The 56299-nt window shown below is 67.1% G+C and carries 51 protein-coding genes and 1 riboswitch (2 of these 52 cut by a window edge); of the genes, 34 read left to right on the top strand and 17 right to left on the bottom strand.

All coding sequences use genetic code 11. From position 1 onward, the window contains the following. Positions 1–545: the 5' portion of a YhdH/YhfP family quinone oxidoreductase gene (locus ACZK1G_RS16780; protein ID WP_101765926.1), read on the bottom strand. 451 nt of this gene lie to the left of the window's left edge; the window shows 545 of its 996 coding nt (coding positions 1–545); it begins with the start codon at positions 543–545; the stop codon falls past the left edge of the window. 153 nt (positions 546–698) lie between these two features. Between ACZK1G_RS16780 and hflK the strand changes: the two genes are divergently transcribed. The 5 genes from hflK (at position 699) to ACZK1G_RS16755 (ending at position 5463) form a co-directional block, all read left to right on the top strand. Further along, the gene (gene hflK / locus ACZK1G_RS16775) at positions 699–1832 is read left to right on the top strand and encodes an FtsH protease activity modulator HflK (RefSeq protein ID WP_032127819.1); all 1134 of its coding nucleotides are present in this window, start codon (positions 699–701) and stop codon (positions 1830–1832) included. After that, on the top strand, positions 1829–2692 hold the full coding sequence (gene hflC, locus ACZK1G_RS16770) for a protease modulator HflC (protein WP_010482785.1): 864 nt from the start codon (positions 1829–1831) through the stop codon (positions 2690–2692). Before hflK ends, hflC begins: the two co-directional genes overlap by 4 nt. Before the next feature lie 67 nt (positions 2693–2759). Continuing rightward, positions 2760–2945, top strand: a complete 186-nt coding sequence (locus ACZK1G_RS16765; protein ID WP_049443025.1) for a DUF2065 domain-containing protein — start codon at positions 2760–2762, stop codon at positions 2943–2945. A gap of 446 nt (positions 2946–3391) precedes the next feature. After that, positions 3392–4684 carry an adenylosuccinate synthase gene (locus ACZK1G_RS16760; RefSeq protein WP_101765925.1) on the top strand — a complete coding sequence of 431 codons (1293 nt, stop codon included), beginning with the start codon at positions 3392–3394 and terminating at the stop codon, positions 4682–4684. 116 nt (positions 4685–4800) lie between these two features. Beyond that, a complete protein-coding gene (locus ACZK1G_RS16755) occupies positions 4801–5463 on the top strand; it encodes a hypothetical protein (RefSeq protein ID WP_101766437.1) in 663 nt (220 codons plus the stop codon). Here the strand turns inward: ACZK1G_RS16755 and ACZK1G_RS16750 are convergent. Then, entirely contained in the window at positions 5393–6073 is a 681-nt protein-coding gene (locus ACZK1G_RS16750; RefSeq protein WP_101765924.1) for a M23 family metallopeptidase, read from the bottom strand. The genes ACZK1G_RS16755 and ACZK1G_RS16750 overlap by 71 nt on opposite strands. A 4-nt stretch (positions 6074–6077) precedes the next feature. Beyond that, on the bottom strand, positions 6078–7040 hold the full coding sequence (locus ACZK1G_RS16745) for a L,D-transpeptidase family protein (protein WP_197622199.1): 963 nt from the start codon (positions 7038–7040) through the stop codon (positions 6078–6080). Between the two features lie 234 nt (positions 7041–7274). Between ACZK1G_RS16745 and ACZK1G_RS16740 the strand changes: the two genes are divergently transcribed. Next, positions 7275–9398, top strand: coding sequence for a methyl-accepting chemotaxis protein (locus ACZK1G_RS16740; RefSeq protein ID WP_101765922.1), 2124 nt, complete (start codon positions 7275–7277; stop codon positions 9396–9398). 86 nt (positions 9399–9484) lie between these two features. Here the strand turns inward: ACZK1G_RS16740 and ACZK1G_RS16735 are convergent, their stop codons facing one another. Beyond that, positions 9485–9772, bottom strand: a complete 288-nt coding sequence (locus ACZK1G_RS16735; protein ID WP_101765921.1) for a hypothetical protein — start codon at positions 9770–9772, stop codon at positions 9485–9487. A gap of 132 nt (positions 9773–9904) precedes the next feature. Here ACZK1G_RS16735 and ACZK1G_RS16730 point away from each other — a divergent pair, with 132 nt between their 5' ends. Continuing rightward, positions 9905–10606 (top strand): alpha/beta fold hydrolase, encoded by a 702-nt coding sequence (locus tag ACZK1G_RS16730; protein ID WP_101766436.1) that lies wholly within the window; start codon positions 9905–9907, stop codon positions 10604–10606. A 9-nt stretch (positions 10607–10615) separates the two neighbouring features. Here ACZK1G_RS16730 and ACZK1G_RS16725 read toward each other — a convergent pair whose 3' ends face one another. After that, positions 10616–10990, bottom strand: a complete 375-nt coding sequence (locus tag ACZK1G_RS16725) for a hypothetical protein (RefSeq protein WP_101765920.1) — start codon at positions 10988–10990, stop codon at positions 10616–10618. Between the two features lie 107 nt (positions 10991–11097). Between ACZK1G_RS16725 and ACZK1G_RS16720 the strand changes: the two genes are divergently transcribed. The 3 genes from ACZK1G_RS16720 (at position 11098) to ACZK1G_RS16710 (ending at position 13784) form a co-directional block, all read left to right on the top strand. Then, entirely contained in the window at positions 11098–11820 is a 723-nt protein-coding gene (locus ACZK1G_RS16720) for an AraC family transcriptional regulator (RefSeq protein WP_014038112.1), read from the top strand. A gap of 82 nt (positions 11821–11902) precedes the next feature. Further along, on the top strand, positions 11903–13270 hold the full coding sequence (locus ACZK1G_RS16715) for an amino acid permease (RefSeq protein WP_014038111.1): 1368 nt from the start codon (positions 11903–11905) through the stop codon (positions 13268–13270). Positions 13271–13373: 103 nt separating this feature from the next. Next, positions 13374–13784, top strand: coding sequence for a VOC family protein (locus tag ACZK1G_RS16710; RefSeq protein WP_005418291.1), 411 nt, complete (start codon positions 13374–13376; stop codon positions 13782–13784). 92 nt (positions 13785–13876) lie between these two features. On the opposite strand, the gene gcvP is transcribed toward ACZK1G_RS16710, so the two are convergent. Then, positions 13877–16744, bottom strand: a complete 2868-nt coding sequence (gene gcvP / locus ACZK1G_RS16705) for an aminomethyl-transferring glycine dehydrogenase (protein WP_101765918.1) — start codon at positions 16742–16744, stop codon at positions 13877–13879. A 62-nt stretch (positions 16745–16806) separates the two neighbouring features. Continuing rightward, a riboswitch (glycine riboswitch) is annotated at positions 16807–16909 on the bottom strand. A 299-nt stretch (positions 16910–17208) separates the two neighbouring features. On the opposite strand from gcvP, the gene ACZK1G_RS16700 reads away from it, so the two are divergent. The 3 genes from ACZK1G_RS16700 to ACZK1G_RS16690 all read left to right on the top strand — a co-directional run bounded on the left by ACZK1G_RS16700 (position 17209) and on the right by ACZK1G_RS16690 (position 19934). Then, complete coding sequence (locus ACZK1G_RS16700; protein ID WP_042359276.1) at positions 17209–18435, top strand: multidrug effflux MFS transporter; 1227 nt, start codon at positions 17209–17211, stop codon at positions 18433–18435. A 141-nt stretch (positions 18436–18576) separates the two neighbouring features. Beyond that, positions 18577–19473, top strand: coding sequence for a siderophore-interacting protein (locus ACZK1G_RS16695; RefSeq protein WP_101765917.1), 897 nt, complete (start codon positions 18577–18579; stop codon positions 19471–19473). Between the two features lie 68 nt (positions 19474–19541). Continuing rightward, complete coding sequence (locus ACZK1G_RS16690) at positions 19542–19934, top strand: hypothetical protein (RefSeq protein ID WP_008265644.1); 393 nt, start codon at positions 19542–19544, stop codon at positions 19932–19934. 119 nt (positions 19935–20053) lie between these two features. Here the strand turns inward: ACZK1G_RS16690 and ACZK1G_RS16685 are convergent, their stop codons facing one another. The 4 genes from ACZK1G_RS16685 to ACZK1G_RS16670 form a co-directional block, all read right to left on the bottom strand. Next, a complete protein-coding gene (locus tag ACZK1G_RS16685; protein WP_014038105.1) occupies positions 20054–22018 on the bottom strand; it encodes a M2 family metallopeptidase in 1965 nt (654 codons plus the stop codon). 603 nt (positions 22019–22621) lie between these two features. Then, positions 22622–24271 (bottom strand): phosphoethanolamine transferase, encoded by a 1650-nt coding sequence (locus tag ACZK1G_RS16680; protein WP_101765916.1) that lies wholly within the window; start codon positions 24269–24271, stop codon positions 22622–22624. Continuing rightward, on the bottom strand, positions 24268–25020 hold the full coding sequence (locus tag ACZK1G_RS16675) for a phosphatase PAP2 family protein (RefSeq protein WP_101765915.1): 753 nt from the start codon (positions 25018–25020) through the stop codon (positions 24268–24270). Before ACZK1G_RS16675 ends, ACZK1G_RS16680 begins: the two co-directional genes overlap by 4 nt. 111 nt (positions 25021–25131) lie before the next feature. Beyond that, complete coding sequence (locus ACZK1G_RS16670) at positions 25132–26835, bottom strand: ArnT family glycosyltransferase (protein ID WP_101765914.1); 1704 nt, start codon at positions 26833–26835, stop codon at positions 25132–25134. Positions 26836–26966: 131 nt separating this feature from the next. On the opposite strand from ACZK1G_RS16670, the gene ACZK1G_RS16665 reads away from it, so the two are divergent. From ACZK1G_RS16665 to ACZK1G_RS16655, 3 genes are all read left to right on the top strand, one after another. Next, a complete protein-coding gene (locus ACZK1G_RS16665; RefSeq protein WP_101765913.1) occupies positions 26967–27680 on the top strand; it encodes a response regulator transcription factor in 714 nt (237 codons plus the stop codon). Beyond that, positions 27667–28953 (top strand): sensor histidine kinase, encoded by a 1287-nt coding sequence (locus ACZK1G_RS16660; RefSeq protein WP_049443039.1) that lies wholly within the window; start codon positions 27667–27669, stop codon positions 28951–28953. The genes ACZK1G_RS16665 and ACZK1G_RS16660 overlap by 14 nt, the downstream gene beginning before the upstream one ends. 121 nt (positions 28954–29074) lie before the next feature. Beyond that, a complete protein-coding gene (locus ACZK1G_RS16655) occupies positions 29075–30325 on the top strand; it encodes a DUF819 family protein (RefSeq protein ID WP_101765912.1) in 1251 nt (416 codons plus the stop codon). A 204-nt stretch (positions 30326–30529) separates the two neighbouring features. Here ACZK1G_RS16655 and ACZK1G_RS16650 read toward each other — a convergent pair whose 3' ends face one another. Next, positions 30530–30754 (bottom strand): YbdD/YjiX family protein, encoded by a 225-nt coding sequence (locus ACZK1G_RS16650; protein ID WP_005410613.1) that lies wholly within the window; start codon positions 30752–30754, stop codon positions 30530–30532. Further along, a complete protein-coding gene (locus tag ACZK1G_RS16645) occupies positions 30754–32835 on the bottom strand; it encodes a carbon starvation CstA family protein (RefSeq protein ID WP_049401342.1) in 2082 nt (693 codons plus the stop codon). The genes ACZK1G_RS16650 and ACZK1G_RS16645 overlap by 1 nt, the downstream gene beginning before the upstream one ends. A gap of 215 nt (positions 32836–33050) precedes the next feature. On the opposite strand from ACZK1G_RS16645, the gene ACZK1G_RS16640 reads away from it, so the two are divergent. Next, positions 33051–33902 carry a pirin family protein gene (locus tag ACZK1G_RS16640; protein WP_014038096.1) on the top strand — a complete coding sequence of 284 codons (852 nt, stop codon included), beginning with the start codon at positions 33051–33053 and terminating at the stop codon, positions 33900–33902. A 131-nt stretch (positions 33903–34033) separates the two neighbouring features. Here the strand turns inward: ACZK1G_RS16640 and ACZK1G_RS16635 are convergent, their stop codons facing one another. The 4 genes from ACZK1G_RS16635 to ACZK1G_RS16620 all read right to left on the bottom strand — a co-directional run bounded on the left by ACZK1G_RS16635 (position 34034) and on the right by ACZK1G_RS16620 (position 39087). Then, the gene (locus ACZK1G_RS16635) at positions 34034–34492 is read right to left on the bottom strand and encodes a hypothetical protein (protein ID WP_049443041.1); all 459 of its coding nucleotides are present in this window, start codon (positions 34490–34492) and stop codon (positions 34034–34036) included. 197 nt (positions 34493–34689) lie between these two features. Next, positions 34690–35409 (bottom strand): aquaporin Z, encoded by a 720-nt coding sequence (gene aqpZ, locus ACZK1G_RS16630; RefSeq protein WP_049443042.1) that lies wholly within the window; start codon positions 35407–35409, stop codon positions 34690–34692. Positions 35410–35529: 120 nt separating this feature from the next. Then, positions 35530–36393, bottom strand: coding sequence for a pirin family protein (locus tag ACZK1G_RS16625; RefSeq protein ID WP_049443043.1), 864 nt, complete (start codon positions 36391–36393; stop codon positions 35530–35532). Between the two features lie 630 nt (positions 36394–37023). Beyond that, positions 37024–39087 (bottom strand): 3-hydroxyacyl-CoA dehydrogenase NAD-binding domain-containing protein, encoded by a 2064-nt coding sequence (locus ACZK1G_RS16620; protein ID WP_101765911.1) that lies wholly within the window; start codon positions 39085–39087, stop codon positions 37024–37026. 235 nt (positions 39088–39322) lie between these two features. Here ACZK1G_RS16620 and rpoE point away from each other — a divergent pair, with 235 nt between their 5' ends. The 9 genes from rpoE to recO all read left to right on the top strand — a co-directional run bounded on the left by rpoE (position 39323) and on the right by recO (position 47986). After that, on the top strand, positions 39323–39943 hold the full coding sequence (gene rpoE, locus ACZK1G_RS16615; protein ID WP_014038091.1) for an RNA polymerase sigma factor RpoE: 621 nt from the start codon (positions 39323–39325) through the stop codon (positions 39941–39943). Continuing rightward, positions 39940–40818: a sigma-E factor negative regulatory protein gene (locus ACZK1G_RS16610; protein ID WP_014038090.1), complete on the top strand. Its 879-nt coding sequence runs from the start codon at positions 39940–39942 to the stop codon at positions 40816–40818. The genes rpoE and ACZK1G_RS16610 overlap by 4 nt, the downstream gene beginning before the upstream one ends. Before the next feature lie 73 nt (positions 40819–40891). Then, positions 40892–42427: a DegQ family serine endoprotease gene (locus ACZK1G_RS16605; RefSeq protein WP_101765910.1), complete on the top strand. Its 1536-nt coding sequence runs from the start codon at positions 40892–40894 to the stop codon at positions 42425–42427. A gap of 180 nt (positions 42428–42607) precedes the next feature. Further along, a complete protein-coding gene (lepA, locus tag ACZK1G_RS16600; RefSeq protein ID WP_014038088.1) occupies positions 42608–44401 on the top strand; it encodes a translation elongation factor 4 in 1794 nt (597 codons plus the stop codon). 53 nt (positions 44402–44454) lie between these two features. Further along, on the top strand, positions 44455–45249 hold the full coding sequence (lepB, locus tag ACZK1G_RS16595; protein ID WP_014038087.1) for a signal peptidase I: 795 nt from the start codon (positions 44455–44457) through the stop codon (positions 45247–45249). A gap of 52 nt (positions 45250–45301) precedes the next feature. Continuing rightward, positions 45302–45685, top strand: a complete 384-nt coding sequence (locus tag ACZK1G_RS16590; RefSeq protein WP_014038086.1) for a DUF4845 domain-containing protein — start codon at positions 45302–45304, stop codon at positions 45683–45685. Beyond that, positions 45675–46355: a ribonuclease III gene (gene rnc / locus ACZK1G_RS16585; protein ID WP_046431951.1), complete on the top strand. Its 681-nt coding sequence runs from the start codon at positions 45675–45677 to the stop codon at positions 46353–46355. The genes ACZK1G_RS16590 and rnc overlap by 11 nt, the downstream gene beginning before the upstream one ends. Further along, positions 46352–47248, top strand: a complete 897-nt coding sequence (era, locus tag ACZK1G_RS16580) for a GTPase Era (protein WP_005410599.1) — start codon at positions 46352–46354, stop codon at positions 47246–47248. Before rnc ends, era begins: the two co-directional genes overlap by 4 nt. 18 nt (positions 47249–47266) lie before the next feature. Next, positions 47267–47986, top strand: coding sequence for a DNA repair protein RecO (gene recO, locus ACZK1G_RS16575; RefSeq protein ID WP_049447075.1), 720 nt, complete (start codon positions 47267–47269; stop codon positions 47984–47986). Between the two features lie 702 nt (positions 47987–48688). Here the strand turns inward: recO and ACZK1G_RS16570 are convergent. Beyond that, positions 48689–49417 (bottom strand): response regulator, encoded by a 729-nt coding sequence (locus tag ACZK1G_RS16570; protein WP_014647994.1) that lies wholly within the window; start codon positions 49415–49417, stop codon positions 48689–48691. 127 nt (positions 49418–49544) lie between these two features. Here ACZK1G_RS16570 and rlmD point away from each other — a divergent pair, with 127 nt between their 5' ends. From rlmD to ACZK1G_RS16530, 8 genes are all read left to right on the top strand, one after another. Next, a complete protein-coding gene (gene rlmD / locus ACZK1G_RS16565) occupies positions 49545–50879 on the top strand; it encodes a 23S rRNA (uracil(1939)-C(5))-methyltransferase RlmD (protein WP_101765909.1) in 1335 nt (444 codons plus the stop codon). A 33-nt stretch (positions 50880–50912) separates the two neighbouring features. After that, on the top strand, positions 50913–51398 hold the full coding sequence (locus tag ACZK1G_RS16560; RefSeq protein WP_049447080.1) for a CYTH domain-containing protein: 486 nt from the start codon (positions 50913–50915) through the stop codon (positions 51396–51398). A 114-nt stretch (positions 51399–51512) separates the two neighbouring features. Then, entirely contained in the window at positions 51513–52208 is a 696-nt protein-coding gene (locus ACZK1G_RS16555; RefSeq protein ID WP_101765908.1) for a DsbA family oxidoreductase, read from the top strand. A 131-nt stretch (positions 52209–52339) separates the two neighbouring features. Then, positions 52340–53347 (top strand): beta-N-acetylhexosaminidase, encoded by a 1008-nt coding sequence (nagZ, locus tag ACZK1G_RS16550; protein ID WP_049447084.1) that lies wholly within the window; start codon positions 52340–52342, stop codon positions 53345–53347. Then, a complete protein-coding gene (locus tag ACZK1G_RS16545) occupies positions 53347–53901 on the top strand; it encodes a hypoxanthine-guanine phosphoribosyltransferase (protein ID WP_014038078.1) in 555 nt (184 codons plus the stop codon). The genes nagZ and ACZK1G_RS16545 overlap by 1 nt, the downstream gene beginning before the upstream one ends. An 82-nt stretch (positions 53902–53983) precedes the next feature. Continuing rightward, positions 53984–54730 carry an S-methyl-5'-thioinosine phosphorylase gene (locus ACZK1G_RS16540; protein ID WP_101765907.1) on the top strand — a complete coding sequence of 249 codons (747 nt, stop codon included), beginning with the start codon at positions 53984–53986 and terminating at the stop codon, positions 54728–54730. Positions 54731–54818: 88 nt separating this feature from the next. Further along, positions 54819–55025: a cold-shock protein gene (locus ACZK1G_RS16535; protein ID WP_005410590.1), complete on the top strand. Its 207-nt coding sequence runs from the start codon at positions 54819–54821 to the stop codon at positions 55023–55025. A 129-nt stretch (positions 55026–55154) separates the two neighbouring features. Next, a protein-coding gene (locus tag ACZK1G_RS16530) for an FAD-dependent oxidoreductase (protein ID WP_101765906.1) crosses the window boundary here: on the top strand, positions 55155–56299 show its 5' portion. It continues 124 nt past the right edge of the window; only the first 1145 of its 1269 coding nucleotides appear in the window; its start codon is at positions 55155–55157; the stop codon falls past the right edge of the window.

Raw genomic sequence — 56299 nt, 5'->3', positions numbered from 1 at the left:
GCGTGCACGGTGTAGCCGGCACGGCTGAAGATCGACAGCGCCAGCGCACCGACGCCGCCGCTGGCGCCGGTGACCGCCAGCGGGCCGAGATCCGGGGTCTGCCGGTTGTCCTGCATGCGCAGCAGGGCCAGCGCCGCCGTGAAGCCGGCGGTGCCCAGCACCATCGCCTCGCGCGGGCTCAGCCCGGCCGGCTGGGCAATCACCGCACGCGACTCCAGCCGCACATACTGGCTGTAACCGCCGTCACGGGTCTCGCTGAGGCCACAGCCGGTGGCCAGCACCGCGTCGCCTTCACGCCAGTCCGGGTCGGTGCTGGCGACCACGGTGCCGGCCACGTCGATGCCACCCACCAGCGGGAAGCGCCGCAGGATCTTCCCCTTGCCGGTGCCGGCCAGGGCGTCCTTGTAGTTGACCGAGGACCAGTGGGCGCGGATCAGCACCTGGCCGGGGTTGAGGTCGTCGACATCGAGCTGGGCCAGGCCGCTGCGGTAGCCGGCGTCGTCGTTTTCGATGCGGAAGGCGGTGAACGGGGTGGTGGGGGCCATCGGCGTTGCCTGACTTCGAGGAAAACGCCACCTTACCCCGTCGCCCCCCTTTCGATCCTGCCGATCCGCCCCATCTTGTATGATCGGTAATGGTTTCACGGCTGGCGCCGCGGGAAGGGCCCGCGCCGCAGCCCACATCTTGATGGAGCGTGCATGGCCTGGAATACACCCGGCGGCAACAAGGGCGGACAAGGCCCCGAGGACAATCGACGCGGGCCGTTCGGGTCGCGCGGCGGTGGCAATGGTGGTGGCTGGGGCGGACTGCCCGGGCCGCTGAAGGACCTGTTCGACGGCGGCATCATGCGTTGGGTGGTGGCAGCCGTGGTGCTGCTGGTGCTGTTCTCCAGCTTCCAGCTGATCGGCGAACAGCAGCGTGGCGTGGTGCTGCGCTTCGGCCAGTTCTCGCGCATCCTGCAGCCCGGCCCGAACTTCAAGCTGCCGTGGCCGATTGAATCGGTCACCAAGGTCAACGCCACCGAGATCAAGACCTTCTCGATCCAGGTGCCGGTGCTGACCCGCGACGAGAACATCGTCAACGTCTCGCTGAACGTCCAGTACCGCATCGACGACCCGCAGCAGTACCTGTTCGGCACGGTCGATGCCAACCAGGTGCTGGAGCAGTCGGCGCAGAGCGCGGTGCGCGAGGAAGTCGGCCGTGCCGACCTCAACGCCGTGCTGAACAACCGTGGCCCGCTGGCCGTGGCTGCCGAGGAGCGCCTGCAGGCGCTGCTGAAGGCGTTCAAGACCGGCCTGACCGTGACCGGCCTGACCCTGCAGGACGCCCGTCCGCCGGAAGAAGTGAAGCCGGCCTTCGACGAGGTCAACGGTGCGCAGCAGGTCAAGGAACGCCTGATCAACGAAGCCCAGGCCTACGCCGCCAAGGTCGTGCCGGAAGCCCGAGGCCAGGCCTCGCGCGCCCGTACCACCGCCGAAGGCTACAAGCAGGCCGTGGTCTCCAAGGCCGAGGGTGACGCGCAGCGCTTCAGCCTGTTGCAGGCCCAGTACAAGGACGCCCCGGAAGTGACCCGCAAGCGCCTGTGGCTGGAGACCGTGCAGCAGGTGCTGAGCGAGAACCGCAAGGTGATCGGTGGCGATGGCCGCCAGCTGATCTACGTGCCGATGACCGGCGACACCCGTCCCACCACCTCGGCCCCGGCCGCAGTGGCGAACCCGGACGTGGTGATGCCGTCGCTGCCGGGTGCAGCGGTGGAAGCTTCCCGTGATCCGGGCCGGCCGGTGGGCCGCCCGACCGGGCGACCGAGCGGCCGTGAGGAGGGCAGCCGATGAAGAGTCCTATCTGGATCGCCGTGATCGTGGCGGTGGTGCTGGGCCTGCTCGGCTCGGTGTACGTGGTCCGTGAGGACCAGACCGCCATGGTGCTGAACCTGGGCAAGGTGGTGCGTTCGGACATCAAGCCGGGCCTGCACTTCAAGGTGCCGGTGGTGGAAACGGTGAAGGTCTTCGACCGCCGCTTCCAGGTGCTCGACACCGCCCCGGCGCGTTACTTCACCGCCGAGCAGAAGGACGTCAGCGTCGACTTCTTCGCCATCGGCTACATCTCCAACGTGGGTGACTACTTCCGTGCCACCGGCGGCGATCCGCGCATCGCCAATGCCCGCCTGGCACCGATCATCACCGACTCGCTGCGCAACCAGATCAACTCGCGCACCCTGCAGCAGCTGGTGTCCGGCGACCGCAGCGAGTTGATCGCCGAGCAGCTGAAGGGGATCAACGAAGCCGTGGCCGGGCTGGGCATGCAGATGATCGACCTGCGCATCAAGCAGGTGGACCTGCCGACCGACAGCCAGGTGATCAACGACGTGTACGAGCGCATGCGCGCCCAGCGCAAGCAGGAAGCAGCGAAGCTGCGCGCGGAGGGCGAGGAGCAGTCGCTGACCATCCGCGCCCAGGCCGACCGTGACAGCACCGTGCTGATCGCCGAAGCCGAGCGTGATGCACAGCGCCTGCGCGGTGAAGGCGATGCCGATGCGGCGCGCATCTACGGCAAGGCCGGCTCGGCCGACCCGTCGTTCTATGCGTTCTACCGCAGCCTGGAGGCCTACCGTGGCTCCATGACCGACGGCAACGGCGTGATCGTGCTCGACAAGAACGACCCGTTCCTGCAGTACCTGAAGAACGACCGCTGAGGTCGCAGGGCAGTACCCCACGGGGCCCGGCCAGATGCCGGGCCCCGTGCTTTTTCCGGAGTCCCCCATGAAAGATCTGTTCGCCGCCGTCTGCCTGGTGGCGGTGCTGGAAGGCCTGTTCCTGTTCGCCGCCCCGTTCGCCTGGAAGCGCATGGCCGAACGCCTGCTGGACCTGCCCAGCCCGGCCCTGCGCAGCTTCGGCGGACTGGTGCTGTTGGCCGGCCTGAGCCTGCTGTGGTGGGTGCGGCATTGAAAGGGTAGTGCCGGCCAGCGGCCGGCACTACCGGGAGGCGCCTGACCGGCCGGCACATGCGTGGTCCGGCTCTGGTAGATGCCAACCTTGATTGGCATTGCCGGCCAGCGGCCGGCACTACCGGGGAGGCGCCTGACCGGCCGGCACATGCGTGGTCCGGCTCTGGTAGATGCCAACCTTGGTTGGCATTGCCGGCCAACGGCCGGCACGACCGGGCGGGGCGCCTGACCGGCCGGTGAAGCCGTCCGTCGGAAAGGTGGCAGCGGACCCCGGAAACCCGGATAATGCACAAAAGCCGGACGGGCCTCCCCGTTCGGCTTTTTCCGTGTCTGGGCCTTCCATCGCCGGCCGCTCCCCGTTTGGAGCCGCCCTCCAGGTGCTGGCCAGCCCCGCCACGGTTTACCCGTCCGCGGCCCCGATGGCCGCAACAAATCGAGGAGCCCGTCATGGGTCAGTCTGTCGTAGTGTTGGGTGCCCAGTGGGGCGATGAAGGCAAGGGCAAGATCGTCGATCTGCTCACTGAGGAAATCGGCGCCGTCGTGCGCTTCCAGGGCGGCCACAATGCCGGCCACACCCTGGTCATCAACGGTAAGAAGACCGTCCTGCACCTGATCCCGTCGGGCATCCTGCGTGACGATGCGCTGTGCCTGATCGGCAACGGCGTGGTGATCTCGCCGGCCGCGCTGCAGAAGGAAATCGCCGAGCTGGAAGCCTCCGGCGTGGAAGTGCGTTCGCGCCTGAAGATCTCCCCGGCCGCGCCGCTGATCATGCCGTACCACATCGCCCTGGACCAGGCGCGCGAGCGCGCAGCCGGTGGCAAGGCGATCGGCACCACCGGCCGTGGCATCGGCCCGGCCTACGAAGACAAGGTGGCGCGTCGCGGCATCCGCATCGCCGACCTGCATTACCCGAAGCAGCTGGAAGAACTGCTGCGCACCGCGCTGGATTACCACAACTTCGTGCTGACCAAGTATCTGAACACCGATGCGGTCGATTTCCAGAAGACCTTCGACGAAGCGCTGACCTTCGGCGAATACGTGCAGCCGATGAAGTCCGACGTGGCCGGCATCCTGCACGACCTGCGCAAGCAGGGTAAGCGCGTGCTGTTCGAAGGCGCGCAGGGTGCGCTGCTGGACATCGATCACGGCACCTACCCGTATGTCACCAGCTCCAACACCACTGTTGGTGGTGCGCTGGCCGGTTCCGGCGTCGGCGCCGATTCGATCGACTACGTGCTGGGCATCGCCAAGGCCTACGCCACCCGCGTCGGCGGCGGCCCGTTCCCGACCGAGCTGGACGACGAAGTCGGCCAGGGCATCCGTGACCGCGGCGCCGAGTACGGTGCCTCGACCGGCCGCCCGCGTCGTTGCGGCTGGATGGACATCGTCGCGCTGAAGCGTGCCGTGGCCATCAACGGCATCAGCGGCCTGTGCATCACCAAGCTGGACGTGCTGGATGGCATGGAAAAGCTGAAGGTCTGCATCGCCTACGAATACAACGGCAAGCGCACCGAGTACGCGCCGCTGGACGCGCAGGGCTGGGAAGACTGCACCCCGGTGTACCTGGAGTTCCCGGGCTGGAGCGAGAACACCCACGGCATCACCAACTGGGACGACCTGCCGCCGGCCGCACGTGCCTACCTGCGTTCGCTGGAAGAGCTGGCCGGCTGCCCGATCAGCATCGTCTCCACCGGCCCGGACCGCGACCACACCATGGTCCTGCAGGATCCGTTTGCCTGAGGTAGCGCCGGGAGCTGCCCGGCGTAGGTGACAGGAAAAGCCCCGCGCAAGCGGGGCTTTTTCGTTACTGTGTGGCCAAGGCCAGCGGGAAGCGACGCAATGACCAGGATGTCAGCGTGAAGGGCGAGACGGTCGTGCGGATCACCCTGTGGGTGCTGTGGAGCCTGTGGGGCGTCGCCTGCCTGGTACTGCTGCTGGGTGCGGCTGCCAATACCCTGGCGTCGCGCACGCAGACGGTGCCGTTGGTGCTGAGTCCTGGCGCAACCGCCCAGATCACCGTCTACCGCCTCATCGATGACCAACTGCGGTTGCGCCTGCGCTATGCCGCGGACGGTACGGAGGCTGACCCCGAGGTGCTGCTGCGCATCGAAACTCCGACCGATCAGGGAGACTTCCGCGCAGGGGAGCGTTCGGGAGTGGCCGGGCAGGGCATCAATCGCGCGCTGGCTTCGGTCGAGTCCAGCGGCCTCACGGCGTTCTACTTTGGCTATGGCCGCGGCGACGCATTGCCACGCGGCCGCTCATGGCTGCGGGTAACTGTGCTGGAGGTGGACCCGGCGCTGGCGGGGCGCGCGGCAGACATCGAGCTGCAGCCACCGCTGGACCTGCTGAAGCTGACCGACCTGGACTACATCTGGCTGTGGCCGTTCTTCTTCTGGAAGATGGCGGCGCTGTTCCTGCTGATTCCAGGGGCTGCGTTGGCTGTCTTTACTCTGGTGTTGCGGCGCTGGCAGCGCCGGGCATCAGCGCCGCCGACTTCAGCAGGGGGTAGGGATTGATGGACTCTCCCTTCCACCACTGTTTTTCCGGCCCCAGCACATGCACCTCGAAATGCAGATGCGGCGCGTCGGCACTGGCGTTGCCGGTGCTGCCGACGTAACCGATCACATCCCCGCGTTTGATCACCTGCTTTTCCGCCAGGCCATCGGCATAGCGCTGCAGATGCGCGTAGTAGTAGCACCAGCGTCCGCTAGGTTCGAACTGGTAGATCGTCAAGCCGCCGCGCTCGCTGTCGAACAGTTTTTCCACCGTGCCATCGGCCACCGCGAGTACCGGGGTACCGGCATCGGCCATGATGTCGATGGCATCGTGCACACGGCCCTCGCTGCGCGCATCGGTGAAGGTGTCGCGCAGCTGAGAGGGCAGTACGCCCTGCAGCGGCAGCAGCAGACCGGACGGTGCATCCGCAGCCTGCGCGGCCGACTGCGCGGTGGCGGCGGGTGGGGTTGTTGCGCGCGGCGCTACTGGTTCCGTCACCGGCGCGGCGGCCACCGTCGATGGCGCTGCCGGCAGCGAGGCGGCTACCGGCTCACTCGCGTCGCGGCGCAGCCACCAACCTGCACCCAGTCCCAGCAGAACGCCCAGTACGATCAGCTGCGGAAGGCGCATCGGCTCACTCCTGCATCACCACGGGGACCGAAGTGTCCACCGCATCGGCCACACGCAGCGCGTCCCAGTTGGTCATGCGCACGCAGCCATGCGATTCGGTCTTGCCCACGTGGCCGGGTTCAGGCGTGCCGTGCAGGCCGTAATGTGGTTTGGACAGGTCGATCCAGACCCGCCCGACCGGATTGTTCGGGCCCGGTGGCAGGGTGGCCTTCTTTTCGCCCTTGCGGGCATCCCAGAACAGCTTCGGGTTGTAGTGGAACGGCGGGTCGCGGTACACGCCCAGGATCTTCCATTCGCCGATCGGTAACGGGTCGTGCTGGCTGCCCGACGACACCGGGACCTGTGCAATCACCTTGCCCTGCGCATCCAGCAACTGCAGGGTGGAGTCGGATTTATCGACCAGGATCTTCGCCGACTTCGGCAATGCGGCCGGTGCGATGTTGGGTACCTGGATGCGGCCGCCTGCCTTGTCAAGATCCACGCCTGGATTGAGCAGCTTCAGCAGCTCAGGGGATGCATGGAAGCGCTCGCCCAGGGCCTCTTCCACACTGCCGTATTCCAGCGATTTCAGCTTGGCCTGGGCGGCGGGCCCTTTTGGCGTGGCCTGGAACGGACCGGCAACATCCTCAGCAGTCAGCGTGTAGCTGGCCAGCGGCGTGATCGTATCGGCCTGCAGAGCCTTCCAGGTGGCGTCATCCAGTTCACCCGTTACGGTCAGCCCATGCGCCGCCTGGAAGCCCGACACCGCGCGTCGCTGGTTGCTGCCCACTTCGCCATCGATCTGGCCGGGAGAGAAATTCGCACGATCCAGCAGCACCTGGGCGTGCAGCGCGGAGCGTGGGGCCACATCCGGCCCGGCTTTCTCGGCAATGGGGGCGGGCAGCTCGGGCGGCGGCGCCTGTGCGAAGGCTGGCGACGCCAGCAGTGAGAGAGCGAGCAGGGTGGATCGGGACACGGGCAAGGGCATTGGGATCTCCAGCAGGTCACGTCATCACCTTGCCCGCAGCCGCTGCCGAGCCGTCGTGAAAGGAATCTGATGCCGGCATGAGCAGCCATCGCCATCGCAGCCGTTCCAGTGCGCAGGTGCCGCTGGGCCGCGGGCTCACCAAGGTGAACGGTGGCCGACGCCGTCGATGGACGGCGATCAAGATCGCGTGCCGGGCCGCCGATAAGGCCACATCCCCCCGTTTTGGATACCCCCATGAACTACTTGAGGAACGTCAGGGTTGCCTGGCGTCTTGGGCTGGGCTTTGGCCTGTTGCTGCTGCTGGTCGCCGCCGTGGTGGCCACCGGCGCCACCGCCAGTGTCGTGCAGAAGCGCGCGATGCAGCAGGTGGTCGATGTCAGCGTGGCCAAGGTGCGCCTGTTGTCGCAGATGCTAGATGCCAACAACCAGATGATGGTGGTGCGGCGCGAGATGCTGATCCGCCAGGGCGATGACCGCGGCCACGATGAGCAGCGCATCGCCGATCTGGTCAAGCGCTACGAGGCCAGCTGGACCGCCTACCAGGCGCTGCCCAGCGACGCCGACGGCAAGGCCATCGCGGAAACCATTGCGGCCAAGCGTGCCATCGCGCGCCCGCTCAACAAGCAGACCAGCGAACTGATGGAGCAGGGCGATTACCCGGGCGCCGTGGCGCTGACCCTGGGACCGGTGCAGGAAGCAGCCAACGGCTGGAACAAGGCGCTGTCCGATGGTGTGGACTTTGAAGAGAAGGAAAGCCGCGACGCGGCCGCCGAGGCGATACGCCTGGGTGAGCGCAGCCTGCTGCAGCTGCTGGTGCTGGGCGGCGTCGCGCTGCTGGTGGGCATCGGTGCCTCGGTGATGATCGGCCGCAGCCTGACCGGTCCGCTGGCCCGCGCGGTGAACCTGGCCGAACGCCTGTCCAAGGGCCAGCTGGACCAGGAGTTCCGTCTTGGTGGCCGTGACGAACTGACCCAGCTGGGCGAGGCGATGGCCAGCGTTCGGCAGAGCATGCAGGCGGCGATCGGCGCGCAGCTGCAGATGGCCGAGCAGCACGAAGCGGGGGCGATCCGCTATCGCATGGACGCCGGTGCATTCCCGGGTGACTTCGGCCGCATGGTTCAGGCCACCAACAGCCTGGTCGAATCGCACGTGCAGGTGGAACTGCTGATGGCCGAGGTGATGCAGCGCTACGCCATCGGCGACCTCAGCCGCGACCTGCCGGACTACCCGGGCGAGAAGGGCACGCTGACCCGCACCCTGGCCGCGGTGAAGCAGAGCCTGATGGCGATCAACGCGCAGATCGATGAACTGGCCCGCGCCGCACGCGCTGGTGATTTCAGCATGCGTGGCGATGCCGCTGCGTTCCAGTACCAGTTCAAGGCGATGGTCGAGCATCTCAACGGCATGATGGCCAGTTCGCAGGCCAGCATCGCCGATGTCTCCGACGTGCTGCGCGCGATCTCGCACGGCGACCTGACCGCACGCATGGACGGCGAGTACGACGGCGTGTTCGCCCGTATGCGCGACGATGCCAACACCACCACCGCACAGCTGACCGGCATCGTGCGGGGCATCCAGGTGGCTGCCGACAGCATCAACAACGCGGCGCAGGAACTGGCCGCCGGTAACAACGATCTGTCGCGCCGCACCGAGCAGCAGGCGGCCAACCTGGAAGAGGCCGCCGCATCGATGGAGGAGCTGACCTCCACCGTGCGCCAGAACGCCGAGCTGGCGCGTCAGGCCGACAGCGAAGCGCATGCGGCCGGCGCCGCCGTGCGCGAGACCGAGCAGGCGATGGCACAGATGGCCTCGGTGATGGGTGAGATCGACCAGTCGTCGGCACGCATCTCGGAAATCTCCACGGTGATCGACGGCATCGCGTTCCAGACCAACATCCTGGCGCTGAACGCGGCGGTGGAAGCCGCACGTGCAGGCGAGCAGGGCCGCGGTTTTGCCGTGGTCGCCAGCGAAGTGCGCACGCTCGCGCAGCGTGCCGGTGTCGCCGCCAAGGAGATCAAGGAGCTGATCGAAGACGCCGCCGCCAAGGTGAAGAGTGGCCTGGCGGTGACCGTTGAATCGGAAGCCGCGATCGCGCGTGTGGCCCAGGCAAGTTCGCGCACGACCCAGCTGATGAGCGACATCGCAGCGGCCAGCAAGGAACAGGCCGCCGGCATCGAGCAGGTCAACCAGGTGGTGGTGCAGATGGACCAGGTGACCCAGCAGAACGCCGCGCTGGTGGAAGAAGCCACCGCGGCCAGCCGCGCGCTGGAAGAACAGGCGCATGCACTGACCACGTCGGTGTCGGTGTTCAAGGTGGAAGGCGCAGCGGCTTCGGCCGTGCCGCGTCGCGCAGCCTGAGCAGACTGCTGAACCCGTGACAGGAATACGGCCGCCCTGGGCGGCCGTATTCCCATTGCCTGCTCAGACAGGCCGACACATCACCATCATTGTTCAAGAACACTGCCGAGCATGGCCCCCACGGCATACAGCACGACCAGGGTAGGGGGCATCACCAGCAGGTAGACGGTCGTCCAGGTCTTTCCGGAAAGCCACCCACCCATGCTGATGGCATCGAGTGCTGCGGTCTGCAGCATCACCGGCAGCTGCATGAGGATGTAGGCGCCCTTGGGGTCGCTGTTGGCCTGGGCATCGAGCACCAGCCAGGTGGTCAGCGCGAGATAGAGTGTGCATATGGCAATGCCGGTCCAGCTGAGCCCGCGTGGCTTGCGCATGCCGCCTTCTCCGTTCCGTCGGGACCACCAGCGTAGCGCCGCGTGTGCCGCCGTGCACTTCCTTGGGCCGAGCCAATGCGTGAAGCTGCAGGCAGGGAGCCGTGCGAAGAAACCTGAAGGGTGATCAACGTGATGAATGCCGTGATGCTGCCGGTCGTGATGCTGCCAGGCCTGGATGGCACCGGCCTGCTGTCGGCGCACTTCGTAGAGGCAATGCAGGCGCGGGGCATGCAGATGCAGGTACTGCCGATGCCCGCGCAGGGGCCGCAGGACTACACCACGTTGGCGTCGATCCTGCGCCCGCAGCTTCCGGCATCTCCTTTTGTGCTGCTGGCCGAGTCGTTCGCCGGACCATTGGCCATCGAACTGGCGGTGGCCGGGCTGCCTGGATTGCATGGGTTGGTACTGAGTACGACCTTCGCACGGAGGCCGGTGCCGCTGCCTGCGGCGAGCGCGCGGATACTGGCTCCGGCGTGGCCGTTGCCGCCACTGGCGTTGATGGCCCGGTTGCTGCTGGGGCAATGGCGGACGCGTGCGAACCTGCGCGAGCTGAGCCTGGCAATCACGCAGGTGCCGGCGGCAACCCTGCGCCAGCGTGCTGCGGCGACGCTGCGGGTCGACGTACGCGCATTGCTGCCAGGAATCGAAGTGCCGACGCTGTGCCTGCATGCCCGGCAGGACCGCCTGCTGTGGCCGCCCAGCGTGGCCGAGCTGCAGGCCTTGTTGCCCGATGCCCGCCATGTGTCGTTGGAGGGGCCACATCTGCTGCTGCAGGCGCGCGCCGACGCAGCTGCAGCCGAAGTTGCCGCGTGGATGAGGACGCTGTCGCCCTGATCGAAGGGTTCAGCCGCGCGCGCGGGTACGTGCTGCTTTCTTCGCCGCCACCTTGCGCACGGTCTTCTTTGCCGCACGGGTCTTCGCTGCCTTCTTCGCGGCAGCGCTGCGTGAGGCGGTGGTGCTGGCTTTCTTGGCCACCGTCTTCTTTGCTGCCTTCTTCGTGGCCGTCGTGCGGGCCGGCGCCTTCTTCGCCGTTGCCTTCTTCGCCACCTTGCGCCCGCTACCACTACGCTTGCCGCCACCATCCTGCTTGTTCACAGTGGCCCAGGCGATGCGCTCTGCGGTGCTTTCGCTGGCGCCGCGTTCGCGCTCGCTCTCTTCGATGTGCTCGGCCTGGCGCTTCTGCTTTTCGGTATAGGCGGACTTGTCACCGCGGGGCATGGCCGGTTCTCCGGTGGGGGCTGGCCCCCACGGTGGGCCTGGCGGCGTTAAGCGCAAGTCCCGCAAGGGTGATCGCACCGGCAAGGGGCCTCGGCTATGCTTGTGGCATGCGAGTCGAGCCCGCCGACATCGAAGCCCTGTTCGACGCCATCCCGGATGTGCTGTTCTTCATCAAGGACCGCCAGGGGCGTTACACCCACGTCAACCAGACCATGCTGCGGCGGCTGGGCCTGCGCGCGCGCAAGGACGTGATCGGGCGTACCGCGGCCGAGATCTACCCGACCGGCCTCAGTGCGGACTACGTCGACCAGGACGCCCGCGTGCTGTCCGGCGAGGTGATCGAGAACCTGATGGAGCTGCACCTGTTCGCCAACCGCGAACCGGGCTGGTGCCTGACCTGCAAGCGCCCGCTGGTGGTCGATGGGGCCATCGAGGGGCTGATCGGCATTTCCCGCGACCTCGGCCAGAAGGACAGCCTCGGCACCCAGTACGAGCAGCTGCGGCTGGCGCTGGCCCACCTCAATGCGCACTACGCCGAGAATGTGCGCATGCAGACCCTGCTGGACATCACCGGTTTCTCGCTGTCCAAGCTGGAGCGCAGCTTCCGCAAGGTGTTCCAGATGACCCCGCAGCAGGTGCTGACCCGGCTGCGGATCCAGATGGCCATGCACCTGCTGCATGGCGACGACAGCATCGCCTGCATCGGCCAGGCCTGCGGTTTCAGCGACCAGAGCGCCTTCACCCGCAAGTTCAAGGCTGAAACCGGTTTCTCGCCGCGCGCCTACCGCGCCCGTATCGGTGGGAACGTCGGCGAGCCGGCGCTGGCCTGAGCCGACTGCTGCGCTGTGCCTATCCCCGTGGGCACGGGACAGGGTAAGGTGTCGCCCCTGTAGCCCGCCGCCAGCCCCGCCGATGCCCAACTCGATTCCGACCGCTTCGCCGTCCCGCCTCGGACATTCGCTCAAGCCCCGCCAGCTGATCATGATGGGCCTGGGCAGTGCCATCGGCGCCGGCCTGTTCCTCGGCTCGGGCGTGGGCGTGCAGGCGGCCGGTCCGGCGGTGCTGGTGTCGTATCTGGTCGCTGGTGCGCTGGTGATCATCGTGATGAACGCGCTGGGTGAGATGGCGGCGGCCAAGCCCACCAGTGGCGCGTTCTCGGTGTATGCAGCCGACGCCATGGGCGCTACCGCCGGTGCCACCGTGGGCTGGCTGTGGTGGGTGCAGCTGGTGATCGTGATCGCCGCCGAAGCAGTGGGTGCAGCCGGGCTGCTGGCCACGGTCTGGCCGGCGATACCGGTACCGATGGCGGCGTTGGCCTTCATGCTGTTCTTCACCGCGATCAACCTGCTCGGAGTGAAGAACTTCGGCGAGTTCGAATTCTGGTTCGCCATCCTCAAGGTGGCGGCGATCCTGGCCTTCATCGCCATTGGCGTGGCGCTGCTGATGGGGTGGCTGCCGCAGGTGACCTCGCCGGGCCTGAGCAACTTCACCGAACACGGTGGCTTCGCACCGAAGGGCCTGGCCGGGATCGGTGCAGCGCTGCTGGTTGTCGTTTTTGCCTTTGGTGGCACCGAGATCGTGGCCGTGGCGGCGGCCGAAACCGAAGACCCCGAGCGCAGCATTGCCCGAGCCATCCGCACCGTGGCCTGGCGCATCCTGGTGTTCTACATCGGCTCGCTGAGCGTGATCATCGCCGTGGTGCCATGGACCAGCGAGGCGCTGAAGTCGCCGTTCGCCGCGGTGCTGGACATCGCCCGCATCCCGGGCGCCGGTACCGCCATCACCCTGATTGCCGTGATCGCGCTGCTGTCGGCGCTCAATGCCAACCTCTACGGCGCCTCGCGCATGATGTATTCGCTGGCGCAGCGCCGCGAAGCGCCGGCCGTGCTTGGCTGGACCGACCCGCGTCAGGTGCCGGTGATCGCCGTGCTGGCCAGCGTGCTGTTCGGCTTTGCAGCCACGGTGATGGAACTGCTGTTCCCGGACCGGGTGCTGCCGGTGCTGCTGAACATCGTCGGTTCCACCTGCCTGCTGGTGTGGACGCTGTCGCTGGTCTCGCAGCTGGTGCTGCGCCGGCGCGCGGATCGCCTGGGCACCCGCCTGCCGTTCCGCATGGCCGGCTTCCCGTGGCTGACCTGCTGTGCACTGGCGATCCTGGCGCTGATCTTCGGCCTGCTGCTGAGTGAGTCGCACACCCGCCTGCAGTTCCTGTCGATGGTGGCGTTGACCGCCACGATCGCCGCCAGCAGCGCCATCGCACGGCGCATGCGCGAGGCCTGATTGAAGCTGCCGGCCAGCGGCCGGCACTACCACGGGGGCTGCACATCCGCCGTGCCATCCTGATCGCGTGGGCCGTCACTGGCCCGTCGACCAGGAGCACCGCATGCTGCGCAGCCGTCCCTTCCTGATGTTCACCGGCCAGGCCGAGGCCGCGCTGGCCCTGTACGCCGAAGCCTTTGCCGATTTCCGCCTGCTGGCCCTGCAACGCCACCCCGAGGGCGCCGGCGCCGGCGTGCCCGGGCAGGTCCGCCAGGCCATCTTCCTGCTCGGTGGCACCCACTACCTGTGCTTCGACAGCCTGGACGTGCACGATTTCACCTTCTCGCCGTCGATCTCGCTGTTCGTCGAGTGTTCCGGCGCCGAGCAGTTCGAACGTGCCGCACGCGTACTGGGCGAGGGTGGCCATTGGTTGATGCCGGTGGGCGACTATGACTTCAGCAACCGCTACGGCTGGGTGCAGGACCGCTTCGGCGTGTCGTGGCAGTTGAGCCTGGGGCAGATGCCGGACCCGTGACCGGATGTGTGTGGGTGTGGACCTTGGTCCACACGCCCTTATGAAAACGGCCCGCTTGCGCGGGCCGTTTTCTTTACCGATGCAGTGAGGAATCAAGCCTCGACTTCATCATCCTTGTAGGCATCGACCGGGATGCAGGCGCACATCACGTTCTTGTCGCCGTACACGTTGTCCACACGCGCCACCGGCGGCCAGTACTTGCTCTGCTTCAGGCTGGCCAGCGGGAAGGCGGCCAGTTCGCGCGGGTAGGCGTGGGTCCACTCGCTGGCGGTCACTGCGGTGGCAGTGTGCGGCGCGTTCTTCAGCGGGTTGTCCTCGCGGTCCAGGCGGCCGTCTTCGATCGCGGTGATTTCCTCGCGGATCTGGATCATCGCGTTGATGAAGCGATCCAGTTCGTGCAGCGATTCGCTCTCGGTCGGCTCCACCATCAGCGTGCCGGCCACCGGGAAGCTCAGCGTCGGGGCATGGAAGCCGAAGTCGATCAGGCGCTTGGCCACGTCCTCGGCACCGATGCCGCTGGTCTTCTCCAGCGGGCGCACGTCCAGGATGCACTCGTGTGCCACCAGACCGTTGCGGCCCGTGTACAGGGTCTTGAAGTGCGGGGCCAGGCGCTTGGCGATGTAGTTGGCGTTGAGCTGCGCGACCTGGGTGGCCTTGCGCAGACCGTCGCGGCCCATCATCGCGATGTACATCCAGCTGATCGGCAGGATCGAAGCGCTGCCGAAGCTGGCCGCGCTGACCATGCCGACCGGGCCGTTGTCACCCAGCTTGCCCGGCAGGAACGGGGCAAGGTGCTCCTTGACCGCGCACGGGCCGACGCCCGGGCCGCCACCGCCGTGCGGGATGCAGAAGGTCTTGTGCAGGTTCAGGTGCGAAACATCCGAACCCCACTTGCCCGGCTTGGCCACGCCGACCAGGGCGTTCATGTTGGCACCGTCGGTGTACACCTGGCCGCCGTGCTTGTGGATGATCTCGCAGATCTCCACCACCTCTTCCTCGAACACGCCGTGCGTGGACGGGTAGGTCATCATGATCGCGGCCAGGCGGTCGCTGTACTTCTCGGCGTTGAGGCGGATGTCCTCGACATCGACGTTGCCGTTGGCATCGGTCTTGGTCACCACCACCTTCATGCCGCACATCTGCGCCGACGCCGGGTTGGTGCCGTGCGCCGAGTCCGGGATCAGGCAGATGTCGCGGTGGTCTTCGCCGCGCGAGCGGTGGTAGGCGCGGATCGCCAGCAGGCCGGCGTACTCGCCCTGTGCGCCGGAGTTCGGCTGCAGGCTGACCGCGTCGTAGCCGGTGCATTCCACCAGCATCGCTTCCAGCGTGTCGATCAGTTCCTTGTAGCCCAGCGCCTGGTCGGCCGGCACCAGCGGGTGGATCTGCGAGAACTCCGGCCAGGTCACCGGGATCATCTCGGCGGTGGCGTTGAGCTTCATGGTGCACGAGCCCAGCGGGATCATCGTGCGGTCCATCGCCAGGTCCTTGTCGGCCAGCGAGCGCAGGTAGCGCAGCAGTTCGTGCTCGCTGTGGTGGGTGTTGAACACCGGGTGGGTCAGGAACGCGGACTGGCGCAGCAGGCCGGCCGGCAGCGCATCGGCGGTGCTGGCATCCAGCGCGTCGACGTCGGCCTGCGCACCGAACACGGCGGCCAGCGCGACCACGTCGGCGCGGGTGGCGGTCTCGTCCAGGCTGATGCCGACCGAATCGCTGTCGATCGCGCGCAGGTTGTAACCGGCGGCGCGGGCCTTGGCGTGGATCTCATCGGCGTGCACGCCGGTGACATGCAGGGTGTCGAAGAAGTCGCCACCGACCTGCACGCCGGCCGTGCGCAGTGCCGCGGCCAGGATCGAGGCCAGGCGGTGGGTGCGACGGGCGATGCGGGTCAGGCCTTCCGGGCCGTGGTAGACGGCATACATCGAGGCCATCACCGCCAGCAGCACCTGTGCGGTACAGATGTTGGAGGTGGCCTTCTCGCGGCGGATGTGCTGCTCGCGGGTCTGCAGGGTCAGGCGGTAGGCCGGGTTGCCCTGCGCATCGACCGAGACGCCGATCAGGCGGCCTGGCATCGAGCGCTTGTAGGCGTCACGGCAGGCCATGAACGCGGCGTGCGGGCCGCCGAAGCCGAACGGCACGCCGAAACGCTGGCTGTTGCCGACCACGATGTCCGCGCCCCATTCGCCCGGGGCGGCCAGCAGGGTCAGCGCCAGCAGGTCGCTGGCCACGGCCACCAGGCCGCCGCGTGCGTGCACGGCATCGACCAGCGCCTTGTAGTCGCCGACCTGGCCGAAGGTGTCCGGGTACTGCAGCAGCAGGCCGAAGGCTTCCGCTTCCAGTGCCTCGGCCGGGGTGCCGACGCGCAGCACGATGCCCATGGGCTCGGCGCGGGTGCGCAGCAGCTCCAGGGTCTGCGGGTGCACGGCGTCGTGCACGAAGAAGGTGTCCGACTTCGACTTGGCCGAACGCTTGGCCAGGGTCATCGCTTCAGCGGCGGCGGTGGCTTCGTCCAGCAGCGAGGCGTTGGCAATTTCCATGCCGGTGAGGTCGGCGCACAGGGTCTGGAAGTTGATCAGTGCTTCCATGCGGCCCTGCGAGATTTCCGCCTGGTACGGAGTGTAGGCGGTGTACCAGGCCGGGTTTTCCAGGATGTTGCGCAGGATCACGTTCGGCGTGTGGGTACCGTAGTAGCCCTGGCCGATGAAGCTGCGCAGCACGGTGTTCTTGTCGGCGATCGCACGGATCTTCGCCAGTGCCTGCACTTCGGTCATCGATTCCGGCAGTGCCAGCGGCGCCGGCGACTTGATCTTGGCCGGTACGATGGCATCGGTCATCGCATCCAGCGATGCATGGCCGACGACGTCGAGCATCTGCGCGATCTCGGCATCGTTGGGGCCGATGTGGCGCTCGACGAACGCATTGTGGTGCTCGAGCTCACGCAGGGAAGGGGTGTTCTGGGACATGGCGAAGGATCCGTCAGGAAAGGGCACACGCACGGGCACAAGCCGCCGGTCGGCGGTCTGCGGGGCGCCCCTCTGTCCTTTTGCCTGAGAGTTTGGAAGCGCGGAAAACCGCGGCTTCGTGCCCCTTCGGCGCCGGATCGAACCGGTCTCTCCAGAGTTGTGTTACGGGTGGTATCGGGCCTGAGCGATTACGGGCGTTGCGCCTTCGGCAGCGGTGTTCCGCTTCTCCCACCGTGTTGCCCGCCGATTATAGCCCGTTGCGGGCGCGCCAGCCGCCTCCGGGCCCGGCCGCGGCGCCTGAATGGCCGATGGCCCGTCCGTGCGTTTTGTGCACTGCTGCATGGCGTCAGGCGCAATCCCCACCTATGATGGGCGAATACCCGAATTCATCTGGCGCCGTCCCTGCTGCAGGGGACCGGCGCCCGCCGTGCGTGCCGCGCATGGCCCTGCCGGACGCCTTCTCCATGACCGCCGCTGTTGCTCCTTCCACCCGCCGCATGGCACTGCTGCTCGCCGGCCTGGCCATGTTCGGTCCGTTCTCGATCGACACCATCTTCCCGGCGTTCCCGCAGCTGGCCCAGCGCCTGGCGGTGGACGAGGTGGCGGTGCAGCAGACCATCAGCGTGTACCTGCTGTTCTACGGCCTGATGAGCCTGGCACACGGCCCGCTGTCCGATGCCTGGGGCCGCAAGCGGGTGATCCTCGGCGGCCTGGTGGTGTTCGTCGGCGCCTCGGTCGGCTGTGCGCTTTCCACCGACCTGACCACGCTGCTGGCGTTCCGCGCGCTGCAGGGCCTGTCCGCGGGCGTCGGCATGATCGTCGGCCGCGCGGTGATCCGCGACCTGTACCACGGCCACGACGCGCAGCGGCTGATGAGCCAGGTGTCGATGCTGTTCGGCATCGCCCCGGCCATTGCACCGATCATCGGTGGCTGGATCCTGCTCAGTGGCGCGGGCTGGCCGCTGATCTTCTGGTTCCTGGTGGTGTTCGCACTGGTCCTGCTGGCAGCGACCGCGCGCTACCTGCCGGAAACCCATCCGGTCGAGGCACGGGTGCCGCTGTCGCCGCGCGTGCTGATGCGTGACTACGTGCGCATCGGTTTCAATCCGCGTTTCCTGCGCCTGGCGCTGGCCGGCAGCATCGGTTTCGGCGGCATCTTCCTGTACATCTCCTCGGCGCCGGTGTTCGTGATGCAGCACCTGCACCTGGGCGAGGGCGGCTTCGCCTGGCTGTTCATCCCCACCATCGGCGGCATGACCACCGGCTCGTTCCTGTCCGGGCGCATGGCCGGGCACACCACGCCCACCCGCCAGGTCGCCATCGGTTTCGGCCTGTGCGCGCTGTCGGTGCTGCTGAACGTTGGCTACGTGGCGCTGGCGCCGCAGTTCGTGCTGCCGTGGGCGGTGCTGCCGATCTTCCTGGGCGGCATGGGCATGGCATTGATCTTCCCGATCCTGGCGCTCGCGGTGCTGGACATGTACCCGCACCAGCGTGGCCTGGCCTCGTCGCTGCAGGCGTTCGTGCAGCTGATGATCAGCACCGTGGTGGCCGGCGTGGTGTCGCCGCTGCTCAGCGCCAGCCCGTTGCACCTGGCGCTGGGCCAGGCCGCGTTCTTCGGCGCCGGCTTCGTGTTCTGGTACTGGGAACACCAGCGTGAACGCACGGCGCAGGCGGCCTGCACGGGTCACTGAGCAGCGTGCAGGGGTAGGGCAGGCCGCGACGCCCGCAGCGCTTGCGACGGGAAACCACCGGACTAGGCTGGGCACTCCAGCCAGCCGGTGCACAGGTGCACGACAGCCAGCCGATCCAATGTCGTTGCATGAGGTTCCCCCATGGCTGCGCAGCAGACCTACCGCCTGTTCGAGGTGGCGCTGAAGGAGCGCCGCGTTCTTTCCCCTTCCCTGGACCGCATGGTGTTCACCGGTGCCGACGTGGCGCGGATGAAGACCGAAGGGCCGGACCAGCGCATCAAGGTGTTCTTCCCCTTGCCCGGCCAGGAGGTGCCGCAGGTCCCCAGCGGCGACGACTGGTATCCACGCTACCGGGCCCTGCCGGACGATCAGCGCCCGCCGATGCGCACCTACACCATCCGCCAGCTGCGTGCGGAGCAGGGCGAGGTTGATGTCGATTTCGTCATCCACGGCGTGACCGGTCCCGCCTCGCGCTGGGCCATGCATGCCCGGCCGGGCGACCGCGTGGTGCTGCTGGCCCCGGATGCCGACTGCGCCGACAGCAGCGAGGGCTGGGAATGGAAGCCGCCGACGGGCGTTGGCCAGGTGCTGCTGGTGGCTGACGAGACCGCGTTGCCGGCAGTGGCCGGGATTCTCGAGGAACTGGCGGCCATGGTGGATCCGCCGCGCACGCTGGCCCTGCTGGAAGTGGCGCAGGCCGGTGATGCGGTTCCCCTGAAGGCGCCGGCCACGGCCGAGCTGGTCTGGTTGCCGCGCGGGCAGGCGGCGTACGGGCAGCCCCTGCTGCAGGCAGTCCAGGCAAGGTTGGCTGCGGCCTCGGGCGTGGCTGCCGGCGATGCGTTGGAGGAGATCGACGTCGATACGCAGATCCTCTGGGAGCAGGCCGATAGCCGCGTGGCGGGGCCGCTGTACGCCTGGGTCGCAGGTGAGGCCGGGGCCGTGATGGCGATCCGTCGCCATCTGGTCCGTGACTGCGGGCTGGACCGCCGCGCGATCACCTTCATGGGGTACTGGCGCCACGGCAAAGTGCTGGACTGAGGCGACGTGAAGCAGCGCTGCGGGCGGGGTGCGCTATCCTTGCGCCCCCCTCGCAGCGGTACCGCACCATGTCCACCAGCTCCAAGACCCGCCGCGACCAGCGCCGTCGCCAGGAAAAGCAGGCCGCCAACAAGGCCGCTGCCCAGGCCTCGCCGGTGGAGCCGCATGCCGAACTGCGCGACGCGCAGCGCACCCTGCTGGCCGGTGTCGTGCGCCGTGATGGCGAATGGGTGCTGGGCATGGATGGCCGCATCGCGGGCCACAGCGAGAGCGCTGCGCAGGTGCTGGCGCTGATCATGCAGGCCGGTGAGCTGCACGAGCGCAACGGCACGCCGGTGCGCCTGATGTACTCCGATGCGCTACGCGATGCCGCACAGGCCGAAGCGAAGGAAAAGGGCCAGACCTTCGAGGAATTCAAGGCCGAGCTGGCTGCAGCGATGGCGGCGAAGAAGAACAGCTGACAGACATTTCGGTAGAGCCGGCCGCTGGCCGGCTGTCGAATGGGTCTTCATCGCGTGGTTGCCGGCCAGCGGCCGGCACTACCAGAAAGGGGCGGATCCTCGCGGATCCGCCCCTTTTTTCATTTCGCCGCCGGTGCCGCGTTGGCCTGCCAGCCACACATCTGGCCTTCGTTCTGCTGCTTCAGCCACTCGTTGACCGGGGTGAAGTACTCGATCATCGGGCCGGCATCGAGCTTGTCGGTGCCGGTCAGCTCCTTCAGCGTGGCCTGCCACGGCTGGCTGGCACCCTTGCTCAGCATCGCCCAGTACTTCTGGCCGGCTTCCTTGTTGCCGTAGAAAGTGCACTCATGCAGCGGGCCCTTGTAGCCGGCCGCGTCGCACAGGCCCTTGTAGAACTGGAACTGCAGGATGCGCGCCAGGAAGTAACGCGTGTACGGGGTGTTGCCCGGCACGTGGTACTTCGCGCCCGGGTCGAAGAATTCTTCGCCACGGGTGCTGGCCGGCGCCACGCCCTGGTACTTGGCCTTCAGGTCCCACCATGCCTTGTTGTAGTTGTCGGCGGTGATCGAGCCATCGAACACGCCCCAGCGCCAGCGATCGATCATCAGCCCGAACGGCAGGAACGACACGCCCGACAGCGCCATGCGCATCTGGTTGTTGATGACCGCTTCGCGGCTCTCGGTCGGCGCGTCGACCAGGCCGATCGAGCTGAGGTACTTGGGCGTCATCGCCAGCACGATGGTGTCGCCGATCGCTTCATGGAAGCCATCGTTGGCACCGCCCTGGAACAGCGGCGGCAGCGGGTTGTAGGCCAGGTCGTAATAGATGTGGCCCAGCTCGTGGTAGATGGTGGTGAAGTTCTCTTCGTTCGGCTTGATGCACATCTTGGTGCGCACGTCGCCTTCCATGTTCATGTCCCAGGCGCTGGCGTGGCAGACCACGTCGCGGTCGTCGGGCTTGATGAACTGGGTGCGTTCCCAGTACGACTGCGGCAGCGACGGCATGCCCAGCGACACGTAGAAGTCCTGCGCCCGTTCGGTCATCTGCTTGGCGGTACGCAGTTCGGCCTCGCGCTGCGCCTTGTACTGCGCGGCCACGTTGGCGTCCTTGCCGGCCTTGGCCAGCGCTGCGCTCAGGTTGGTCTGGTACTGCTTTTCCAGCGCCGCGGTGATGTCCAGGCTGCCGGCACCCGGGTACGGTTCCAGCTGGTCCCACAGGTTCGACCAGTCCTGCTGCCACATGTTGCCGAGCAGATGCGCGGCGATCAGGCCATTGCCCACTTCGGCCTTGTCCTTGCCGTAGGTCTTGTCCAGCTTCCCGCGTGCGTAGCAGTGCAGCTGCTCGTACATCGGCTTGACCTGTTCCCACAGGCGGTCGGTTTCCGGACCGATCTGTTCCGGCGGCATGTCATAGCCGCTGCGCCACATCTGGCCGGCATCGGTGAAACCCATGCCCTTGGCGCCTTCGTTCACCAGGCCGACGAACTTCTGGTAGTCGCCGCGCATGCTCTTGGTGGTGCTGTGCCAGCCCTGCCAGGCATCGAGCTGCTTGTCGTAGTCGCGGCTGCGTGCCAGCACCTGCTCCAGCTCGCCCAACTGGCGGCAGGAGTTCGGATCGTTGGCATCGGTGCAGTACTTGCCGGCGCCGTAGCTGCCTTCCATGCGCGTGGCGATCTGGGTCAGCTCGGCCAGCTTGGCCGGGTCGCGCGGTGCCGGCATCGACGACATCAGCTTCAGCAGGTGGATCGCACGCTTGCTGTCCTCGCTCATCGGCTTGCCGTCGAACGTGGCCGCCTGTTCGATCCAGCTGTTGAGCTGGGTCAGCGAGCGCTCGTTGGCCTTGGCCGCGATGCGTTCCGAATCACTGTTGATGTAGGTGGAGGACAGCCACTGCGCCGAGGTCATCTCCGGGTAGGCGGCCTTGAATTCGGCATTGATGCGGGCCACGAACTGGTCGGCGGTTTCGCCGGCCGGGGCACTGCTGCTGGCGGTATCGGTGCCTGGGGCAGCTTCCTTCTTGCAGGCGGCCAGGGCCAGCGTGGCGGCGGCGATTGCCGAGGCCAGCAGGAGATGACGGTGTTTCACGGGCGGTCCTTGGGTGGTGAACGACGGCCGAAGGCTAGTGGGCAGTCGCTGCCACCGCAAGTGGCGGAAGTCGGCCGGGCGGCGCCCGGCACCCGCAGAGGCCTTCAAGCAACGGCAAAGGCCGAAGCAACAGCAACAGCGGACTACCCGTGGTTTGGCGGGGCGGTGTCGGACTGCGGGGACGCCGCAAGTACGTCCCTGTAGGCTTGGCAGCCGCATCCATGCGGCTGACACCCCGCACTCCGACACCGCCCCACCTCTGACAGATTCCGTGTGCTGTCGGTAGGTGTCGACCTTGGTCGACACATCTGTCAGGTATCGACAATCAAAATGGGGTCAGATCCGTTTTCCTCCGGAAAACGGATCTGACCCCAAGGTCGTTCCAACCGATTGCGGAAAACTGTCGAAGGCGGGGCGGGTCCGGTGGCGGGGGCGTGAGCCGCATGGATGCGGCGACCGAGCCTACATGGACGTATTCACGGCGTCCCCCGCAACCGGACCCACCCCGCCATCCCTCGGAATGCACGCTGTTGCTGTTGCTTCGGCCGTTGCGGTTGCAGTTGCCTTTGCAGGTGCAGGGCTGCAAGCCCTGCCGAACAACCCTCAGCCTTCGCAGCTGGCGAACACGTCGCGGTCGCGCTCGTACAGCGAGGTCTTCACCTGCATCAGGCCCAGCACCGACGGGAACAGGTTGTCATGGTCGGTGTAGGCCGCCGAACGCTTGCGCACGCACTGCAGGTCCAGCCCGCGGCTGCTGGCGAAGCCCGGCGAGAACCACATCGTCATCGGTACCCGGGTCTGCTCGGCCGGGGCGATGGCGTAGGGCACGCCATGCAGGAACAGGCCCTTCTCGCCCAGCGACTCGCCGTGGTCGGACAGGTAGATCATCGCCGTGTCGTAGTCCTGCATGCCCTGCAGCGTGCCGATGGTCCTGGTCAGGAAGTGATCGGTGTACAGCACGGCGTTGTCGTAACTGTTGGTGATCTCCTCGCGCGAGCAACGGCCGATGTCACGGGTATCGCAGGTCGGGGTGAAGCGGCGGAACGCGGGCGGATAGCGCTCGAAGTAGGCCGGGCCGTGGTTGCCCAGCTGGTGCAGCACCACCACCCGGTCACCGGTCCTGGCACGTACCTGGGTGGCCAGGTCCTGCAGCAGGATCTCATCCATGCAGCGGCCATCGGCACACAGGCCCGGTGTGGTGGCATCGGACAGCGACTGGAAGTCCAGGCCTTCGCACACGCCCTTGCAGCCGGACTGGTTGTCACGCCACAACGGCGCGATGCCGGCGCGGTTCAGGACGTGCAGCAGCGACTGGTGCGCGCGGATCTTCTTTTCGTCGTAGTCGTGGCGACCCCATGGCGAGAACAGGCACGGCAGCGAAACCTCGGTGCTGGTGCCGCACGAGTGCATGTCCGGGAAATTGATCACGCTGGCCTGCGCCAGTTCCGGGGTGGTGTTGCGGCCACCGTTGAGCCCCCAGTTCTGCGCGCGCACGGTCTCGCCCATGACGATCACCAGCAGGCGGGGCTTGCTGGCAGGCGCGCGCGGGGTGGCCTTGGCATCGGTGCCGATCGGCAGCTTCGGCGCGCGCTGCACCGGGTTGTCACCGCGCAGTGCACGCGGCATGCCCAGCAGCACGTTGGCCGGTGTCGCCAGGTAGCGCACTTCGCGCTGGTTGCGCATCAGTGCCGAGACATCCTGGAACGAGATCAACGCGCCGCCGACGGCAGTCACCGCCGCCACTACCAGGAAGCCCAGCCGCCACAACAGGCTGCGGCCCCAGCTGCGCCGACGCAGCTGCACACGCCACAGCACGATCATCGGCAGCACCGCCAGCAGCAGTACCGGCCACAGCAGTGACACGGTCATCAGCTCGCGGCTTTCCTTGGGGTCGGTCGCCAGCACGTTGCGCAGCATGTCCGCATCCAGGTAGATGTGGTAGCGGCTCATGTAGTGCGCGGCGAATGCGGTTACCAGCAGCAGCAGGCTGATCACCACCTTGGCGTTCCAGCGCCAGACCAGGATGCCCAGCAGCACGCCGTGCGCACCCAGCAGCAACAGCAGCAGCGACAGCGCGTAGCGGAGGCTGCCCGGATGGCTGGCCATCGCGCTGTGCCAGAACAGGCCGTTGCCGGCCACCGCGAAGAACAGGCTGGTCAGTGCGATCAGTGCTTCGGTGGACAGCTGCGGCCGCCAGCGGCGAAGACTCGCCAACGCGGGAAGGCGGGCGGGGCGTTGGACCGATGCACTCATGCGTTTGCCTCCTGGCGGTTGGGACGGTCCAGCTGACGGCGGATCAGGACATACAGGCCGAGCGAAAGCAGCCAACATATCAATGCAGTGGCAACGTCATGCGAAAGGAAATGCGCGCCCCGGAGCTGCTGGCTGATGCCGAACACCAGGCCGGTGCCAAGGCCGATCCACAACCCGGCCCAGCGCCACGACGGGCGCCACAGCAGGGCGAAATAGTACAGGCACAGCCAGGCATAGCCCGCACTGGCGTGGCCGGCCGGGAAGCAGGCCCGAGGGGCCATACCGTCGGGGCGCAGCGTGAACAGCCCGATGAAGGGCTCATGGCCGCCGTAGCGCAGCAGATCCCACGGGCATTCCATCGGCACCAGCGCCTTCAGCAGGGAGATCACGCCGGTGCCCAGTGCCATGGCAATCACGACATAGAGCAACGCCCATCGCAGGGTGCGATCGCGTCCCTTGCGCCAGTGGTGGAAGCACAGCAGGATCGCCACCAGCGCCGCTGCCGTGCTCAGCCATTTGCCCACCTTGTGCACCACCGTGCGGGTGATCCAGGCGTCCTGCAATGCCCAGTGGCCACCTTCAAGGCGGAACAGGTGATCGGCCACCCATTGGTCGCCGCCGAAGCCCATCAGCAGCGTAAACACGGGTAGACCGATTGCGACAGGCAGCCAAAGGTGGGTTACGGCAAATCTTGACGCCAGTGGTGATGTCGCAAGCGGCGCTACCGCATCAATGGGACGAACAGGCATGCTGGGAAGGGGCGGTTCGGGAATCCGCAGTCATGCTCGTCACCTGGATGTCGGAGAAGGGTCGGACGCTCGTTCGTGCCGGGTTAATGTTTGCCCGGGACATGTCAACGTTCAGTCTTCTTCGGCGGTCGATCCTGTCCGCTCGGCGTGGCACTCCGGGTCCCAGGCCGTACCAGGAAGCAGTTGCCAACGATTCCTGTTGGCAATGCCGATGTCGATCACCTTGGCCGGGTCCACGCAGGGGCTCATCGCATCGTCCAGCACCAGCAGCCAGCGCTTGCCCGGTGCCTCGGCCAGCCACGGGCCGGCGTCATGCCACTGCTCGGCCCACGGGCGCTTGAAGCCGAACTCGCGCACCGGCCGATCTGCCTGCAGCAGGTTCTGTTCGCGCCAGGCGACCAGTGCCAGCTCCGCGTCCGGGCCGATCCGCGCGCCCACCCGGCGCATCACCGCCGACGCCGACGCGTACGGATCCAGTGCCGGGATCAGCACCAGTCCGTAGAGCATCCACAGCATGCCGTGGGTCAGCAGCACCAGCGTTGCGGCACGGCGCACCCGCAGCCACACGATCAACGTGGCCAGGGCAATGGCAAAGGTCAGCAGGCCATCCCCCAGCACCGGCAGCAGCGAATCGGGCATCGCCCGCCGTTCCAGCTGCGCCACGGCCCACGGATGCTCGGTCATCAGCATCACGCCGAGCACGCCGGTGGCCAGCATCAGCACCACGCTGTAGCCGAACAGGTAGCGCCGAACGCACAGTCGGCGCAACAGGCCCGGCAACAGCGGGGCCACCGCCAGCGCCATCGCCGGCAGCATCGGCAGCACATAGACCTCGCGCTTGCCGGGGCTGGCACTGAAGAACACCAGCACCAGCAGCGCCCAGCCCAGCAACAGCCACTGCCGGCGGTCGCCACGGCGGATGCGGCGCCACCAGGGTTTGAACAGCATCGGCAGCAACAGGCTGCCCGGCAGCCACAAGGTCAGGATCACCTGCAGGTAGTACCAGACCGGCTGGCGGTGGTGCCAGGCGTTGGCATAGCGGGTGCCGGTCTGCTTGAACAGCAGTTCGTGGGCATAGGACTGCAGGGACGCGCTGGGTTCATGCAGCAATGCCCAGCCCAGCGGGGCAAGCCACACCGCCACGCCCAGCAGGAAGGCCGGGATCAGCCACAGCAGCGTTGCCGGGTGCGGACCGTCCGCGCTGCGCCCGCGGCGGCGCTGGTACAGCCACCAGCCGAACCACGGCAGCACCATCAGCAGCGGCAGGAAACCCACGCCCTTGGTCACCGTGCCGAGGCCAGCGGCGAAACCGGCCAGCCACAGCGCGGGCAGGTTGCGGCGCTCGCACAGGTGGCGCATCAATCCCCACAGGGCTACCGTGGTCATGCCGACCAGCACCATGTCGATCTGCGCGCGCTTGGCCATCAGGCCGAACTGCAGGGTGCAGAACAGCGCCGCCAGGGCGTACAGGGAATGTCGCGGTGACCACAGCCGGCGTGCCAGGTCCGAGACCAGCCACAGGCTGAGCAGGGCGCCCAGCAGCGACGGCAGCAGGAACGACCACTGCCAGCTGCCGACGATCTCGTAGGCGGCCGCCTGCAGCCACATGAAGACCGGCGGTTTCTCCGCGTACAGCTCCACGCCCCGGTGCGGCAACAGCCATTCCCCGCTTTCGACCATGGTGCGGGCCGCCAGTACGAAGCGCGGCTCGTCCGGCGGTTGCGGCTGGCGCAGGCCGATACCGGCCGCCAACGCAGCGATGATCAGCAGCCACAACAGGGGCAGGCGCCAACGGCGGGGCAGGGCTACGGGCACGGCAGGCTCCGGGAGCAAAACGGCCACTCTGACGTGGCAGGGGTAGGAAAGGCGTCGGAGCGGGCGCACGGCGACCGCATTCCGACATGGTCGGCGCTACCATGGTACGAACTTCCGTGGATCTTTCGTGCATGCGTCTGTTGGTGATCGAGGACAACCGCCAGCTGGTGGCCAACCTGTTCGACTATTTCGAGTCGCGCGGGCACGTGCTCGACGTGGCCCCGGATGGCATCACCGGCCTGCACCTGGCCGGCAGCCACCCTTACGATGCGGTGATCCTGGACTGGATGCTGCCGCGCATGGAGGGGCCGGAGGTGCTGCGCCGCCTGCGCGCCGAACACGCGTCGGAGGTGCCGGTGATCATGCTGACCGCGCGCGACGAGCTGCCGGACAAGATCGCCGGCTTCCGTGCCGGCGCTGACGACTACCTGACCAAGCCGTTCGCCCTGCCCGAGCTGGAGGTGCGGCTGGAGGCGCTGCTGCTGCGTGCGCAGGGCCGCAATCCGCGCAAGCGCCTGCAGGTGGGCGACCTGGTGCTGGACCTGGCAACCCTGGAGGCGCAGCGCGGCAGCCAGGTGCTGCATCTGTACCCGGCCTGCCGCAAGCTGCTGGAGGTGCTGATGCGCGCGAGCCCGGGGGCGGTGACCCGCCAGCAGCTGGAATTCGCCCTGTGGGGCGACGAGCCACCGGATGGCGACCTGCTGCGCTCGCATGTCTACGAGCTGCGCCGCAGCGTTGATGGTCCGTTCGCCGACAAGCTGATCCACACCCTGCCGCGGGTCGGTTATCGCCTGGCGGTGACCACGGCCAGCGACGCAACCCGGGAAGACGATGAAGGCGCGTAAGCCGGGCCCGCTGTACCGGCGCGTGGTGTGGTGGTTGCTGGGCTACCTGGCTCTGCTGTCGATTGCCGTGTTCAGCGTCGGCAACTACGTGCATGAACATGCCGAGCACGCCGCCTGGCGCGCGCTGCTCAATTCCGAACTGGACAGCATTGTCGACCACACCGAGCACGAGCCGCATTACCGCTGGCAGGATTCGGACACGCTCAGCCTGTTCCGCTTCGACGAGGGCAACATGCCCGAGAGCGTGCGCACGCTGCATCCCGGGCTGCACGATGGCGTGCCGATCAAGGATCGGCAGACTGCGGTGATGGTGCGTGACACCGGCTCGATGGGGCGGGTGGCGCTGGCGCTGGACATCTCCGATTTCCATGATCTGGAACAGTTCGCCACACGTTGGGTGATGCTGGCCGGGGTGATCATGATCTTCGTCACCGTGCTGATGGCCTCGTTCGGCATGGAGCGGATGGTGCGTCCGTTGAGCCTGCTGGCACAGCACATTGCCGGGCTGCGGCCGGGCGTGCAGGGCCAGCGTATCGAGGTCGATCCGCGCGGCAGCTCAGAGCTGCATACCATCGCCGGTGCGTTGAACGACTACCTGGACCGCAACGAGCAGTTCGTCGAGCGCGAGCGGGTCTTCATCAGCACCGCCAGCCACGAACTGCGCACGCCGATCGCGGTGATGACCGGTGCCGCTGAGCTCGCGCTGGAGCAACCGGGCCTGCCCGAGCGTGCCCGCCAGCAGATGCAGCGGGTGTTGCGCACGGCGCAGAGCGTGGAGCAGCTGATCGAGCTGCTGTTGGTGTTGGCGCGTGATCCGGCGCGCCTGGCTGCGCGTGCCGAGCGCATCGCCCTGGACCAGCTGCTGCCGGAGATCGTCGACGACCATCGCCACCTGCTCGGTGACAAGGACCTGAGCATCGGCATCCAGGCGGCGCCGGTGGATATCGTTGCACCGATGGCGGTGGTGCAGGCGGCGATCGGCAACCTGCTGCGCAATGCCATCGAGAACAGCGGCCGCGGCCATATCGAGCTGCAGCTGGATTCGTCGGCGGTGCTGACCCTGCAGGATCCTGGGCATGGCATGAGCCCGGAGGAGATCGCGGCCATCCACGCGCGCATGGCCCGCGGCGAGCGCGCCGATCGTGGCGGTGGCATCGGCCTGGACCTGATCGCGCGGTTGTGCGAGCACCTCGGCTGGACCCTGCAGCTGCAGCCCTGCGAGCCTCGCGGGACACGCGTCACCCTGGACTTCGGCGCTTCGCGCCCGGCCTGACCGGCGTCCCGACCTGCTTCGCGCTGCGGCATGACCCGGCGTGAAGACAATGTTAATCTCGACCTGCGCCGCTTTAAGCGGCGCTTTTTTTTCTCCGCTCTTTCGATCGACAGAGGATCCCATGCCGACCGAACCCGCTACTGCCCTGATCAGCAACGACATCGTTGGACTGGGCCTGATTGCCGCCACCCTGGCCCTGATCTTCTGGGCTGCCAGTGGTCCGACCCCGTTGTTGAAGAAGATCTTCGCCTGGGTGCCGGCACTGCTGCTGTGCTACTTCATCCCCGCCATCTACAACACCGCCGGTGTCATCGATGGCCACAACACCTCGCTGTACAACCCGGTCGCGCGCGACGTGCTGCTGCCGGCGGCGCTGGTCCTGCTGACGCTTTCGATCGACCTGAAGGGCATCGCCAAGCTCGGCCCGAAACTGCTGATCGTGTTCTGCGCCGGTACCGCCGGCATCATGCTCGGCGCCATCGTGTCGTTCCAGCTGATGAAGCTGATCCATCCAGAAACGGTGGCCGGTGATACCTGGGCCGGCATGGCCGCGCTGGCCGGCAGCTGGATCGGCGGCGGCGCCAACATGGTCGCCATGCGCGAAGTGTTCGGCACCGACGCTACCACCTTTGGCCAGTTCGCGGTGGTCGACGTGGCCTGCGCCAGCCTGTGGATGGCGATCCTGCTGTTCCTGGCCAACCGCGCGCAGCAGATCGATACCCGCAATGGTGCCGATACCCGCGCGATCGACGAGATGAAGGCGCGCATCAGTGCCTACGAGGCTCAGAACGCGCGCATTCCCAGCATGACCGACCTGATGGTGATCGTTGGCGTGGCACTGGGTGGCGTCGGCCTGGCCCACGCCATCGCCGCGCCGCTGTCGGGCTGGTTCAAGGCCAATGTCAGCTGGGCCAGCCAGTTCAGCCTCGACAGCCAGTTCGTCTGGGTGATCCTGCTGTCCACGGCGATGGGCCTGGGCCTGAGCTTCACCCGTGCACGCCGGCTGGAAGCGGCTGGTGCGTCGCGCTTGGGCACGGTGTTCCTGTACTTCCTGATCGCCTGCATCGGCATGCAGATGAACCTGCTGTCGCTGCTGGATCGGCCGTGGCTGTTCCTGCTGGGCGCGATCTGGATGGCCACGCATGTGCTGGTGCTGTGGGTGGTGGCCAAGCTGCTGCGCGCGCCGCTGTTCTTCTTCGCGATCGGTTCGCAGGGCAACATCGGTGCGGCCGCCTCGGCCCCCGTGGTGGCCGCAGCCTTCCATCCGACGCTGGCCCCGGTGGGCGTGCTGCTGGGCACGGTGGGCTATGCCACCGGCACCGGCCTGGCCTACGTCACCGGTTTGATCCTGAAGTGGATGGCCATCGGCTGAGTTCGGACCGCCCTGGCGTCATGCTTCCGTAGATCCACGCCATGCGTGGATGCATTTCATGGGTCTCCATGAACAAGGAAGGGGTCGGATCCGTTTCCCGCAGGAAACGGATCCGACCCCGGATTCAACTCGATATCTGCCAGGTTTCATCCACGCGTGGCGTGGATCTACTCAACGTCACTCGAGAGCTGTTGAACCCGACCCTCAACAGCAGCGGCCGCCGTTGCGCCCGCCGTAACGCGCTTCCTGGCGCTCGCGGAAGAACGTCTTGTAGTCCATCGGCTCCTGGTCCGGGTGCTTTTCCAGCATGTGCCGGACGTAGTTGTCGTAGTCAGGAATGCCACAGCACAGCCGTGCGGTCTGCACCAGGCGCCGCCAGATGCGGCGGTGCGCCTGGTACTGGCCGGCGGGAACCAGTTGCGTACTCATCACAGATCCACCATTTCATGTGGCTTCAGCGCCACGTACGGGGTCTCGCGGTCGGTACGCTGCGGGTTGCGGCGGGCCGCCAGGATGGTCTTGATCGAATACACCAGCACCGCGCCCACCACCAGCAGGAACAGCGCGGTCAGGCCAGTGTTGACGTAGGCGTTGACCACGATCTGCTTCATCTGCGCCACCGATTTGGCCGGTGCGGTGATCGTGTCGCTGGCGAGCGCAGCCTGGAACTTGTGTGCCTGCGCCAGGAAGCCCTGTGCCGGGTTGCTGTCGAAGATCTTGATGAAGCCGGCATAGGTGGTGCAGATCAGCAGCCACACCGCCGGTACCGCGGTGACCCACGCATAGCGGTCACGCTTCATCTTGAACAGCACCACCGTGCCCAGCATCAGCGCGATGCCAGCCAGCATCTGGTTGGAGATGCCGAACAGCGGCCACAGCGTCTGGATGCCACCGAACGGATCGACCACGCCGGTGTAGAGCAGGTAGCCCCACAGCGCCACGCAGCCGGCGGTACCGATGATGTTGGCGGTCCACGATTCGGTCTTCTTCAGGGCTGGCACAAAGTTGCCCAGCAGGTCCTGCAGCATGAAGCGCCCGGCACGGGTACCGGCATCCACCGCGGTCAGGATGAACAGCGCTTCGAACAGGATCGCGAAGTGGTACCAGAACGCCATCATCGCGTCGCTGCCACTGGGAATCGCCTCGTGCAGGATCTGCGCGATGCCCACCGCCAGTGTCGGCGCACCACCGGCGCGGTGCAGGATGGTCGGTTCACCGATCGCCGCCGCAGTCGCGGTCAGCTGTTCGGGCGTGATGGTGAAGCCCCAGGTGTTGGTGATGTAGTGCGCCGCGGAGGCCGCATCGGCACCGATCACCGCCGCCGGGCTGTTCATCGCGAAGTAGATGCCCGGATCGATGATCGAGGCCGCCACCAGCGCCATCACCGCTACGAACGATTCCATCAGCATGCCGCCGTAGCCGATGTAGCGCATGTGCGCTTCATTGGCCAGCAGCTTCGGCGTGGTGCCGGAGGAGATCAGCGCATGGAAACCGGAGACCGCACCGCAGGCGATGGTGATGAACAGGAACGGGAACATGCCGCCCTTCCACACCGGGCCATCGCCGCTGGCGGCGAACTGGGTCAGTGCCGGCATCTTCAGCTCCGGCATCACCACCAGGATGCCGATGGCCAGCGCGATGATGGTGCCGATCTTGAGGAAGGTCGACAGGTAATCACGCGGGGCCAGCAGCAGCCACACCGGCAGCACCGAGGCGACGAAGCCGTAGCCGATCAACATCCAGGTGATCTGGGTGCCGGTGAAGGTGAACGCCGGGCCCCACACCGGGTCGGCGGCGACCTTGCCGCCGTACCAGATCGCAGCCAGCAGCAGGATCAGGCCGACCACCGAGATCTCGCCGATCTTGCCGGGGCGGATGTAGCGCATGTACACGCCCATCAGGATCGCGATGGGCATCGTCGCGATCACCGTGAACATGCCCCACGGGCTTTCGGCCAGTGCCTTGACCACCACCATCGCCAGCACCGCCAGGATGATGATCATGATCAGGAACGCACCGAACAGGGCGATGGTGCCGGGCACCTGGCCCATCTCCTCGCGGACGAGGTCACCCAGCGAGCGGCCGTTGCGGCGGCTGGACAGGAACAGCACCATGAAGTCCTGTACTGCACCTGCCAGTACCACACCCACCACCAGCCACAGCAGGCCGGGCAGGTAGCCCATCTGCGCGGCCAGGACCGGGCCGACCAGCGGACCGGCACCGGCAATGGCGGCGAAGTGGTGGCCGAACAACACGTGCTTGTTGGTCGGCACGTAATCCAGGCCATCGTTGTTGATCACCGCCGGGGTGGCCCGGGTCGGATCCAGCTGCATCACCTTGTTGGCGATGAACAGGCTGTAGAAGCGATAGGCGACGAGGTACAGCGACACCGCTGCGACGACGATCCACAGGGCATTGATGTGTTCGCCGCGGCGCAGCGCCACGGTGCCCAGACAGAACGCGCCGAGCAGGGCGAGTACCGCCCAGCCCAGTTTGGAAAACCCTTTCATGAGGTGCTCTCTCCCGGAAAGACAGTCAAAGAGTCCTGCTTGCCCACGACAGGGTCAATTGGCACAGGACGAATCTGCGGTAGTACTTTGGTCGTACGGCGGTTGCGCTGACGTGCAGCGAACATCAGGGATGGAACAATCGGTTGCGGTGCCATCCATTGGCGTACGGCCATGTGGCGTCCATCTTCACTGGCATCCATCCAACAGGAGTCGCCATGAGCTTTCCCGAACCGGTCCGCGTGCTGCGGACCATCCGTGGCATGCCCACCTCCGACGGTGCCGGCGTGCGCCTGACCCGCGTCATCGGCGGCCCCACGCTGCCCGACCTGGACCCGTTCCTGCTGCTTGATGAGTTCGGTACCGACCGCGCCGAGGACTACATCGCAGGCTTCCCGGAGCATCCGCACCGTGGCTTCGAGACCGTTACCTACATGCTCGACGGACGCATGCGGCATCGCGACAACCACGGCAACGAAGGCCTGCTGACCCCGGGCAGCGTGCAGTGGATGACCGCCGGCCGCGGCCTGGTGCATTCGGAGATGCCCGAGCAGGAAAGCGGGCAGATGCGCGGCTTCCAGCTGTGGGTGAACCTGCCGGCGAAGGAGAAGATGACCGAGCCGAAGTACCAGGAGTTCGCGCCCGAGCGCATTCCCGTGGTGCAGCCGGACGCCGGCGTGGAAGTGAAGGTGATCGCCGGCACGGTCGACGGCACCCGCGGCCCGATCGTCCAGCCGGCCACCGAGCCGCTCTATCTGGACATCACGCTGGCGCCCGACCGGGCCTGGACCTACACGCTGCCGGAAGGCCACAACGCCTTCGCCTATGTCTTCGAAGGTGCGCTGACGGTGGGTGAGCAGGATGCCGCGCGCGATGTCGCGCGCCAGGAACTGGCGGTGCTGGGCGGCGGCGAACAGCTGCATGTTTCGGCCGGCGGCGAAGGCGCGCGGCTGATCCTTGTAGCAGGCCGTCCGCTGCGTGAGCCGGTGATGCGCCACGGCCCGTTCGTGATGAACACGCGGCAGGAACTGATGCAGGCCTTCGTTGATTTCCAGGAAGGCAAGTTCTGAGGTAGTGCCGGCCGCTGGCCGGCAGCAGCCTCGGACGAAGGCGGATCGGTGTGCCGGCCAGCGGCCGGCACTACCGTCGGATCGGCGGGTCGCGTTGCGGGGACGCTGCCAGGCAGTCATCCCCATCACCGTCAGCGCCCGGCGGCCACGGCCGACGGGGTCAGGCTCATGCCCTGCGCCAGTTGTTGCAGTGAGCCCAGCTCCTGCGCGCTGTCCGGATACAGCGAAATCTGCGCGTAACGCCCTTTGTCGATCTTGACCACGCTGATGCGCCGTTCGGCATACCCCGGCGGTTGCTGGCCGCCCAGGTCGGGCTGGTACCAGTACAGTGATTCACCGCCGAAACTGCCTTTTTCCTGGCGCAGCGAGCGGCTCAGCGGAATGGCGGGATCACGCGCGCTGAGCATGAGGCTCAGCACTTCGCGGCCATCCGTGGTGCTGGCGCGGCAGACCAGGAAATCGGCCTGCACCTGCTGCTGCCACTGCAGGCCACTGCTGGCTGGCAGCGAAGGACATTCGGACGGCGCCTGCGCGGCGGCCTGGGCCGCGGCGAACAGCAGGCTCGACAACATGACAGGCACGAACTTCATGCATCCCCCAAGGTGATGAGTTGTTTGGCTCCGCCAGCAGGGCCGGCGGCCATGGCATCCCATCCCCGGATGCCGCCCCATCCGGCATGTGCACGGACGGTCAACTCAACCTTAACGGAACGTGAGCGATCGCACAATTCGCGGTTACAGAAGTAACCATTGCGGCCGACGGTCGGCCGCAATGGGTGCCGCGTGGATCAGCGGTCGCTGCCGATCCACTTGTAGATGATGCCGCCGATCGCGCCGCCCAGCAGCGGGGCGACCCAGAACAGCCACAGCTGGCTGACCGCGCCACTGCCGGCGAAGAAGGCTACGGCGGTGGAGCGGGCCGGGTTCACCGAGGTGTTGGTGACCGGAATGCTGATCAGGTGGATCAGGGTCAGCGACAGGCCGATCGCCAGCGGGGCGAAACCGGCCGGTGCCTTGCCGTGGGTGGAACCCATGATCACGATCAGGAACACCGCGGTCAGCACCACTTCGCACAGGAAGGCGGCCGCCACGCTGTAGCCGCCGGGCGACAGCGCGCCATAGCCATTGCTGGCGAACGCACCGGCCTGGCTGCCATCGATGGCGAAGCCGCTGGCGCCGGAGGCGATCTGCAGCAGGATGAAGCCGGCCAGCAGGCCGCCGGCGACCTGGGCGATGATGTACGGCACCAGGTCCTTGGTCGGGAAACGACCACCGGCCCACAGCCCGACGCTGACCGCCGGATTGAAGTGTGCGCCGGAGATATGGCCGAAAGCATAGGCGCCGGTCACCACGGTCAGGCCGAAGGCGAGCGCCACGCCGAGGAAGCCGATACCCAGCGGATTGCCGTCGCCACCGAACTTGGCGGCCAGCACCGCACTGCCACAGCCACCCAGAACCAGCCAGAACGTGCCGAGGAACTCGGCGGACAAGCGTTTACCCATGCTCATGTGTTGCACTCCTTTGACGTCGAAAGTGTGATTTATGTCACATTTCAATGATCAGCGGGTGACTGTAGCGTCAACGCCAGGTGCAGGGATACACCTTCGGATGTGTGCAACACGCGATGTTCAGTACTGCGGCAGCGGGATGAACTCCTTGTCGTCGCCCGGGATGGTGCCGAAGCGGCCGGCTTCCCAATCGTGCTTGGCCTGCTCGATGCGCTCCTTCGAGCTGGACACGAAGTTCCACCACAGGTGGCGTGGGCCATCCAGCGGCTCGCCACCGAACAGCATCGCCTTCACCGGCGTCTTCGCACGCAGGCGGCCACGTGCGCCGGCTTCGGGGATGACCAGGTGCTGTGCGGGGATGTCCACGCCATCGAGCTGCGCCTCGCCTTCGAGGATGTACAACGCGCGCTCTCGGTGCCCGTCGTCGATATCGATCTCCGCCTCCGGGTCGAGATCGATCGCCACATTGAGCGTGTCGGCGAACACCTTCACCGGCGATTCCTCGCCATAGGCGCGGCCGGCGATCACCCGCAGCCAGGCGCCGTTGCGGCGCTGCTCGGGCAGGGTGGCAGCGGCGTGGTGGTAGAACGCCGGCTCGATTTCCTCGTGCGACTTCGGCAGCGCGACCCAGGTCTGCATGCCGTGGATGGGGTTGTCATGGTCGCGGTCCGGCTGCGGCGTGCGCTCGGAATGGGCGATGCCGCGGCCGGCGGTCATCCAGTTGACGTCACCGGGACGGATCACCTGATCCGAACCCAGCGTGTCGCGGTGGCCGATCGCGCCCGACCACAGATAGGTGACGGTGGCCAGGCCGATATGCGGATGCGGGCGCACGTCGATGGCGGTGCCGGGGTGCATGAGTGCCGGGCCCATCTGGTCGACGAACACGAACGAGCCGATGCTGCGCGCCTGCAGGGTGGGTACGGCGCGACGGACTTCGAGGCCGCCGATGTCGTGCACGCGCGGGGCGATGATGGTGGTCATGCGGGCGTTCTCGCTGGCAGGGATCAGGTGATCAGCATCGCATGCAGCTGTGACGGGGACATGCCCCGTATGGGTAACAGGTTGTTCCAGCCAACGGCGCAGCCCCTCGTGGCTGGTTGCTTGGTCGTGTAAAGCAAAAGCCGCGCTTGGCCGGGCGGGGTGGGTTCGCGGGGGACGCCGTGAATCCGTCCCTGGAGGCTTGGCCGCGGCATCCATGCCGCGGACACCCCCGCGAACCCACCCCGCCCGGCCTCTGACAGTTTCCGTGTGCGTCCAGCCACGGAGAAGAAGAAAGAAAATCAAAATCAAACGCCGGTCGCTTCGCTCCTGGTGGTGACCAAGGTAGCCACCCACCAGTTCGTAGTGATCCACACCGGAATCGAGATTAACCGACCGTCACCGGGAAACTGTCAGGGGTGGGGCGGTGTGGGCAGGCAGGACCGTTGGCGCCATGGATGGCGCCATCGAGCCCCCATGGACGGGTTTACGGCGTGTCCTGCCTGCCCACACCGCCCCGCCCAACAAACAGAAAAGCCAGAGCCGGCTGTTGCTCCGGCTCTGGCTCTGGCTCTGGCTTTTGCTTCGGCGGTTGCCTCTGCGGGTGCCGGGCCGCAGGCCCGGCTGATCAACTCACACCGCCGGTTCGCGCAGGGCCGGGTTGTCCCAGCCCGGGCGCGGTGCGAAACGATCGCCGTGGCGCTGCTGCAGGGCCTTCAGCCGCTCGACGATCGCATCGGCACCCACCGCGCGGATGTGCTGGATGGGACCGCCGCGGAACGGTGCAAAACCAGTGCCGAAGATCACACCGGCATCCAGCAGGTCCGCATCCGCCACCACGCCTTCGTGCAGGCAGGCCACCGCTTCGTTCAACAGCGGCAGGATCAGGCGGTCTTCCAGATCGGCCGGGGCCTGGTAGTCGCTGGCCACGTCCGGCTTCTTCGGCTTGCCGTTCTCCCAGGTGTAGATGCCCTGGCCATCCTTCTTGCCACGCTTGTCCGGTTCCACCGTCTGCAGCGCGGCCGGAATCTGCAGGCCCAGGAACGGCGCCAGTTCGCGGCCGACACCGGCGGCCACGTCCAGACCGACGGTGTCGATCAGTTCGATCGGGCCCATCGGCATGCCGAACTTCACGGCGGCCTTGTCGATCACCGGGCCTGGGATGCCTTCGGCGTAGGCAGTGGCGGCTTCCAGCATGTACGGGAACAGCACGCGGTTGACCAGGAAGCCCGGGCTGCCGGCCACCGGCACCGGGAACTTGCCCAGCGCCTTGCAGAACGCGGCCAGGCGGCGCTCGGTCTCCGGCGCCATGCCGTCGTGATGGATGATCTCCACCAACGGCATCTGCGCGACCGGATTGAAGTAGTGCAGGCCGGCGAACTGTGCCGGTCGCTGGATATGGTCGCGCAGTTCCACCAACGGAATCGACGAGGTGTTGGTGGTCAGCAGCGCATCCAGCTTCATCTTCGGTTCGAGCGTCTGGTACAGCGCACGCTTGGCTTCGGGGTTCTCGATGATCGCCTCGATCACCAGGTCGGCCTCGGCCACGCCGTTGCCTTCCAGGTCGGCACGCAGGCGCGCGGCCACGGCAGGGCGCTTGCTCTCGTCGCGCACCTTCTTGGCGAACAGCGCCTGCGCGCGTTCCATGGCCGGGTCGATGAAGCGCTGCTCACGGTCCTGCAGGGTCACTTCGAAGCCCTTGTAGGCGGCCCACGCGGCGATGTCGCCGCCCATCACGCCGGCGCCGACCACGTGCACGTGGCGGATGCCGGACTCACCACCACCGAGGCCCTTCAGGCGCTCGGTCAGGAAGAAGATGCGGATCAGGTTGCGCGCGGTCGGTGTACTGGCCAGCTTCACCACGGCCCGCCGTTCGGCGTCGAGGCGTGCCTGGATCGGCTTGCCGCCGCTGCGCTGCCAGGTGCTGATCAGCGCGTACGGCGCCGGGTACTGGTCCTTCCTGGCCTTGCGGGCGACCTGCTTGACCATCTGCGGTGCCAGCAGCGTGCGTGCCAGCCAGGTGTTGGTGGCCCAGGCCGTCGCGCGCTGCTTGAACGGGCGGGTGGTGCCGGACAGCGCCAGTGCGACGGCAGTGTCGAGCACCACTGCCGGTGCCACCACCTTGTCGACCAGGCCGATGCCACGCGCGGCCGAGGCCGACAGAGTGCGGCCGGTCAGCATCATGTCCATCGCCGCCGGTGCGCCGACCAGCTGCGGCAGGCGGGCGCTGCCACCCCAGCCCGGGAAGATGCCCAGCTGGGTTTCCGGCAGGCCGATGCGGGTGCTGCTGTCATTGGAGGCCACGCGATAGCGGCAGGCCAGGGCAAGCTCGGTGCCGCCGCCCAGGCAGTGGCCGTGGATGGCCGCCACGGTGGGGCAGGGCAGCTCGGCCAGCTTCTGGTAGGTGGCCTGGCCACGACGGATCGCGTCGTTGACGGTGCCGCGACGGTCGAATTCCTGGAACTCCTTCAGATCCGCGCCAGCGATGAAGCCGGCCTTCTTCAGCGACTGGATCACCACTCCCTTGGGCGGGTCCAGCGCGATGCGCTCAAGCAGGTCGCCCAGTTCCAGCAGCACGTCCTGCGACATCGCGTTGACGCTGCTGTCCTGACGATCCAGGGAGAGAACCACCACGCCGTCGTCGCGGATCTCGGGGTGCCAGTGGCTGAAGCGGAGACCATCGAAGCCTGAGAGCATGGACGTTCCATCCGGTTGTGTATGGAGAAGCGGCTATGATCCAGAGGTTGTTTCCCCCGCGTCAAATCCCAATAGCAGGGGAGTGGCGCCCCCGGATCCATGGCCGTGGACCGGGACGCTAACGGAACGGTGGTTAAAAGCTGGTGCGGCGCCAGGTGATCGGCGACTGAACTTTTCCCGGGATTGGCAGTCTCATTGCCCGACGTCGGTTGGGCTGACAGGAGTGCGGCCCCTCATGGCCGATGTTGATACACCTCAGGAGCTGGATCTGGAGCTGGTCCGGCGCGTGCAGCACGGCGAGAGTGCCGCGTTCGATGTCCTGGTGCGCAAGTACCAGCATCGGGTCGTGGCCCTGGTCGGTCGCTACATCGCCGACTGGAGCGAATGTCAGGACGTCGCCCAGGACACTTTCATCCGTGCCTACCGCGCGATCGGAAGTTTCCGTGGCGATGCCCAGTTCTCAACCTGGTTGCATCGAATCGCCGTGAATACCGCCAAAAACTACCTGGCTTCACACAATCGACGGCCGCCGACCGATGACATCGACATCGGCGATGCCGAACAGTTCGACAGCGGTACCCGCCTGCGGGACACCGACACGCCCGAGCGCGAGTTGATGCGCCAGGAGCTGGAACAGACGGTCATGAAGGCCGTCAACGCGCTGCCGGAAGAACTCCGGTCGGCGATCACCCTGCGCGAGGTGGAAGGCCTGAGCTACGAGGATATCGCGCAGAAGATGGGGTGCCCGATCGGCACCGTGCGTTCACGGATCTTCCGGGCGCGCGAGGCGATCGACACCGAACTCCGGCCGCTGTTGGACATCGGCAGCGCCACCCGTGAGAAGAGCCGCGTATGACCAGTAATCCGTTCAACGAATCGCAGAACCATCAATCGCCCGCCGGGCAGCGCCTGGACCAGCGCCATCGCGAGCAGCTGTCGGCCCTGGTCGATGGCGAGCTGGGCGCCGATGAAGCGCGCTTCCTGCTGCGCCGGATGGAGCACGACCCCGAACTGGCCGGCTGCCAGGAGCGCTGGCAGCTGCTGGGCGACGTGATGCGCGGGCAGGCCTCGGCATTGGCACCGGCCGGTTTCAGCGCCGCCGTGGCCGCCGCAGTTGCCGCTGAGCCCGTGCCGCAGGCTGAGCCCCGTCGCCAGGTGCGGCGCAGCGGTTGGCGGGCCTGGGGCGGTGGTGCCGCACTGGCCGCCTCGGTGGCGGCCGTGGCGCTGTTCATGGGCGGCGAGAAGCTGCAGGAAGCCACGCCGGGCGAGCCGCTGGCACCGCAGGTGATCGCCAGCGAGGCCCGGCTGGCGCCGGCACCGACCCAGCCGGCGCCGGTCACCGAGGCATCGGTGGATACCGCGGCAATGGCCGTGGTGGCTGCGCCGGCCGTGGCGATGGCGGCCAGCCGCCGCCAGGATGCCCGCCGCGCCAGTGCCACCCGCAGCCAGCAGGCCGCGCGTGCCGCCCAGCGTGACGATCTTCCGCAGCGTGCCGTGGCATCCACGCAGGCACCATTGACCCCGACCGTGCCGGCCAACGCCAACCGCAACCTGCCGTTTGGTGAGGTCGGTGGGCTGCAGGCCCGGCCATGGCCGCGCTCCAGCCTGGCGCCCGCCGCCGGTGGTGCGCTCAATGCCAGCTTCCCGGCCCATGCCGGTGGTGCCGCGTTCTACCCGTTCGAGCCGCGCCTGCAGGACGACCTGCCGGTGCCGCCGCGCCCGCGCGACTGAGCCGGGCGCCTTCACGCCCCGCCGTCGGCGGGGACCGTATTCCTCTTCCATCCGACCCGGAGGTTGCCGTCCGATGACTCCCCGACTCCGCACGCAGGCCATTGGCCTGCTGGCCCTGACCCTTCCCCTGATGGCCTGCGCGCAGGCGCCGGCGCCTGCCGCGCAGACCCAGCCTGCGCCGGCCGCGGCACCGCGGGCGCCCGCGCAGCCGCTGGTCAGCGGCCTGCCCGACTTCACCAACCTGGTCGAACAGGTTGGCCCGGGCGTGGTCAACGTCGACACCACCATCGTCCGCAACAACCGCCAGGCCTCGCGGGGCCCGATGGGCGGCGACGATGACATGCCGGAGTTCTTCCGCCGCTTCTTCGGCCCTGACTTCCCGATGCCGGGACAGGGGCCGGGCGGGCAGGATGGCGGTCCCAGCATCAAGGGCCGTGGCATGGGTTCGGGCTTCATCATCTCGCCCGATGGCTACGTGCTGACCAACTACCACGTGGTGGCCGATGCCAGTGACGTGAAGGTCAAGCTGGGCGACAGCCGCGAGTTCACCGCCAAGGTGGTGGGCAGCGACCAGCAGTACGACGTGGCCCTGCTGAAGATCGACGGCAAGAACCTGCCGACCGTACGCGTGGGTGACTCCAACACCCTGAAGCCGGGACAGTGGGTTGTCGCGATCGGTTCGCCGTTCGGCCTCGACCACTCGGTCACGGCCGGTATCGTCAGCGCGCTGGGCCGCAGCACCGGCGGTGCCGATCAGCGCTACGTGCCGTTCATCCAGACCGACGTGGCGATCAACCAGGGCAATTCCGGTGGCCCGCTGCTGAACACCCGCGGCGAAGTGGTCGGCATCAACTCGCAGATCTTCTCCGCCTCCGGCGGCTACATGGGCATCAGCTTCGCGATCCCGATCGACCTGGCGATGAGCGCGGTCGAGCAGATCAAGAAGAGCGGCAAGGTCACCCGCGGCCAGCTCGGCGCGGTGGTCGAGCCGATCGATTCGCTGAAGGCGCAGGGCCTGGGCCTGCCGGACAGCCGTGGCGCCCTGGTCAACCAGATCGTGGCAGGCAGTGCGGCCGCCAAGGCCGGAGTGCAGGTGGGCGATGTCATCCGCTCGGTCAACGGCAGCGCGGTCAACAGCTGGTCCGACCTGCCGCCGCTGATCGGTGCGATGGCACCGGGCAGCAAGGTGAACCTGGTGGTGTACCGCGACGGCAAGCCGCATGACCTCAGTGCCACGCTGACCGCCCTGAGTGAAGACGGGCAGGCCAATGCCCGCGGGCCGTCGGCCGGCAGTGCCGAGGCGGCTCCGCAGACCGGCGCCAATGCCCTGCTGGGGCTGGACGTCAGCGATCTGAACGCGGCCCAGCGCAAGCAGTTCGGGCTCAACGGCAACGAAGGCGTGCGCATCACCGGGGTCAAGGGCCAGGCGGCGCGTGATGCCGGCCTGTCGCCGGGCATGGTGATCCTGCAGGTCGGCCGCGTCGCGGTCGGCAGCGTGGATGCCCTGAACCGGGCGCTGTCCAGCTTCAAGAAGGACGACGTGGTGATGCTGCTGGTCCGCACGGCCAATGGCAACAGCGCCTTCGTGGCGGTCAAGGCCGGCCAGTAAGGCCTGCCGGGGTCGCTGCGGCGGCCCCTGCGTCTCCCCCGAAGCCCCGCCCCGGCGGGGCTTCGGTCGTTCAGCGTCCGGCCCGATGAGGCAGTTTTCGCGGCGGGGCGCCGGGCGTGCGATAATCGACCGTTACCCTGACGACGCCGCGCGCCGCCGCCACCTATGTCTTCTGATTCGATGCGGAACATCCGCAACTTCTCCATCATCGCCCATGTCGACCACGGCAAGTCCACGCTGGCCGACCGCATCATCCAGCTCTGCGGTGGCCTGCAGGCCCGCGAGATGGAAGCGCAGGTGCTCGATTCCAACCCGATCGAGCGCGAGCGTGGCATCACGATCAAGGCGCAGTCGGTGTCACTGCCGTACGTGGCCAAGGACGGGCAGACCTACCACCTGAACTTCATCGATACCCCCGGCCACGTCGACTTCTCCTATGAAGTCAGCCGCTCGCTGGCCGCCTGCGAAGGCGCGCTGCTGGTGGTCGACGCGGCCCAGGGCGTGGAAGCGCAGTCGGTGGCCAACTGCTACACCGCGGTGGAGCAGGGCCTGGAAGTGGTGCCGGTGATCAATAAGATCGACCTGCCCACCGCCGATATCGAGCGCGCCAAGGCCGAGATCGAGGCCGTGATCGGCATCGACGCCTCCGACGCCGTGCCGGTCAGCGCCAAGACCGGCCTCAACGTGCAGGACGTGCTGGAAGCGATCGTCCATCGCATCCCGCCGCCGGCACCGCGCGACACCGACAAGCTGCAGGCGCTGATCATCGACTCGTGGTTCGACAACTACCTGGGCGTGGTCTCGCTGGTGCGCGTGATGCAGGGCGAGATCAAGGCCGGTGACAAGCTGCAGGTGATGTCGACCGGCCGCAACCACCAGGTCGACAACGTCGGCGTGTTCACCCCGAAGCGCAAGGTGCTGCCGGCGCTGCGTGCCGGTGAAGTGGGCTGGGTCACCGCCAGCATCAAGGACGTGCACGGTGCGCCGGTCGGCGACACCCTCACCCTGGCCGGCGACCCGGCGCCGAAGCCGCTGCCGGGCTTCCAGGAAATGCAGCCGCGCGTGTTCGCCGGCCTGTTCCCGGTTGATGCCGAAGACTACCCGGACCTGCGCGAAGCGCTGGACAAGCTGCGCCTGAACGATGCCGCGCTGCGTTTCGAGCCGGAAAGCTCCGAAGCGATGGGCTTCGGCTTCCGTTGCGGCTTCCTTGGCATGCTGCACATGGAAATCGTGCAGGAGCGCCTGGAGCGCGAATACAACCTGGACCTGATCAGCACCGCGCCGACGGTGGTGTATGAAGTCCTGAAGACCGATGGCTCGATCATCAACATGGACAACCCGGCCAAGCTGCCGCCGGTGAACCAGGTCGAGGAGATCCGCGAGCCGATCATCCGTGCCAACGTGCTCACCCCCGAGGAGTACATCGGCAACATCATCAAGCTGTGCGAAGAAAAGCGCGGCAGCCAGATCGGCATCAACTACCTGGGCAGCCAGGTGCAGATCAGCTACGAGCTGCCGATGGCCGAAGTGGTGCTGGACTTCTTCGACAAGCTGAAGTCGGTCAGCCGTGGCTATGCCTCGCTGGACTACCACTTCGTGCGCTTCGACGCGGGCCCGTTCGTACGCGTGGACGTGCTGATCAATGGCGACAAGGTCGATGCGCTGTCGCTGATCGTGCACCGCAGCCATGCCGATCGCCGCGGCCGCGAGCTGTGCGAGAAGATGAAGGACCTGATCCCGCGCCAGATGTTCGACGTGGCCATCCAGGCCGCCGTCGGCTCGCAGATCATCGCCCGCACCACGGTCAAGGCCATGCGCAAGAACGTGCTGGCCAAGTGCTATGGTGGCGACGTTTCGCGCAAGAAGAAGCTTCTGGAAAAGCAGAAGGAAGGCAAGAAGCGCATGAAGCAGGTCGGACGCGTGGAGATTCCGCAGGAAGCGTTCCTGGCCGTCCTGCAGATGGACAACAAGTAAGCCCGCACCGGCCCTGCGGGCCGGTCGTCTGGTGACGTTGCAAAGGACCCTGAATGAAACTGTTTGAGATCCTCCTGGTCGTGCTGACCCTGGCCTCGGGCCTGATCCTGCTCGCGGACAAGCTGTATCTCGCCAAGCGTCGCGCCCAGCGCGCGGGCCTGCTCGATTCCGAGCCGGTGCTGGTGGATTATTCGCGTGCGTTCTTCCCGGTGCTGGCGATCGTGCTGATCGTGCGCAGTTTCATCGCCGAGCCGTACAAGATCCCGTCCAGCTCGATGATGCCGAACCTGCTGATCGGCGATTTCATCCTGGTCAACAAGTTCTCCTACGGCCTGCGCCTGCCGATCAGCAACACCAAGATCGTGCCGTTCGGCGAGCCGTCGCGCGGTGACGTGGTGGTGTTCCACTTCCCCGGCCACAGCGACAACGACCCGGCCAAGGGCGAGAACTTCATCAAGCGCGTGATCGGCGTGCCGGGTGACACCGTGGTCTTCGAAGGCGACGGCGTGATCCTCAACGGCGAACCGCTGAAGTACGACAACAAGGGCATCTATGCCGGCCACAAGGGCCAGGGCGAGGGCGCCAACCTGCTGGTCGAGCACCTGCCGGGCCGTACCCACACCGTGCTGGAGACCGACTACCCGCGTGGCCAGGGCCAGTGGACCGTGCCGGCCGGCAAGTACCTGGTGATGGGCGACAACCGTGACAACAGCGACGACGGCCGTTTCTGGGGCCTGCTGCCGGAAGAAAACCTGCGCGGCAAGGCCTTCCTGATCTGGCTGAACTGCCAGGGCTGGTTCTGCAAGGATGGCTTCGAGCCGTCGCGGATCGGCTCGAGCATCAACTGATCGGGCACCAACCGAGTATTTTCACATCCAACGCGTATCTGGGGAGAACGCAATGAAGACGATGAACACGCAGCGTGGCATGACCCTGACCTCGTTCCTGGCGGTCCTGATCGTGGTCGGTTTCTTCCTTTACATCGGCATGAAGCTGTTCCCGATGTACCAGGAGTATTACGCGGTGCGCTCGGCGATGAAGAGCCTGGCCAAGGAGCCTGGGGTGGGCAGCATGGAGCCGGCCCGGATCCAGGATCTGTTCTTCAAGCGCCTGTACATCAACTACTCGGAAAACGTGAAGCCGGCCAACGTGAAGTTCGACCGTCGCGACAATGGCTGGACCCTCAAGGTCAACTACGAAGTGCGCCGTCCGCTGGTCGGCAACCTGGACGTGGTTGGCAAATTCGATTCATCCCAGGACCTGACCCGAAGCGGTGCCGAATAAACCTTTCCAACGTGGTGACCTGATCGGTCATCCCTTCCGCGACCCGGCGCTGCTGAAGCAGGCGCTGACGCATCGCAGTGCCGGTGCGCCACACAACGAGCGCCTGGAATTCCTGGGCGACAGCATCGTCAACATGATGGCGGCCGAGGCGTTGTACCAACGCTGGCCCAAGGCTGACGAAGGCGCGATGACCCGTGCCCGCGCCGAGCTGGTGCGTGAAGGCGCGCTGGCGGTGATCGGGCGCACCCTGGAACTGGGCGATCGACTGATCCTGGGCCCGGGCGAAATGAAGTCCGGCGGCCATCGTCGTGATTCGATCCTGGCCGACGCGGTGGAAGCCGTGGTGGCTGCGATCTACCTGGATGCCGGCTTCGAGGCCTGCCGGGCGGTGGTACTGCCCTGGTTCAGCGCTTCGATCGAGGCACTGCCGGCCTCCGGCCGGCCCGAGAAGGACCCTAAGACCCGCCTGCAGGAATGGCTGCAGGCCCGACAGAAGGCGTTGCCGCAGTATGAACTGGTGTCAGAATCCGGTGACGACCACGCCAAGCACTTCCGGGTACGCTGCAACGTAGCCGACCCGGCCGCCAGCACCGAGGGCGAAGGCGCCTCGCGGCGGCTTGCCGAACAACAGGCGGCTGCGGCCGTCCTAGAACAACTGGATTCCAAGTGAGCGAACAAACTCCCCATCATTGCGGCAGCGTGGCCGTCATCGGCCGCCCGAACGTGGGCAAGTCGACCCTGACCAATGCCCTGGTCGGCGCCAAGGTCAGCATCGTCTCCAACCGCCCGCAGACCACGCGCCATCGCCTGCTGGGCATCGCCACCTATCCGGAAGGCCAGCTGGTGCTGGTCGACACCCCCGGCCTGCACAAGGTGCAGAAGCGGGCGATGAACCGGGTGATGAACCGCGCCGCGCGCGGTTCGCTGGAAGGCGTCGATGCCGGCCTGCTGGTGATCGAAGCCGGTCGCTGGGATGAAGAGGACAGCCTGGCGTTCAATGTGCTGCGTGACGCCGGCATTCCGGTCGTTCTGGTGGTCAACAAGATCGATCGCCTGAAGGAAAAGGGCGCGCTGCTGCCGTTCCTGCAGCAGGTGACCGAAGGCCGGGATTTCGCCGCCGTGCACCCGATCTCCGCGCAGAAGCGCAACGGCCTGGAAGCGCTGGTGCGCGACGTGCTGAAGCTGCTGCCGGAAGCCCCGCCGATGTTCGGCGAGGACGAGATCACCGACCGCAGCCAGCGTTTCCTGGCTGGTGAACTGGTGCGCGAGCAGCTCATGCGCCAGCTCGGCGAGGAACTGCCGTACGCCACCACCGTCGAGATCGAGCGCTTCACCGAGGATGGCAACCTGCTGCGCATCGGTGCGGTGATCTGGGTCGAGCGCGAGGGCCAGAAGGCCATCGTGATCGGCAAGGGCGGCGCCCGCCTGAAGGAGATCGGCGCCAAGTCCCGCCTGCAGATGGAGCGTCTGTTCGGGGCCAAGGTGTTCCTGGAAACCTGGGTGCGCGTGCGTGAAGGCTGGTCCGACGACGAGGCCGCGCTGAAGGCCTTCGGTTACGAGTAACGCGTTGCGGTCGCTTCGATGATGATCGAGGACGACACCGGCTTCGTGCTGCACGCACGGGCCTACCGCGAGACCAGCCTGCTGGTCGAAGTGTTGAGCGCGCAGCATGGCCGTATCGGCCTGCTCGCGCGTGGCGTGTCCACCGCAAAGGGTCAGGTGCTGCGTGCTGCCCTGCAGCCGTTGCAGTGGATCCGCTTCAGTGCCCAGCAGCGGGGTGAACTGGCCCAGCTGCGTGGTGCAGAGGCATTGGATGCGGCGCCACGCCTGGTCGGCCAGGCGATGCTGGCCGGCTTCTACCTGAGTGAACTGACCCTGCGCCTGGCTCCGCGCCAGGACCCGCTGCCGGAACTGTATCTCGCCTATGGCGAGGCACGCGCGCGGCTGGCGGTGGGCGCTGGTCTGGCCTGGACACTGCGCCGTTTTGAACGCGAACTGCTGTCCGCACTGGGGCTGGGCTTCGAGTTGGACAGTGCCAGCGATGGCCAGCCGATCGACCCGGCGGCGCGCTACGAACTGGATCCGCAGGAGGGCGCGCAGCGCCTGCTGAGTGAGCGCGGCGGGGAACGCCGGGCAGCGGCCACTGGCTCGGCGCTGCTGGCTTTGGCGGCAGATGAAGAGCCGGATGCCGCCGACCTGGCCAGCCTGCGCCTGCCGATGCGGCGGGTGCTGGCCCATCACCTGGGGCCGCGCGGCCTGAAGTCCTGGGAAATGCTCGAGCAGCTCGCGCCCAGGCGTTGAGGGGTGTTCGGCAGGGCTTGCAGCCCTGCACCCGCTGAATCAACGTCAACGTCAACTGCAAAAGCTGGCTATCTGTGGGTAGGCGGGGTGGGTCCGGTTGCGGGAGACGCCGTAAACCCCGCTCCGCGGTCCGGCCCAGCCGCTGGCGGCTGTGCGTTCGGGCGCTTGCGAAGCAGTGCTTCGCAAGCAAAGCGCCCTCACCCATGGGGGCTTGGCCGCGGCATCCATGCCGCGGACACTCCTGCAACCGGACCCACCCCGCCTTCGACAGTTTCTCGCGAGCTGTTGGACGTGCCGACGGGGTCAGATCCGTTTTCCGAAGGAAAACGGATCCGACCCCAATTTGGAGTTCGATATCTGACAGAGATTCATCCACGCATGGCGTGGATCTACCAGCCGTCACACGGAATCTGTCGGGGGTGGGGCGGTGTGGGTTGGCAGGACCGTTGGCGCCATGGATGGCGCCATCGAGCCCCCAGGGGTGAGGGCGCTTTGCTTGCGAAGCACTGCTTCGCAAGCGCCCGAACGCACAGCCGCCAGCGGCTGGGCCGGACCGCGGAGCGGGGTTTACGGCGTGTCCTGCCAATCCACACCGCCCCGCCCAACAAGCAGAAAGCCAGAGCCGCTCTGGCTCTGGCCCTTGGTGTTGCCCTGGCTTGAAGCATCTGCAGGTGCAGGGCTGCAAGCCCTGCCGAGCAACCCTCAGTGCAGCAGGGCAGCCACCGCGGCGCGGAATCCATCCTGGGCCTGCCCGGACTCGGGCGCATGATGCAGCTGGCGCACCGCCCGTCCCAACCGTGCCGCCCCCACGAAGCCACAGCTCGCCTGCAACCGGTGCAGCTGACTGCGCAGCTGGCGCTCGTCGTGCTGGTCCACCGCCTGCTCCACCGCATCACGCACGCCCGGCAACTCGGCCAGGAACAGCTCGCGCAGGGCGATCAGGTGGTTGCGCTGGCCATTGAGCGCGGCCAGGGCTGCGGTCTCGTCCCAGTCCTGCACGGCCAGCTCGACCGCGGCCGGGGCCTGTGCCACGAAGATTCCCGCCGGGCTGTTGACCAGCGCACGGCGCACCGCCTTCAGCAGCTGGTCGCGGCCCAGTGGCTTGACCAGGGTGTCGCTGAAACCGGCTTCGCGCAGGCGGGCGTGGATGGAGGTATCGCCGTCGGCGGTATGTGCCAGCGCCGGCGTGTCGGGGTGTGAACGGCGCAGCTCACGCAGCAGCTGCGCGCCATTGCCATCCGGCAGGTTGACGTCGATCAGCCACAGGTCGTGCGCGCCGGGTTCGGCACTGGCCAGGGCGCTGGCCAGCGAATCTGCGGTATCCACATCCGCCGGTAACGTTTCCAACGCCGCCTTGAAAAAACCGCGGCTGATGATGTCGTCCTCGACAAGCAGGAAGCGGGGCCGTGCGGCCCGCGGGGTCATCTGCATCAGGGCTGCCTCCATGTCAGCTGTCCCAATCATCAAGCACGGCGGCCACGGGCGCAAGCGGGTCCGGGCCCCGCCGGTCAGGATCTGCGACAATACGCCCCCATTTTTGCCCGCAGCCTGTTGCCACGTGGCCCGATCCCGCTCCCGCACCGACCGTACCCCATTCCAGACCGAGATCCTCGACCTCAGCCATGATGGTCGCGGTGTCGCCCGCCGTGAAGGCGAGGGCGGCAAGGTCACCTTCGTCAGTGGCGCCCTGCCCGGCGAGGTGGTGATGGCTGAACAGACCGCCCGCAGCCGCCATTTCGACGAGGCGCGCACCGTGGAGGTGCTGCAGGCCTCGCCGCAGCGGGTGAGCCCCAAGTGCCCTCATTTCGGTACCTGCGCCGGTTGCGTGCTGCAGCACCTGGACGAGGACCAGCAGATCGTCGCCAAGCAGCGCGTGCTGATGGACAACCTGGAGCGGATCGGCCATGTGAAGCCGGGCACCGTGCTGGCGCCGCTGGTCGGTGAGAGCTGGGGCTACCGCCGTAAGGGTCGCTTCTCGGTGCGTCGGGTCGAAAAGAAGGACAAGACCCTGGTCGGCTTCCGTGAACAGGATCCGCGCTTCGTCGCCGACCTCAGCCAGTGCCTGACCGTGATCCCCGAGATCGGCACCAAGGTCGAGGCGCTGTCCACCTTCATCGAATCGCTCGATGGCAAGCGTGACATCCCGCAGATCGAATTCATCGCTGGCGACCAGGCCGTGGTCCTGACCGTGCGCCACCTGCAGCCGCTCAGCGATACCGACCGCGCGGCCTGGGCGGCCTTCGGCCAGCAGCATGGCTTCGTGATCTACCTGCAGTCCGGCGGCGTGGACACCGTGCAGCCGCTGGACGGGCAGGGCGTGCCGCTGTCGTTCCGTCTGGCGCCGTGGGATGTCGAGCTGGCGTTCCGCCCGCTGGACTTCATCCAGGTTAATGCCAAGCTCAACGAGAAGATGATCGCCCACGCCCTGGACCTGCTGGAACCGGGTGAGGACGAGCGCGTGCTGGACCTGTTCTGCGGCCTGGGCAACTTCACCCTGCCGCTGGCCCGCCGCGTGCGCGAGGTGGTCGGCGTGGAAGGCGATGCCGGCCTGGTGGCGCGTGCGCGAGAGAACGCCGAGCGCAACGGCCTGGCCAACGCGCAGTTCTTCAGCGCCGACCTGACCCAGGACCAGCGCAGCACCGCGTGGATGCGCCAGGGCTTCGACAAGCTGCTGCTGGACCCGCCGCGCTCGGGCGCGATCGAAGTGCTGCAGCAGCTGCCGCTGAAGCAGTTCAAGCGCATCGTCTACGTCAGCTGCCACCCGGGCTCGCTGGCGCGCGATGCCGGCTACCTGGTCAACGAACAGGGCTTTACCCTGGTCAGCGCCGGTGCCATGGACATGTTCCCGCACACCGCGCACGTGGAAAGCATCGCGGTGTTCGAGAAGCGCTGATCGGCTGTCATGCCCATCGCGCATAATGGCGCGATGGGCATTGAAATCGAACGCAAATTCCTCGTCAGCAGCGATGGCTGGCGTACCGCCGCGCACCGGGTGATCCCGATGGCGCAGGGCTACATCAACGACATGGGCGCGCTCGATCGTGGCACCCAGAACGCGTCGGTGCGCGTGCGCATCGAAGGCGACCACGCCGCGCTGAACCTGAAGTCGCGCACCATCGGCCATACCCGCCAGGAGTTCGATTATCCGATCCCGGTGGACGATGCACGCGCACTGCTGGCGTTGTGCGTGGGGGGCCTGATCGACAAGCGCCGCCATCTGGTCGAACACGCCGGCCTGACCTGGGAAGTGGACGAGTTCCTCGGCGACAACGCCGGCCTGGTGGTGGCCGAAGTCGAGCTGGACAGCGCCGACCAGGCGATCGACCTGCCGGACTGGGTGGGTGCCGAAGTCACCGACGATGCGCGCTACTACAACGTCGCGCTGGCCAGTCACCCCTATTCACAGTGGTGAAGCCCCCAAAAAGGGGACGGAGGGGATTAAGTCGTCTTTACCCCAGCTGTGCTGGAAACGACTTAATCCCCTCCGTCCCCTTTTTTCGAGGGAGGCGGGCCCCATGTGGTGGGGATGAGAATCGACATCTACTCCGACGTGGTCTGCCCCTGGTGCTGGATCGGCAAGCATCGCTTCCAGCAGGGTGTGCAGTTGCTGGGCGCCAACGCGCCTGAACTCGATATCCACTGGCAGCCGTTCCAGCTGGACCCGGACGCGGACGACACTCCGGTGCCGCTGCGCGAGGCCTATGTGCGCAAGTTCGGTGGCGTCGAGCGCACCGAGCAGATCCTCGGCCAGACCCAGACCACCGCGCGGGGCGAGGGCCTGCCGATGGATTTCAGCCAGGGCCAGGTGCGGGTGACCACGCTGCCGGCGCATCGGGTGTTGTGGCTGGCCGGCGAGCACGGCGTGCAGGATGCAGTCGGCGAAGCACTGTTCCGTGCCCACTTCGAGCATGGCCAGAATCTGGCCGATACCGCGGTGCTGGTGAAGGCCGGCGTGGCGGGCGGCCTGGACGGTGGTGAAATCGCGCAGATGCTGGCCTCCGACCGCGGCCTGGCCGAGGTCGAAGCCAAGCTTGCACAGGCCCATGCATTGGGCATTTCCTCGGTGCCGACCTTCGTCATCGATGGGAAGTGGGCCATTTCCGGGGCCCAGCCGCCGGAAGCGTTCGCCCAGGCCCTGCAGCAGATCGCGGCCGAACAGGGCGCCCCGGCCACCCCGGCTGACGGCGACGAGGCCTGCGGCCCGGACGGCTGCAAGGTCTGAGCAGATCGGGGTCAGAGCCCCTGTGGGGATCTGACCCCACACCTCGCTTTTGCCTTGACCACTGCGCCTGTCGGCCGGTTCTGCGACAATGCGGCACTGCGCCATCCGGGCGCGCGTTGTGGAGATCGACCATGCTGCTGATCGGCGTTGCCGGCACCGAACTGACCGCCCAGGAACGTGACTGGCTGCAGCACGATGCCGTGGCCGGGGTGGTGCTGTTCAAGCGCAACTTCGCCTCGCGCCAGCAGGTGACCGATCTGAGCGCGGCGATCCGTGCCGCTGCCCCGCGCCCGCAGTTGATCTGCGTGGACCAGGAAGGCGGTCGCGTGCAGCGCTTCCGCGAAGGCTACAGCGAGCTGCCGCCGCTGCAGGACATCGGTGCACTGTACGCCACCGACCCGCAGCAGGCCCTGGCCCTGGCCGAGCAGCACGCCTGGCTGATGGCCAGCGAAGTGCGCGCCAGCGGCCTGGACCTGAGCTTCGCGCCGGTGGTCGACCTTGGCCGCGGCAACCGCGCCATCGGCAACCGCGCCTTCAGTGAAGACCCGCAGGTGGTAGCCGCGTTCACCGCCGCCTATGTGCGTGGCATGCATGCGGTCGGCATGGCCGCCACGCTCAAGCATTTCCCCGGCCACGGCACCGTGCTGGAAGACACCCACGTCGATACTGCGATCGATCCGCGCGCGCTGGACGAACTGCGCGCGCAGGACCTGGTGCCGTTCCAGGCCGGCATCGCCGCCGGTGCCGATGCAGTGATGATGGCCCACGTGATCTATCCGCAGGTGGCACCGGAGCCGGCCGGCTACTCGCCGCGCTGGATCCAGGACATCCTGCGCGGTGAGCTCGGCTTCCGCGGCGTGGTGTTCTCCGATGACATCGGCATGGCCGCCTCGCACAGCGCCGGTGGCGTGCCGGCACGCGTGCACGCGCACCTGGATGCCGGCTGCGACGTGGTGCTGGTCTGCCACCCGGAACTGGTCGATGAAGCCCTGCACGCGGTGCAGGGACGCTCCCTCAATACTGCTGCGCTGCTCGGCCTGCTGGGCCGCGGCGCGCTCGGCTGGGACGGCCTGCTGGCCGATGCCCGCCATGGCGACACCCAATCCCGTCTGCTTGAAACCCTTGGAAGAACCGTCTGATGCCCAACCTCACCATTTCCCAGGCCCTGGCCCAGGCTGACCTGCTGGTCGACCGCCCCACCATCGACAAGGCCATCGCTGGTATCGCCGACGCCATCGCGCGCGATTACAAGGGCGAGGTGCCGCTGTTCCTGTCGATCATGCATGGTGCGCTGCCGTTCGCCGGCCAGCTGGCGCTGGAACTGGGCGCGCGCGGCCAGGACGTGCAGTTCGATTACCTGCACGCGACCCGCTACCGCGGTGAAACCACCGGCGGCGACCTGGTCTGGAAGCACAAGCCGGCTACCTCGCTGTTCGGCCGCCGCGTGCTGCTGATCGACGACATCCTCGACGAGGGCTACACCCTGCAGGGCGTGCGCACCTGGTGCCTGGAGCAGGGCGCGACCGACGTGCGCATCGCCGCGATGACCGTGAAGAAGCACGACCGCGCATTGCCGGACGTGACCGCCGACTACGCCGGCATCGAGCTGCCGGACCGCTACGTGTTCGGCTTCGGCATGGACGTCAACGAGACCCTGCGCTGCGTGCCGGCCATCTACGCAATGAAGGAATAACGGCGCAGCCGCCCACAGCGCGTCTTCTTCCATCGCCGGCATCCTCGGGTGCCGGCGTTCGTCTTTTCATGGAGTGCTTCGAATGCAACAGATCGCCCTGGCCGTGATCGGCGGTACCGGTGTCTACAACCTGGCCAAGCTTGACGACGTGCAGACCCACGAGGTCGACACCCGCTTCGGCCGCCCGTCCGGCCCGGTGCGCGTGGGCACGCTGCTCGGCCATCGCGTGGCGTTCCTGGCGCGGCATGGCGAGGGGCATTCACTGCCGCCGCACAAGATCAACTACCGTGCCAACCTGGCCGCGCTGCAGCAGCTGGGCGCGCAGCGGGTGCTGGCATTGAACACGGTGGGTGGCATCACCGAAGACTTCGGCCCGCGCGTGCTGGCCTGCCCGGACCAGATCATCGACTACACCTGGGGCCGCATCAGCACGATCTGTGAAGAAGAGGGCACCGACGTGGCCCACGTCGATTTCGGCCATCCCTACACGCCGATGCTGCGCAGCAAGATCCTGGCGGCAGCCAAAGTGACCGGTGTCACGGTCCATGACGGTGGCTGCTATGGCGCAACACAGGGCCCGCGCCTGGAGACCATCGCCGAAATCGCCCGCATGCGCCGTGACGGCTGCGACCTGGTGGGCATGACCGGCATGCCGGAGGCCGCGCTGGCACGCGAGCTGGGGCTGGATTACGCCTGCCTGGCGATCATCGCCAACTGGGCCGCCGGCTGCGGTGATGGCGAGGAGATTACGATGGCCGAAGTGCTGGCCAATGTGCAGGCGGCAAGCAACGGACTTCCGGAACTGGTGGGCGAATTGGCGCGGGGGTGATTGTCTTCCCCGAGCAAGCTTTGCATACTCAGCTTGTGCGCGGGTTCAGCGTACACCACCCATTCATTGCATAAGGTCTCGCATCACCATGCCGAACGGTACCGTCAAGTGGTTCAACGACGCCAAGGGATTTGGCTTCATCTCGCCGGAGGATGGCAGCGCCGACGTGTTCGCGCACTTCTCCGCCATCAACTCCAAGGGCTTCCGCAGCCTGCAGGAAGGCCAGCGTGTCACCTATGACGTGACCCAGGGCCCGAAGGGTGCCCAGGCTTCGAACATCACGCCGGCCGAGTGATCCACTCGACAGTGCGTTGAAAACCCCGCTTCGGCGGGGTTTTTTTTGCGCAGTAGATCCACGCCATGCGTGGATGCCGTGCGCGGCCTCCCTTCTCCATTCGCAACCCACCTCGGGCACAATGCGCCCATGAAGGAACGACTGCGCATCGCCGTGATCGGCTACGGTACTGCTGGCCAGGCATTGGCCATCCTGCTCACCCGTGATGGCCACGAGGTGGAGATCTTCGAACGCGTGCCCACGCCGGGGCCGGTTGGCGCCGGTTTCCTGCTGCAACCCAGCGGCCTGCAGGTGCTGTGGCAGATGGGCCTGCTCGATGCAGTTCGTGCGCATGCCGCGCCGGTGCACCGCCTGTATGGCGATACGCCGTGCGAACGCGCGGTGATGGACATGCGCTACGACGGCCTGGATGCGCGCCTGCACGGCCTCGGCATGCAGCGCGGAGCGTTGTTCTCGTTGCTGGACCAAGCGCGTGCAGGTGCGGGCCAGCTGCATGCCGGCGTCTCCATTGCCGCGGTGGATGCCGAGCAGGGCCGCCTGCGCGACAGCGAAGGGCGCATGCATGGTCCATTCGACCTGGTGGTGGCTGCCGATGGCGCGGCCTCGACGTTGCGCGGCACGATCGAAGGCGGTGCCGGGCTGGATCGCGTGTATCCATGGGGTGCGCTGTGGTGCCTGTTGCCGGCCGAAGACTGGCCGCACCTGCAGGAGCTGCGGCAGCGCTACGTGGCCGCGCGCAAGATGATCGGGCTGCTGCCGGTCGGCACGCGGCCCGGTGACGACACGCCGCGCCTGAGCTTCTTCTGGAGCCTACCACGCGCCGACTTCGAACGTTGGCAGGCGGAGGGCATGACGCCCTGGCTGGACGAACTGCACACCCTGTGGCCGCAGGCCAGTGCACGCTTCGCGCATCTGCGTGACGCTGGCCAGCTCGCGCGCGCGGTCTACCGCGACGCTGTGATGACGCGTTGGCATTGCGGCCGCATGGTGCTGGCCGGCGATGCCGCACATGCGATGAGCCCGCAGCTGGGGCAGGGCGTGAACATGGCGCTGCTCGATGCGTTGGCGCTGCGCGATGCCATGCGCGCGCATGGCGGTGGTGCCGCTGCATTGCAGGCCTACCAGGCGCAACGCAGGGCCCACGTTGCGGTCTACCAGCGCTGGAGCCGTTGGCTCACGCCGCTGTTCCAGTCCGACCGCGATGCCTGGGCGAAGGCGCGCGACGTACTGCTCGGCCCGATGGGGCGCCTGCCGGGTGGGCGTGGCCACATGCT

The organism is Stenotrophomonas sp. 109824_Sma (assembly GCF_056480025.1).
The sequence above is the reverse complement of the archived record's forward strand: the minus strand, read 5'-3'. Positions and strand labels throughout refer to the sequence as shown.

Bases quoted from the DNA above. Each gene is read 5' to 3' on its own strand.
- hflK (WP_032127819.1), top strand. From the start codon at position 699: ATGGCCTGGAATACACCCGGCGGCAACAAGGGCGGACAAGGCCCCGAG.
- hflC (WP_010482785.1), top strand. From the start codon at position 1,829: ATGAAGAGTCCTATCTGGATCGCCGTGATCGTGGCGGTGGTGCTGGGC.
- ACZK1G_RS16765 (WP_049443025.1), top strand. From the start codon at position 2,760: ATGAAAGATCTGTTCGCCGCCGTCTGCCTGGTGGCGGTGCTGGAAGGC.
- ACZK1G_RS16760 (WP_101765925.1), top strand. From the start codon at position 3,392: ATGGGTCAGTCTGTCGTAGTGTTGGGTGCCCAGTGGGGCGATGAAGGC.
- ACZK1G_RS16750 (WP_101765924.1), bottom strand. From the start codon at position 6,073: ATGCGCCTTCCGCAGCTGATCGTACTGGGCGTTCTGCTGGGACTGGGT.
- ACZK1G_RS16745 (WP_197622199.1), bottom strand. From the start codon at position 7,040: ATGCCCTTGCCCGTGTCCCGATCCACCCTGCTCGCTCTCTCACTGCTG.
- ACZK1G_RS16740 (WP_101765922.1), top strand. From the start codon at position 7,275: ATGAACTACTTGAGGAACGTCAGGGTTGCCTGGCGTCTTGGGCTGGGC.
- ACZK1G_RS16735 (WP_101765921.1), bottom strand. From the start codon at position 9,772: ATGCGCAAGCCACGCGGGCTCAGCTGGACCGGCATTGCCATATGCACA.
- ACZK1G_RS16730 (WP_101766436.1), top strand. From the start codon at position 9,905: ATGAATGCCGTGATGCTGCCGGTCGTGATGCTGCCAGGCCTGGATGGC.
- ACZK1G_RS16725 (WP_101765920.1), bottom strand. From the start codon at position 10,990: ATGCCCCGCGGTGACAAGTCCGCCTATACCGAAAAGCAGAAGCGCCAG.
- ACZK1G_RS16720 (WP_014038112.1), top strand. From the start codon at position 11,098: ATGCGAGTCGAGCCCGCCGACATCGAAGCCCTGTTCGACGCCATCCCG.
- ACZK1G_RS16715 (WP_014038111.1), top strand. From the start codon at position 11,903: ATGCCCAACTCGATTCCGACCGCTTCGCCGTCCCGCCTCGGACATTCG.
- ACZK1G_RS16710 (WP_005418291.1), top strand. From the start codon at position 13,374: ATGCTGCGCAGCCGTCCCTTCCTGATGTTCACCGGCCAGGCCGAGGCC.
- gcvP (WP_101765918.1), bottom strand. From the start codon at position 16,744: ATGTCCCAGAACACCCCTTCCCTGCGTGAGCTCGAGCACCACAATGCG.
- ACZK1G_RS16700 (WP_042359276.1), top strand. From the start codon at position 17,209: ATGACCGCCGCTGTTGCTCCTTCCACCCGCCGCATGGCACTGCTGCTC.
- ACZK1G_RS16695 (WP_101765917.1), top strand. From the start codon at position 18,577: ATGGCTGCGCAGCAGACCTACCGCCTGTTCGAGGTGGCGCTGAAGGAG.
- ACZK1G_RS16690 (WP_008265644.1), top strand. From the start codon at position 19,542: ATGTCCACCAGCTCCAAGACCCGCCGCGACCAGCGCCGTCGCCAGGAA.
- ACZK1G_RS16680 (WP_101765916.1), bottom strand. From the start codon at position 24,271: ATGAGTGCATCGGTCCAACGCCCCGCCCGCCTTCCCGCGTTGGCGAGT.
- ACZK1G_RS16675 (WP_101765915.1), bottom strand. From the start codon at position 25,020: ATGCCTGTTCGTCCCATTGATGCGGTAGCGCCGCTTGCGACATCACCA.
- ACZK1G_RS16665 (WP_101765913.1), top strand. From the start codon at position 26,967: ATGCGTCTGTTGGTGATCGAGGACAACCGCCAGCTGGTGGCCAACCTG.
- ACZK1G_RS16660 (WP_049443039.1), top strand. From the start codon at position 27,667: ATGAAGGCGCGTAAGCCGGGCCCGCTGTACCGGCGCGTGGTGTGGTGG.
- ACZK1G_RS16655 (WP_101765912.1), top strand. From the start codon at position 29,075: ATGCCGACCGAACCCGCTACTGCCCTGATCAGCAACGACATCGTTGGA.
- ACZK1G_RS16650 (WP_005410613.1), bottom strand. From the start codon at position 30,754: ATGAGTACGCAACTGGTTCCCGCCGGCCAGTACCAGGCGCACCGCCGC.
- ACZK1G_RS16645 (WP_049401342.1), bottom strand. From the start codon at position 32,835: ATGAAAGGGTTTTCCAAACTGGGCTGGGCGGTACTCGCCCTGCTCGGC.
- ACZK1G_RS16640 (WP_014038096.1), top strand. From the start codon at position 33,051: ATGAGCTTTCCCGAACCGGTCCGCGTGCTGCGGACCATCCGTGGCATG.
- ACZK1G_RS16635 (WP_049443041.1), bottom strand. From the start codon at position 34,492: ATGAAGTTCGTGCCTGTCATGTTGTCGAGCCTGCTGTTCGCCGCGGCC.
- aqpZ (WP_049443042.1), bottom strand. From the start codon at position 35,409: ATGAGCATGGGTAAACGCTTGTCCGCCGAGTTCCTCGGCACGTTCTGG.
- ACZK1G_RS16625 (WP_049443043.1), bottom strand. From the start codon at position 36,393: ATGACCACCATCATCGCCCCGCGCGTGCACGACATCGGCGGCCTCGAA.
- ACZK1G_RS16620 (WP_101765911.1), bottom strand. From the start codon at position 39,087: ATGCTCTCAGGCTTCGATGGTCTCCGCTTCAGCCACTGGCACCCCGAG.
- rpoE (WP_014038091.1), top strand. From the start codon at position 39,323: ATGGCCGATGTTGATACACCTCAGGAGCTGGATCTGGAGCTGGTCCGG.
- ACZK1G_RS16610 (WP_014038090.1), top strand. From the start codon at position 39,940: ATGACCAGTAATCCGTTCAACGAATCGCAGAACCATCAATCGCCCGCC.
- ACZK1G_RS16605 (WP_101765910.1), top strand. From the start codon at position 40,892: ATGACTCCCCGACTCCGCACGCAGGCCATTGGCCTGCTGGCCCTGACC.
- lepA (WP_014038088.1), top strand. From the start codon at position 42,608: ATGCGGAACATCCGCAACTTCTCCATCATCGCCCATGTCGACCACGGC.
- lepB (WP_014038087.1), top strand. From the start codon at position 44,455: ATGAAACTGTTTGAGATCCTCCTGGTCGTGCTGACCCTGGCCTCGGGC.
- ACZK1G_RS16590 (WP_014038086.1), top strand. From the start codon at position 45,302: ATGAAGACGATGAACACGCAGCGTGGCATGACCCTGACCTCGTTCCTG.
- recO (WP_049447075.1), top strand. From the start codon at position 47,267: ATGATGATCGAGGACGACACCGGCTTCGTGCTGCACGCACGGGCCTAC.
- ACZK1G_RS16570 (WP_014647994.1), bottom strand. From the start codon at position 49,417: ATGCAGATGACCCCGCGGGCCGCACGGCCCCGCTTCCTGCTTGTCGAG.
- ACZK1G_RS16560 (WP_049447080.1), top strand. From the start codon at position 50,913: ATGGGCATTGAAATCGAACGCAAATTCCTCGTCAGCAGCGATGGCTGG.
- ACZK1G_RS16555 (WP_101765908.1), top strand. From the start codon at position 51,513: ATGAGAATCGACATCTACTCCGACGTGGTCTGCCCCTGGTGCTGGATC.
- nagZ (WP_049447084.1), top strand. From the start codon at position 52,340: ATGCTGCTGATCGGCGTTGCCGGCACCGAACTGACCGCCCAGGAACGT.
- ACZK1G_RS16545 (WP_014038078.1), top strand. From the start codon at position 53,347: ATGCCCAACCTCACCATTTCCCAGGCCCTGGCCCAGGCTGACCTGCTG.
- ACZK1G_RS16540 (WP_101765907.1), top strand. From the start codon at position 53,984: ATGCAACAGATCGCCCTGGCCGTGATCGGCGGTACCGGTGTCTACAAC.
- ACZK1G_RS16535 (WP_005410590.1), top strand. From the start codon at position 54,819: ATGCCGAACGGTACCGTCAAGTGGTTCAACGACGCCAAGGGATTTGGC.